We start from the raw sequence: 57,671 nt of genomic DNA on the forward strand, positions 1-57,671 counted from the left end.
TGCAAAAGATCGAGGCGCTGACCGTCCTCGCCCGCAAATTGGCCCGGATTGCCTTTGCCCTGATGACGACTCAGCAACCGTATCGGACTGCGGCCGATACGGTGGGGTAGACATAGAATCTCCTACAGCGGGCTCCGAAGTTGCCGGCAGGAGCGAGTCACAGCGGTTATTTCAGGTACCAGCCCCAGGGCTGATCCGAGATGTACTCGGTCACCTGCTTCACCTCCAGGTAGTTCTCCAGCCCCCACACGCCCAGCTCGCGGCCGATGCCGCTCTGCTTCATGCCGCCCCAGGGCGCCTGGGTGAAGGTCGGCTGAGAGCAGTTGACCCAGACGATCCCTGCGCGCAACCCGTCTGCCACCCGCGCAGCACGTTGCGGGTCGCCCGACATCACCGCACCGGCCAGGCCGAAACGGCTGTCGTTGGCCAGGCGCAGGGCCTCGGCCTCGGTCTTGAAACGCTTCACACAGAGCACCGGGCCGAAGATTTCCTCGCGCCAGATCAGCGCGTCCTCGGTCGGTTCGTCGAAGATCGCCGGCTCGATGAACCAGCCCTGCTCCAACCCCGCCGGGCGCTTGCCGCCGGTGAGCAACCGGGCGCCGCCCGTGCGGCCTTTTTCGACGAAGCCGAGTACCTTTTCGTGCTGCCCCTGGCTGACCAGCGGACCGAGCAGCACGCCCGGCTGCAGGCCGTCACCGATGGTGATGGCGCGGGTCGCCTCCACCAGCCGCTCAATCAGCCGTGGGGCGATGCCCTCCTGCACCAGCAGGCGCGAGGTGGCGCTGCACACCTGCCCCTGGTTCCAGAAGATGCCGAACAGGATCCATTCCACCGCCGCCTCGACATCGCTGTCGTCGAAGACGATGAAGGCCGATTTGCCACCCAGCTCCAGACTGACGTTCTTGATGTCCTGGGCTGCCGCCGACATGATCCGCGAGCCGGTCGGCACACTGCCGGTGAACGCCAGCTTGTCCACGCCCGGATGCTGGCTCAGCGGCCCGCCGGCTTCCGCGCCGAGGCCGGGCAGCACGTTGAGAACGCCCGCCGGCAGCCCCGCGGCGTCCGCCGCGGCGGCCAGTTCCAGGGCGCTCAGGGGTGTCAGCTCGGAGGGCTTGAGCACGCAGGTGGCGCCCGCCGCCAAGGCCGGCGCGACCTTCCAGGCCGCCATCAGCAGCGGGTAGTTCCAGGGAATGATCTGCCCGGCCACACCCACCGGCTCCTGGCGGATGCGGCAGCGGAAGCGCTCGTCGGGCAGCGCCAGGACCTGGTCCTGGCGCTGGTCCAGTTCTCGCGCCAGCTCCGCGTAATAGCGGAAGCAGCCGATGGCGTCGGCCACGTCCCACTGCGCTTCGGGCAGCGGTTTGCCGTTGTCGCGCACCTCCAGTTCGGCCAGTGAATCCTGGTGGCGCTCCAACTCGCCGGCCAGTGCCTCCAGCCATTCGGCGCGCTCGCTGCCGCGGCTCTGCCCCCAGCCGCGATTGAACGCGGTGCGCGCCGCACGCACAGCGTGATCGACGTCTTCCTCGGTGGCCGCCGGCACTTCCTGCAGCGGCTGGCCGGTGGCCGGGTCGAAGCTGGTGAAGCGGCCGCCCAGGTCCGGCCTGACCCACTGCCCGTTGATGTAGAGCTGGTCGCGCATCCTTCAGTCTCCTTGAAGTCGGCCCTCAGGCGGCCTGAACGCCGGTGCGGCGGTTCTGCAGGTAGCGGGAGGTGAACAGCAGCGCCAGCGAGGCACAGATGATCACCGTGGAGATGGCGTTGATCTCCGGCGTGATGCCCCGGCGGATCGACGAGAAGATGTAGATCGGCAGCGTGGTCTCGGAGCCGGCGACGAAGAAGGCGATGATGAAATCGTCGAAGCTGAAGGTGAACGCCAGCAGGAAGCCGGCGAGGATGGCCGGGGCGATCTGCGGCAGGGTCACCCGCCAGAAGGTATCCAGCGGCGGCGCGTAGAGGTCGGCGGAGGCTTCCAGCAGCGACTTGTCCATTGCCTCGACGCGGGTGCGGACGATCACCATCACCAGCGCCATGGTGAACAGCGAGTGCGCTGCCACCACGGTGCCGAAGCCCATGTTGAGTTTCGGCAGGCCGATGTCCAGCAGCGCCAGCAGCGGGTTGAGCACGTCGAACAGGGTGATGAAGGCGATCAGCGTGGCGATGCCGATGACGATGCCCGGCACGATGATCGCGCAGTAGGTCAGCGCGTCGAACAGCAGGCGCACGCGCTTGCCGACCCGCTGCAGGCCGAACACCGCGAGGGTGCCGAACAGGGTGGCGATCAGCGCCGAGCAGAGGGCGATCAGCGCGCTGTTGCCCAGGGCTTCCAGGATGAACGGGTTGTCGAAGGCGCGGCCGAACCATTGCACCGAGCAGCACTGGAAGCTCAGCCCGCTACGCCCGGCGTTGAAGGCGAAGAGCATGATCAGCGCGATGGGCGCGTAGAGGAACAGGTAGACCGAGGTGGAGTAACTGCGCAGCCACATGTCAGAGCACTCCGTCGTTGCGCGAGCCGCCGTTGCGGGCCACGAGTTTCAGGTAGACGCCGATGATCGCCAGCATCATCGCCACCAGGGTCATAGCCACCGCGCTGCCGAACGCCCAGTTGCGCGATTGCAGGAACAGGTCGACCAGCGCGTTGCCGACGAAGAACACCTTGCCGCCGCCGAGAATGGCCGGGATCAGGAACTCGCCCATGAGCAGAATGAACACCAGCATCACCCCGGTGATCACCCCCGGCGCGGACAGCGGCAGGGTGATCCGGCGGAAGGTTTCGAAGGCGCTCGCACCGAGGTCGCCGGAGGCTTCCAGCAGGCGCTTGTCGAGCTTCTCCAGGGTCACGTAGATGGGGAACACCATCAGCGGCAGGTAGCCGTAGACGATGCCGATCAGTACCGCGTAGGGCGTGTTGATCAGGCGCACGTCGGCGATGCCGAAGGTCTCCAGGAGCGCCGGGATGCCACGGCCGCTGAGCAGGAAGATCCAGGCGTAGGTGCGGATCAGGAAGCTGGTCCAGAACGGCACGATCACCAGCGTGAGCAGCAGCGACTTGTTGCGCCGCACCTTCACCGCCAGGAAGTAGGCCAGTGGGTAGGCCGCCAGCAGGCATGCCAGGGTGCCCAGCGGCGCCAGGGTCAGGGTGTTCCAGAAGGCCTGGGCGCGGGAGCCGAGGTTCAGGTAATTCTCCAGCGTCAGCCCGCCACCGTAGCCACCCACGGCGCTGCGCTCGCCGAAGCTGAAGACCAGGATGATCACCAGCGGCATCAGGAGCAGCAGCAGGAACCACAGGGTGGACGGCAACAGCAGCAGGAGCGTGACGCGCCGGCCGAGGCTTTTTGCGCGCGAGGCGCTGGGCGTCGCCTGGGTCTGCGGCAACGGGGCGCTGACAGCGATGTTCATGTTCGATTCCCTACGCATGGAACGGACCTTCGCGGTAGGGCGAATAACGCGCCAGCGTTATCCGCCGCATTCCGCACAAGCGCCAGAATTGCCGATCAGGCGGCCTTGAACCGCGCCATCAGTTCGGCGCGTGCCGGGCTGGTGAGGGTCGCCGCGGCGCCGAACTCCAGCGGCGACAGGCGCTCGGCCGCCGGGTACATGATCGGGTCGTCGAGCATCTCCTTGGAGAGCAGCGCATCGACGCGCTTGTCCCCGCTCGGGTAGCCGTGGGAGAGCACCTCCAGCTTGTTGTGCTGCGGGTCTAGCAGGTAGTTGATGAACGCGTAGGCGGCATCGCGGTGCTCGGCGCTCTTGGGAATGGCGAAGAAGTCGCTCCATATCTCGCCGCCTTCCTTGCCCAGCACGAAGGTCATGTCCGGGTTGTCGCGGTGCAGCTGGGAGGCGTCACCAGTCCAGGCCATGGCCATCCAGGCGTCGCCGTTGCGCAGCGAAGGCTGGATGTCGGAGTTGATCGCGAACAGGTGCGGCTTGGCCTGGATCAGCAGCTTCTCGGCCTCGGCCAGTTCCTTCGGGTCCAGCGAGTTGAAGCTGTAGCCGTAGTACTTGAGCGCGTTGCCGATGGCGGTGAGCTGGTAGTCATGGACGATGGTGCGGCCCGAGGCGTGGGTCAATGTCAGGTCCCAGAACTGCTTCCAGGAATCCGGGCTGCCCTTCACACGGCTGGCGTCATAGACGATGCCGGTGGTGCCCCAGTTCTTCGGCACCGCGTAGACCTTGCCGTCCACCGTTCCCTGGGCCATGAAGCGCTCCTCGAAGGCCTTGGGGTCGAAGTTGGGGATGCGCGAGAGGTCCAGCGGCTCGATCAGCCCGAGCTGCACGTAGGTGCTGATGGTGTAGTTGGTCGGCACGAAGACGTCCCAGCCGCTACCGCCGGCCTGCAATTTGGCGAGCATCTCCTCGTTGGAACCGAACACGTTCATCTGCACCCGCGCGCCGGTAGCCTTGGCGAAGGCATCGAAGTTCTCCTGGCTGTGGTAGTTCGGCCAGGTGGCCAGGGCCAGGCGGTCACCGATGTTGCTGCCTTCGGCCGCGTAGGCCTTGCCGCTGAGCAGGCCGGGAGTGTTGGCGGCGACCACCGCCATCGCCAGCCCGAGGCCGGTCTTGCCGAGGAAATCGCGCCGCGTGATGGAGCCGTTTTCCCAGCTGCGCATCGTCTTGATGAAGCTCTTCTTGTCCATCGTCACTCCCCGCCTGTCTGCTGATTGTCGTTATGGTTGGATCGTCGAACTCAAAGGGCCATGGCCAGGCCGCTGGCCTGGTTCCAGCCGACCTGTACCGGCGCGCCGTGCTCGAAGGCTTCCGCCTCGCCGCCGGCCTTGCGCGGCACGCGCACGCAGACGATGCCGAAAGCGTCGGTGCGTACGCGGTATTCAGTGAGGTTGCCCAGGTAGATGCGGTCTTCGACGCGGCCCTTCAGGCGCACTTCGCGCTGCAGCTCCGAATCGGCGGCGGCGATGCCGACCAGCTCCGGGCGCACGGCGATGCAGCCTTCGGCCTGGGGCGCCAGCACAGGGCCGGTGGGCGTCGGCGGGCTGCTCAGTTCCAGCCCGGCCGGGGTGCCCAGCACCACGCGGCCTGAATCGAGGCGGCGCACGGTGCCGGAAAACAGGTTGGACTCGCCGATGAAGTCGGCGACGTAGCGGCTCGCCGGGGTCTCATAGAGCGCCTCAGGGGTGGCGGTCTGGATGATCAGGCCGTCCTTCATGATGCTGATGCTGTCGCTCATCGACAGCGCTTCTTCCTGGTCGTGGGTGACCAGCACGAAGGTGATGCCGACCTCGCGCTGCAAACGCAGCAGCTCCGACTGCATCTCCTTGCGCAACTTGCGGTCGAGTGCGGCCAGCGGCTCGTCGAGCAGCAGCACGGTGGGCTTGTTCACCAGTGCGCGGGCCAGCGCCACACGCTGCTGCTGGCCGCCGGAAAGCTCATGCGGCTTGCGCGTGCCGAAGCCGGAGAGGCGCACCATCTCCAGCGCCTCGTCGGCCATGCGGCGCTGCTGCGCACGGTCCGGTCGCGGCGTGCGGTAGCGCAGGCCGTAGGCGATGTTCTCGGCCACCGTCAGGTGCGGGAACAGCGCGTAGTGCTGGAACACCATGTTCACCGCACGCTGGTGCGCCGGCACCCCGGCCACCGCCTTGCCGGCCAGGAGCACCTCGCCTTCGCTGGGCTGTTCGAAGCCGGCGATCATCCGCAGGGTGGTGGTCTTGCCGCAGCCGGAGCTACCGAGGAAGGAATGGAAGGCGCCGCGCTTCACCCTGAAGCTCAACCCGTTGACCGCCGGCACGCTGCCGTAGCGCTTGACCACGTTGCGGAATTCGATATCGAAGTCCTGACCGCTTTCCATCACCGCGCTCCCACTTTGTTCTTGTTGGGGCTCACGCTAGCAACGGGGCTTTCGGGGTGTATATATCCCTCGGGGGATAGATGGCGGGAATGGATCCTTCGGTATGCACTCGCGGGCTATCCCCGAAAGATCCCGCCATGCGCGCTCCTACAACAAATCAAGAGCCCCTCACCCTAACCCTCTCCCGGAGGGAGAGGGGACAGTTCGGCGCAGGTTGGAACCATCGCGTCAGCCGGCACGGACGGCCCCCTCTCCCTCTGGGAGAGGGCTGGGGTGAGGGAAAAGCTGTGGCACGGAGCCCGCTCTTACAGGGGACGCCCGCAGCTGACGGTGGCTGTAGGAGCAAGCTCGCTCCTACTAAGAGCCGCCCTGCTCAGCCAACTGCCAGCATCCCACCCGCCGCATCGCGCCCGGCCAGTTCGCGGATGAACAGCCCGAGCAGCTCCGACTGGCTGCCGATGCCGAGCTTGGCGTAAATGTTCTTGCGGTGGATCTTCACCGTGCCCGGACTGATGTCCAGCTGCTCGGCCACCGAGGCGCTGGAGTGGCCGCGCAGCAGCAGCTGGACGATCTCCTGCTCGCGGGGCGTGAGCAATTGGGCGCCGAACTGGTCGAAGGCCTCGCGGATCTGGTAGTCCAGGTCCTGCGCCGGGCGAGGCTGCGCGCGGCGCAGTTCCCAGGCTTCGCGCACCACCTGCTCGACCACCGGCCGCGCGCACTCCAGCAACTGCATCTCGTCGCGGCTGTAGGCGGGGCTGGAGGTCTTGCGCATCAGCGAGAGCACGGCGGTGGCGCCATCGGCGAGGTCGATGAAGAAGGCGATCTCCTCGGTCAGGCCGGTCTGCTGGTAATACGTCTGGTAGTACTCGCCCAGGTAGAAGTGGTCCGGCGCGAACTGCCGCAGGCGCCACAGCCCCGGCGCCTGGTGGCGGGTGCAGGCGAGGTAGAAGGGATCGAGCAGGTACGGGCCGACCTGGTAGTCCTCGACGTAGACGTGGCGGACATCGGCCGGGAAGGTGTCGAACAGGTCCAGCGGCCGGTGGTTGCCTTCGTAGACGAAGAGCACGAAGTTATCCACCGCGCAGACCTGCTGCAGCCACTGGCTGAGGCCGAGCAGGCGCGGACGACCGGCGGCCAGCGGGAGCAGATGGGCGACTCCGCCGGTCCAGGCTTTGAGTTCCTTGTGGCGCATGGGCTGTCGTTCTTGTTGTGTGCGCGATGGGCACACTATAGGCGTTCGGGATTCCACACGGAAATGCAGCTTTTGCGCCACACCCCGCAAGGCCCCGCAACGCCTGGAGACAGCGACTGATTCAGCCTTGGCGCGCACCGTGATGAAGCAGACGCGCGCCTTATCGGCTCAGGGGCGACGAGCGCCCTTGCCGCCGGGCTTTCCAGCAGACGATTTGTTGGAAGACGGTTTTCCAGCAGCCGGCTTACCACCAAGGCCGAAGCCCGGCGCCTTGCGCACCGCCTTGACCTGCGGCTTGTCGTCGAGCAGCGAACCAAGATGCACCTTGCCCGGCTTGCCTTCGGGCACCTTGGGTTGCTTGGGCTTCTTCGGCTTCCTGGTGATCTGGCCGCCAGGAGCGGTGACGGGTACCCGGTGCTCCGCCTCGAAGCCGTCTTCCTCCTGGCGCGGCAGGGTCTGGCCGATCAGCGTCTCGATGGCCGCCAGCTGTTGCACTTCATCGGCGCAGACCAGCGAGATCGCCTGCCCACTGGCGCCGGCCCGACCGGTCCGGCCGATGCGGTGCACGTAGTCCTCGGGGACGATGGGCAGGTCGAAGTTGACCACCAGCGGCATCTCCTCGATATCCAGGCCGCGCGCGGCGACGTCGGTGGCGATGAGGAAATCCACCTCCCCGGCCTTGAACCGCGCCAGGGCGCGCAGGCGCGAGGGCTGCGGCTTGTCGCCGTGGATCGAGTCGGCGCGGATGCCTTCGCGCTGCAGAAGGTCGACCAGTTCGTCGACGCCCTTGCGGGTCTTGGCGAACACCAGCGCCTGGCGCCAGCCCTGCTCGCGCAGCAGGTGCAGGAACAGTTCAGCCTTGCGCTTCTTGTCGACAGTAAGCAGGTGCTGTTTCACCGTCTTCGCCGCCGTGTTGCGCGGTGCCACGTCTATCGTCAGCGGGTCGCGCAGCAGAGTGCGGGCCATCTGGCGGATGGCGTCGGAGAATGTCGCGGAGAACAGCAGGGTCTGCCGGCGTCGGGGCAGCGCGGCGAAGACTTCGTCCAGTTCGCGGGCGAAGCCGAGGTCGAGCATGCGGTCGGCCTCGTCCAGCACCAGCACCTGCAGCTGGGTGAATTTCAGGGCGTTCTGCCGGTACAGGTCCAGCAGGCGGCCGGGAGTCGCCACCAGCACGTCGACGCCCTTGCGCAGCTTCATCATCTGCGGGTTGATGCTGACCCCGCCGTAAGCCACGGCGGTGCGCAACGGCACATGCTGGCCGTAGGCGCGGAAGCTCTCGTGCACCTGCTCGGCCAGCTCGCGGGTCGGCACCAGCACCAGCGCGCGGATCGAGTTGGCCGCCACCTGCGGGCCTTCCTGGAGCAGCTTCTGCAGCAGCGGCAGGGCGAACCCGGCGGTCTTGCCGGTACCGGTCTGGGCAGCAGCCAGCAGGTCGCGGCCCTTGAGCACGGCCGGGATGGCCTGGGCCTGCACCGCCGTCGGGTTCTGGTAGCCGAGCCCGTCGAGGGCGTGCAGGAGGGGATCGATCAGGCCGAGATTGGCGAAGGTCATGGAGCGCTCGCAGAAACGATTCGGAATGGGCGGCATTGTAGCCGCAAGGGTCAGGAGCGCAGCAGCAGCGCGCCTTCGATGGGCACGTAGCGGCTGGCCGCGCGGATCAGCGCCTGGGCGGTGAGGCCCGGCACGCCGTAGGCGGTGGCGTCGGTGCCGCCGGCGCGGACGCGGTCGAGCAGCAGGTCGAAATCGCCGTCGCCGGAGGCCAGCACGATCTCGTCCACGTTCGGCGCGGCGTCGAGGATGTCGATGGTGATGCCCACGTCCCAGTCACCCTTGGCCGAGCCATCGGCGCGCTGGATGTAGGGTTTGAGCTTCACGGTGAAGCCGAGCTTGCGCAGGATCTGCTGGAACTGCTGCTGCTTGGCATCGCCACGGTCGATGGCGTAGGCGTAGGCCTGGACGATGTTGCCCTGGGCGCTCAGCTCGGCCCACAGCGCGGCGTAGTTGAAGTGGCAGCCGTAGGCCTGACGCACGGTGTAGTAGAGGTTCTGCACGTCGGCGAACAGGGCGATGGTCTTCAACGGTGACTCCGGGACTCGGACAGCGGGGGCGCATTATCGGCACAGTGGCGCGCCCCCGCCAGTCCCGGCGGGCGGGACAGCTTCGCCGGCGACTCAGCTGAACATGTCGCCGTCGTCGCCACCGAAAAAGCCGGAGTCGTCGCCGAAGCTGCCTCCGTCGTCGTAGTTGGCGTCACTGAAGTTGCTGTCGGCATAGCGGTCGCCGCCGCCAAAGGAGTCGTCCGTCCGCGAGTCGTCGAAGTTCGACGGCTCCGGTTGCACCGGCTGTTCCTGGATCACCTCGACGATTTCCTGCGGCTGGTTGTGGTGGAACATGCTGGTCAGCAGGTCCGCCACCATCACGCCGCCAGCCACGCCTGCAGCAGTCTGCAGGGCACCGCGCAGGAAGCCGCCGCCCTGGGGCGCCGCTTGCGCGGGCTGGGCCGGCCTGAAGTCGTTCGGGTTGCTGGGGCCGGGGTTGTTCGCGTAAGCCGCGTTGCCGCCGGCCGGTTGCGAGAAGCGTGTCTGGCCCCAGCCGTCCGGGCGCTGCTGCGCCTGTTCCTGCCGAGGTTGCGGGCTCTGGCCGCCGCCGAACAAGCCGGCGAGGAAGCCGCCGCTGCTCGGTCGACTCTGCTGCGCCTGGGCTTCGAGTTCCTTGACGCGCTGGTCCAGGCGCTTGATCGCTGCTTCCTGGATCAGCATCGCCTGGGCCATGTAGTACGGCGCGGCCGGCTGTTGCACCAGGTGCCGGTTGATCTGCGCCTCGGCGTCGGCGTCGCGCGGCGCAGTCTGCGCCTCGGCGTCACGCAGGCGGGTGAACAGACCATCGATCAGGGATTGCTCTTCGGAATTCATGGCAGGCCTCGGGGAAGCGGGTGGTTCGATAGAACATTGCCTTTGCAACATTGGATCGGCTCGCAAAAAAACAAGTTCCGGTCGCAGAATTCTGGCGCCTTCAGCTGAGGGTTTGCTTAAGTTAGAGTCCAAGCCCTCCGACAGTATCGGGTTACTGATGAATCCCCTTTCCATCCTCCGCGACACCTGGTTCTTCTTCTCACGTCACCTCGGCATCCTGGTGCCGCTGTGCCTGCCCTGGATCGTCATCGAGACGCTGGTGCAGCAGCAGATCAACGTCGCCGCCGGCCCGCAGAACTTCGCGCCCTGGGGCATGGCCGCGGGCCTGGTGTTCTACCCGATCTACACCGCCAGCCTGATCCTGTTCATGATCGACGCCGGCGAAGGCGTCGAGCGGGGTGTACGCGAACTGTGGAGCGCGGCCCTGCGATTGTGGCCCGCCTTTGCCCTGCTGTCGGCGATCACCTCGCTGCTGATCGTGATCGGCCTGTACCTGATGGTGCTGCCGGGTATCTTCGTGATGATCAAGCTGGCCTTCGCCGAATTCCTCCTGGTGCAGCGCGGCCGCTCGCCCATCGACGCGATGCGCGAGAGCTTCGCCATGACCACCGGGCACTTCTTCCTGCTGCTGATGACCTCCCTGGCCATCCTCGCGCCGGTATGGATCGCCGAAGGCTGGATCACCGAGGCCGGCCAGGACGCACCGATGCTCAGCGTCGCGCTGCACTCGCTGAGCGGGTTCTTCCAACTGCTGCTGACGGTGGCCGCCTACCGCATCTTCATCCTGCTCGGCCGCGAGGCCGCCTGAGCGGCAGCATGTCGCAACAAATCGCCCGGCGCATCGCGCGCCGGGGTTCTACGCTGGAGTCTCCTTCCCTCCCCCGAAAACCCCGAGTAAGGAGACTCGCCGTGAGCGACTTCCCGCCCAGCTGCCTTTCGCACATTTCCATCGGTACTAACGACTACCCGCGCGCCAAGGCGTTCTACGACGCCGTGCTGCCGACGCTGGGCTGCCAGCCGATCATGGAACATCCTGGAGCCGTGGCTTACGGCCGGGTTTTCCCCGAGTTCTGGCTGCAGACGCCCATCGACGGCCACCCGGCCAGCGTCGGCAACGGCACGCACTTCGGTTTCATGGCCAATTCCCGCGAGGAGGTAGATGCCTTCTACCGCGCCGCGATAGCCGCCGGCGCCACCGACGAAGGCGCGCCCGGCCCGCGCCCGCTGTATGGCGACCCTTACTACGGCTGCTTCATCCGCGACCTGGACGGGCACAAGATCGAGGCATCGTTCTGGGACATGGCGCTGACGGATGGCGGTTTCGATACCCACTCGCACTGATGGACCACATCCGTAGGGCGCATAACCCGGAACGGGTTATCCGCCCTACGAAGAGCTAATGCCCCGGCCTGAGCCCCGACATCTTCGGCACCAGCAGCTTCTCGAAAAGCCGCGGGAAGAAGCGCGCCAGCAGTCGTGCCCGCCAGTTGACGTTGGACAGCACCAGCAAACGCCGCCGACGCAGCGCTCCCTGGTAAATCGCCTCGGCCACATCGCGCGGCGAGGCCACTTCCGCGCCCAGCACCACAGCCGGCTGGCGGATCACCGAACCGTCGCCCACCAGGGCGTTCTTGCGCAGGTCGGTGGCGGTGAAGCCCGGGCAGGCCAGAGTGATCGCCACGCCGGTGCCGTCCAGCTCCATGCGCAGCGTGTCGAACAACCCGTGCAGCGCATGCTTGCTGGCGTTGTAGGCACTGCGATAGAGCAGCGGCGCGAATCCGGTCAGCGAGCTGAGCACGACGATCTGCCCCTGCCGCGCCAGCAGGCTGGGCAACGCCGCCTGAGTACAGTGCAACGCGCCATAGAAGTTCACCGCCATCACCCGGCGGAACACTGCCAGCTCGGTCTCGATGAACAAGCTGCGGTGGGTGATGCCGGCGTTGTTCACCAGCACGTCGATGCCACCGAAGCGCTCGACGGCGAGCGCCACCGCGCGTTCCACCGCCTCGGCGTCGGCGATGTCGCAGCGCAGCCCGAGGGCTTCGACGCTCAGGTGCTCGCGCAGGTGCTGCACCAGGCTGTCCAGCGCCGCCTGGTCGAGGTCGAGGATCACCGGGTGCGCGCCGGCCTGGGCGAAGCGCAGCACCAGCGCGCGACCGATGCCGGAACAGCCGCCGCTGACCAGCACCACCTTGCGTCGGTACACCGAGTGCGAGAACAACGAGCGTGGCATGGCGACCTCCCGGAGCAGGCGCTACGCGCGGTGTACGGCCTGCCTCAAGGTTGCAGGATGCTTCGCGCGGCAAATGCGCAGGTGAAATGCGCGGGCACAGACACTATCCTCTGGACCCAACAAGCATAGCCCCTGGTCACCCATGAGCCTCTCGCTTCGCCGCCGCATCCTCTTCGTGCTGTTCATCGCCCTGCTGCTCGCCATCACCGCAGCCGCCTGGCTGCTGGCCTGGCACCCCGCCGAGCGCGAGGCCGTCGCCGCGCAGTGCCGTGCGCCCGCGCCGCAATTGCAGCCGGGGCAGGCGCTGAAGGTGATGACCTGGAACGTCCAGTACCTGGCCGGCAAGCGCTACATCTTCTGGGACGACCTGCCCGACACCACCGGCCCCGACGACAGCCCCAGCCCCGAAGACATCGCCTACAGCCTCGACGAGGTGGTGCGGGTGATTCGCGACGAAGCACCGGACATCGTGCTGCTGCAGGAAGTCGACGACGGCGCAGCGGCCACCGGCAAGCAGGACCAGCAGGCGCTGATCGGCGACCGCCTGACCGACCTCTATCCCTGCTCCACCACCGCCTTCGACTGGAAGGCACGCTTCGATCCCAACCCCCATGTGTTCGGCAGCGCCGGGCGCAAGCTGGTGACCTTCAGCCGCTTCCAGATCAGCGGCGGCGAGCGCATCGCCCTGCCGCAGCGCTCATCCATCCCGCTACTGCACCTGTTCGCCCCGCAGCCGGCGATGCTGCAGAGCGACCTGCCGATCCGCGGCGGCGGCCAGCTCAGCGTGATCAACACACGCCTGGAGCGCCCCAACGGCGACGACACCCCGCAGCGCCAGGTCGAAGCCGTCGAAGCCCACCTGAACAGCCTTCAGGCCTCCGGCCGCCCCTGGCTGCTGGGCGGCGATCTCGGCCTGCTGCCGCTGGGCCAATACCCGTATCTGCCCGAGGTGCTGCGCGCGCCCTACCGCGCGAACAGCGAGCTGAACCTGCTGGCGGCGCGCTTCCCGGTGGTCCCGGCGGTGGAGGAATCCAGTGGCGCCGAGCAGGAGAAGTGGTACACCCATTTCCCCAACGACCCGCGCGTGCACAAGCCCGATCGCACCCTCGACTACCTGTTCCACAGCCCCAGCCTGAACCGCCTCGATGCCGGCGTGCGCAGCCACGACACCCTGCGCATCTCCAACCATCTGCCGCTGTCGGCGCGCTTCCTGCTGCCCCACTGAGCGCCGCGGCACATCGCCGCCGAGCCAGGCTGGACAAGCGAGGCGCGGCGGCCCCATGCTCGGGCGGCGCCGCATAACAACGACAACATGCACTTCGGGTATCCATGCACTTTCGCCGTCTCATCGGGCCGATAGTCGCCCTGCTCTGCCTCAACGCCCTCGCCGTCGACCGGCCCACGCTGGCCGACCGGCTGCCGCATCCGCTGCCGGCATTGACCGTGGGCTACTACGAATTCCCGCCCTACACCTACACCGCCCCGGACGGCAGCACCCGCGGCAGTGGCGCCGACATGGTCCGGCGCATCCTGCTCAAGGCCGGCTACCGCGCCGACTTCCGCCCGCTGCCCAGCGCCCGCCTTTACCTGGGCCTGCAGGACGGCAGCGTGCAGCTCTGGGCTGGCGCACCGGGCAAGCAGGAACTGGTGGGCAGCACGCTGGAATGCGAGCGTGTGCTGGGGCATGTCGAGCTGAACCTGTATCGCCTGGCCTCCCGCCCCTCGCCGAAATTGCCCGACGGGCTGACCACCAGCCGGGTGATCCTGATCAGCGGCTACAGCTACTGGCGGCCGATCACCGACATGCTGGCCGATCCGAAACTGCGGTTGGAAGTGCACCGCACCAGCACCCACACCGCCGCCCTGCAGATGCTCGAACGTGGTCGCGGCGACTTCCTGATCGACTACCAGACGCCGGTGGAACAGGCACGCCGCGAGCTGAACATGGCGCCGCTGGCCTTCGACACCCTGTACAGCGTGCCGACCAAGCTCATCGTCTCCCGCCATGCGCCCGATGCCGAAGGCCTGCGCGCGCAGCTGGACTACGCCTACGACGAACTGCAGGCGGCGGGTTACGAGATGAAGTTGCCCTGAACGGGATGACCGAGGCCGCAAACCCCCTGTAGGAGCGAGGGGGACGCCATCGTTATCGCTCGCGAACCCCGACACGCTCCGACGCTCCGAGGATTCGCGAGCAAGCTCGCTCCTACGAAAAGCGGTGCACCGCGATCAGGTTTTACGCGGCTTGGCCCGCGCCGTGGGCTCGGCGATCAAGGGATCATCCGGCCAGTAGTGTTTCGGATAGCGCCCCTTCAGGTCCTTCTTCACTTCCGCATAGGTGCTGCGCCAGAAGTTGGCCAGGTCCTGGGTCACCTGCACCGGCCGCTGTGCTGGCGACAGCAGGTGCAGCTTCACCGCCACCCGCCCTCCTGCAATGCGCGGCGTATCAGCCAGGCCGAACAGTTCCTGCAGGCGAACGGCGAGCACTGGCGGAAACTCGCTGTAATCCAGGCGGATATTGGAGCCGGACGGCACCTGCAACGTACGCGGCGCCAGCTCATCCAGACGCTGCGGCAACGGCCAGGGCTGCAGCCCATGGAGAATCCCGCTCAGCTCCAGGTTGGCGAAGTGCGACAGCCGCGAGACCTTGCCCAGGTACGGCAGCAGCCAGTCTTCCAGCGAAGCCAGCAGCGCGGCGTCGCTGACGTCCGGCCACTCGCTCTCGCCCTTGCCTTCCAGATCGAGCCGGCGCAGCAAGGCGATGCGCGCCTGCCACTGGCGCAGCTCCGGCGTCCAGGGCAGCAGCTCCAACCCCTTGCGCCGCACCAGCCCGAGCAGCGCGCGGCTGCGGGCCTCGGCATCGAGGTTGGGCAGCGCCTCGGTGGACAGCACCAGCTCGCCGACCTTGCGCTGGCGCTCGGCGCGCAGCACGCCTTCGCGCTCGTCCCACTCCAGCTCATCGTGAACACTGACCTGTTCGGCGAGAATCGACTCGAACAGCCCCGGTTCCAGCGCCGCCGCCAGGTAGATGCGTTCTTCGCGCTGGCCCTGGCGGCTGCCGAGATCGGCGACCACCAGCCAGGCTTCCTTCATCAGCGCATCCGGCTCGCCGAACAGCGCCGCGCGACCGTTGGCCAGTCGATATTCGCCGCCACCGGCACGTCGCTGGCGGGCAATGCGGTCCGGGTAGGCAAAGGCCAGCAGGCCGCCCAACCAGCGCGGATGATCGGGGTCGGCCACCGGCTCGCGGGCCGGGCCGCGCAGGTAGCCTTTGAACTGCCGCGCCAGCTGGCGCACGCGCTGCACCGCGCCCCGGCTGGCACGCGGGCCGCTCTGCTCGCCGGCCAGCAAGGCGATGCGGTGATGCAGGTCGGCGTCGTTGCCACGCAGGATGTCGCGCTCACCGAGCAAAGCGGCCAGGTCGCAAGCCAGTTGCCCCAGCCCGAGCGCATGGCCACGCAGCAGCAGGTGGGCAATGCGCGGGTGCGCTGGCACTTCGGCCATGGCCTGACCGTGGGGCGTGAGGCTGCCGCCATTGGCGCGGGAAGCCAGCGCGCCGAGGCGCTCCAGCAGATCCTGGGCCTGTGCATAAGCGGCGGTGGGCGGCAGGTCGAGCCAGGCCAGCTCCTCCGGGGCGACGCCCCAGCGCGCCAGTTGCAGGGCGAGGCCGGACAGATCGGCCTGGAGAATTTCCGCCGCGCCATAGGCCGGCAGTTGATCGTGCTGCGCTTCGGACCACAGGCGATAGCAGGCGCCCGGCTCCAGTCGCCCGGCACGGCCGGCGCGCTGGGTGGCGGAGGCGCGGGAGATGCGCTGGGTTTCCAGGCGGGTCATGCCACTGCCCGGATCGAAGCGCGGCACCCGCGCCAGCCCGGCGTCCACGACGACGCGCACGCCGTCGATGGTCAGGCTGGTCTCGGCGATGTTGGTCGCCAGCACTACCTTGCGCTTGCCCGCCGGCGCGGGTTCGATGGCGGCACGCTGGGCGTCGAGGTCGAGTTCGCCGTGCAGCGGGCAGAGCAGGACATCGGAGCGGCCAGCCAGGGCCTCGCCCAACTGCTCGGCGACGCGGCGAATCTCCGCCCGGCCGGGCAGGAACACCAGCAGGCTGCCGGGCTCGTCGGCCAGCGCCTGCTGGACCGTCTGCACCACGCGCGGCTCGATGAACTCGCCGGCCTGCCAGGGGCGGCCCCAGCGGAGATCCACCGGGAACATGCGGCCCTCGCTACGTACGACAGGCGCGTCGCCCAGCAGCGCGGACAGGCGCTCGCCTTCCAGCGTGGCCGACATCACCAGCACCTTGAGCGGCGGCTCGTCGCGCAGCAGCGCGCGGCCATTGAGGGTCAGCGCGAGGGCGAGATCGGCATCCAGTGAGCGCTCGTGGAATTCGTCGAAGATCACCAACCCCACGCCGTCCAGCGCCGGGTCGTCCTGCAGGCGGCGGGCGAGGATGCCCTCGGTGACCACTTCAATGCGCGTCTTCGGGCCGACCTTGCTGTCCAGGCGGATGCGGTAGCCGACGGTTTCGCCGACCTTCTCGCCCAGTTCCGCAGCCAATCTTTCAGCGGCGGCGCGAGCGGCCAGCCGGCGCGGCTCCAGCATCAGGATCGACTGGCCGGCCAGCCACGCCTCATCCAGCAGCGCCAGCGGCACGCGGGTGGTCTTGCCGGCGCCGGGCGGCGCTTCCAGCACCACTTCGTGGCGCCCGGCCAGGGCCTGGCGCAAGGCGGGAAGGACGCTGTCGATGGGAAGGGCGTTCATGCCGGCTCCTGGAACTCGAATTTCATAAGGCGGTAACCCGGACTACGCGGGGGGCGGCGATTATAGCGGGCGAACCACGGTGCCAACCCAGCAGTCATAGAAGCAACGAGGACGCCAGCTAGTGCGAAACTGCCAGCAGTTGTTCAGGACTCGTTGATATAGTTGTCCGCATCATCCTCCCGGAGGTTTTTTCATGCGTCTTGCCACCCGAGTCTCCTGTGCAGTTCTGAGCGCCGCCCTGTTCAGCCAGCTGACGGCCTGCGGCACCCTGTTCTACCCCGATCGCCGCGGCCAGATCGACGGCCGCATCGATCCGGCAGTCGCCGCTCTGGACGCGGTCGGACTGTTGTTCTACGTCATCCCGGGGCTGATCGCCTTCGGCGTAGACTTCGCCACCGGCGCGATCTACCTGCCCGACGAGAAGTACTCGGTCGCGCCTGAAAAGCTCAAGGATGCCGTGAGCGAAGACGGCACCGTGGACAAGGCTAAACTCAAGGCGATCCTCGAGCGTGAAACTGGCCGCAGCCTGCCCCTGGACGATCCACGTCTGATCCAGCGCAGCGGCGACCTCCAACAACTCGCCAGCCTGGGCCTGCGCCCGGAGGCCTGATATGCACGGCGCTCTCGCTTCACACTTGCAGCAACTTCTGGCGTACCACCAGTGGGCCTACGAACGCATCCTGGAGGCCGTCGCCCCGCTGGATGAAGAGGCCTACCGCGCACCGCGCGGGCTGTTCTTCGGCAGCCTGCACGGCACGCTCAACCACCTCGCGGTGGTCGATCGCATCTGGTTCGCCCGTGTGCAGCGAGAGCCCTGGCAGTTCGAACGCCTCGACGCCGAGGCCGCGCCTGACCGCGCCGGCCTCGCCGATTTCCTAATGGACGGGGTCGGCGCCTGGCGCCTGTGGCTGAGCAAGCAGAGCGACGCCACCCTCGGCACCCAGCTGGACTACCGCAACATGGCCGGGCAGGAACACCGCCAGAGCCTGGCGAACATCGTCCAGCACCTGGTCAACCACGGCACCCACCATCGCGGGCAGATGAGCGCCGCGCTCACCGCGCTGGGCCAGAAAGCGCCGCTGCTGGACTACATCTACTTCCTGCCCAACCGCCTGGATACCTGATGCTCAAGCATGCCAGCCACGCCCATCTCATGCGGCTGGCGACCTTTGCGTCGCTCGGCGTCGCCACCACCCTGATCGTCGCCAAGGCCATCGCCTGGTGGCTCAGTGGCTCGGTCAGCCTGCTGGCCGGCCTCACCGACTCACTGCTCGATGGCGCGGCCTCCTTCCTCAACCTGCTGGCGGTGCACTACGCCATCCGCCCGGCGGACGACGACCACCGTTACGGCCATGGCAAGGCGGAGTCGCTGTCGGGGTTGGCGCAGGCTCTGTTCATCGCGGTCAGCGCCGTGCTGGTTGGCACCCAGGCCATCGACCGCCTGCAACACCCGGAACCGGTGGAAGCCGTGGGATGGGGCGTCGCGGTCATGATCCTGTCGCTGGCGCTGACCGCCGGCCTGCTGCTGGTGCAGGGCTACGTGGTGAAGATCACCGGCTCCAATGCCATCCGCGCCGATTCGCTGCACTACCGCTCGGACCTGCTGCTCAACAGCAGCATCCTGGTGGCACTCCTGCTGGCGCAGTTCGGCTGGCAGCAGATGGACGCCATCTTCGGTCTGGGCATCGCGCTGTACATTCTCTGGAGTTCCTTCCAGATCGCCCGCGAATCCGTCGCTGTGCTGATGGACGAGGAACTGCCGCCGGATGTCAGCACCCGCATGCTCGAACTGGTGCGAGAAGTACCTGGCGTGCTCGGTGCCCACGACCTGCGCACGCGGATTTCCGGCACGCACTGGTTCGTCCAGTTGCATCTGGAGTTGCCAGGTGAGCTGTCGCTTTCAAAGGCGCATCATCTGTGCGACGAGGCGGTGCTGGCGATCCACAAGGAATTCCCGCGGGCCGAGGTGCTGGTGCACGCCGACCCACAGGAAGTGGTGGGCAAAGAGACCATCAGTTAGAGAGCATCAGTTGACGCTGTAGCCGCGCCCGCTCAGGCAGGCGCCCAGGGCGCGGCGGTAGTTGTCGGCGACGTAGGCCGGCGGCGCATAGCTCGCCAGGGCCGGGTCGAAGCCGCTCTGGTCGGCGGCCCAGCGGTGGCATTCATAGCGATCGCGGGCCTGCTGGTCCGGGCCCTGGTTGTACATCGGGTAAGCCATCACGTCATAAGCCGATTGCGCCACGCTGGCCACCTGCTGCTGCGGGGGCTCCACCACTTCGTAATCCTGCGAGCCGGCTTGCCACAGATAGTAGGTACCGGCGGCGAGGAAGTAGCCGATGCTGCCGATCCACACCTGCTCGGCGTAGGACGGCAGGTAGCGCACGCGCACGCCGTAAGGCGGTGTCACCACCACATAGCGTGAGCCGTAGGGGCGATACCAGTAGCCATCGTTGAAGTAGTAGTCGCTGCCGCGATAGGGCACTCGGTAATGCCCGCTCGGCATGGCGTTGACCACGTAGCCCGGCCGCCAATAGGACGGATGCGGCCCCCAGTTGCCGTGGGAAGGCGGCGGGCGGCCCTGCCAGCCTGCCGACGGCGGACGATTGCCGCCCTGCCAACCAGCGTTGCCGTGGTCGTTGTCCTGCGGACGACCATGCCACTGGCTGCCGTTGTTGCCCGGCGGACGGCCCTGCCATTGCCCGCCCGGATTACCCTGCGGACGGCCCTGCTCCTGGCCGCCATTATTGCCTTGGGGACGACCCTGCCATTGTCCACCATTGTTGCCTTGCGGCCGCCCGTGTTCATGGTCGCCAACGTTGCCTTGCGGGCGCTCCTGCCACTGACCACCGTTGTTGCCTTGAGGGCGCCCCTGCCATTGCCCGCCATTGTTGCCTTGCGAGTGTCCCTGCCACGGACCGCCATTGCTGCCCTGTGGACGCCCCTGCTCCGGGCCGCCATCGCCGCCTTGAGGACGACCTTGCCACTGGCCACCGTGGTTACCCTGTGGTCGGCCCTGCCATTGCCCGCCGTTGTTGCCTTGCGGTCGACCGTGCTCCTGGCCGCCGTTGCCCTGCGAACGCCCCTGGGGCTGCCCGCCACCGCCGTTCGCGGGCGGATGGCCCTGCATATCGGGCCCGTCAGCCGCCACCGCCTGGACCGCGACGGCTAGGGAAAGCACGGCGAACGAAGCGAACCGCCCGATGCCCGACTTCATGGATTCCTCACTTCGGCAACGGCCGAAAACCGTGATGTGACATCGCCATAGACCACGGCGCAAAGCCGCCATTGCGGGGCGCTGGGTAAAGTCAGGGTAAAGATGGCGGGGGCAAATCGCGGGCAAGAAAAAAGGGAGGCTCGTCAGCCTCCCTTCCGGAATCTCGTCCTGCTCGTCGCTGTTGGCGCCGGCTCACCTCGCTCCGCCTTCTGGGCAGTGCGTAGCCCGGTGGCCGGCGCGATCCTGTGGGGTCGGCGGGCCGCGAAACGCCTGATTGGGCGGATCGCAGGGGACGTGATGTCCGGGCTGTGAATCTGGAAGAAATAGTAAAGCGACAGAGCGGGGAAATGATTGCTAAGATTGCTCATACAGGTACCACCTGAGCAACAAATACCTAAAAATTACGCCACAAGCGCAATTCAATCGAAACATGAGGCTTTCATGGACAAGCTGGACCGCTACGACCTGCGAATTCTTGCCGAACTGCAACGCGACGCGCGCATCTCCAATCAGGAGCTGGCCGAACGCATCGGCCTGTCGCCCTCCCCCTGCTCGCGGCGGGTCAAGCAGCTCGAGGACGACGGCTATATCGTCCGCCAGGTCGCCCTGCTCGACAGCAAGAAACTCGGCCTGAGCCTCACCGCCTTCGTGCTGATCGGCATGGACCGCCACACGCCGGAACGTTTCGAACACTTCCAGCAGATCATCGGCAAATGCCCCGAGGTGCTGGAATGCAGCCTGGTGACCGGGATGGACGCGGACTACCAGCTCAAGGTCATGGTTCCGGACATGGAACACTACCAGCACTTCCTGCTCGGTACCCTGACCCGCATTGAAGGCGTAACCAGCGTGCGGTCGAGCTTCGTGCTGCGCAATGTGATGGCGAGCACTGAACTACCGCTGGATCATCTTCGCGTCTGAGCCAGCTGCTTGCTGGCTACTGCAGGAGCGAACTTGCTCGCGAACCGCTTCACTCCGAGCAGCCGGCCACGCCCACCGTCCGCCGGCAAAGCCGCCCTGCGACACAGCACCGCACCCCGCCTCTCGCCGAACGGAACCAATACCGCAGATTTCCCCGCCAGCCGCGCCACGGTGGGGAATTGCACGGTATTCCACCCATCCAGCAGCAGGAACTGATCACTTTATGAACGGCTCTGAACGACAAAGCGTCGCATGCGTATAATGCGCGCCTTCTTCACCACCACCGCGTCCCGGCGTCCCTCGGACACCCTCCGCACCGGGCAGGAGCTGTAATGAACGAAAGTTTCGAAGACTGGATGATGTATGGCCTGGTGACCGGCCTGATCCTGTTCATGGCCTTCATCGTCTGGGACCTCGCCAAGAAGTCCAAGGCCGGCCGCATGGGCACCATGGTGCTGTTCTTCGCACTGGGCCTGGGCGTACTCGGCTTCCTGATCAAGTCCGTGGTCGTCGCCGGGCTCGAAGGCGGCTTCTGATCCCGCGCCCCCTGCCCCGGGTCTCAAAGCTCGGGGCTGACTTCCCGCCACTGCCCCGGCTGTAGGTCATCCAGCTGCCATGGCCCGATGCGTACGCGCACCAGGCGCAGCGTGGGCAGGCCGACCGCCGCCGTCATCCGCCGCACCTGGCGGTTGCGCCCTTCGCGGATCACCAACTCCAGCCAGGCCGTCGGTATCGACTTGCGGAAACGCACCGGCGGGTCGCGCTCCCAAATATCTGGCTCCTCCAGCCGCCGGGCCTCGGCCGGCAGCGTCGGGCCATCATTGAGCTGCACACCCTTGCGCAACCGGTCGAGCTGCTCGTCACTTGGCTCGCCCTCCACCTGCACCCAGTACGTCTTCGGCAGCTTGTGCTTCGGATCGGCGATGCGCGCCTGCAGGCGGCCGTCGTTGGTCAGCAGCAGCAGGCCCTCACTGTCGCGGTCCAGGCGGCCGGCCGGGTAGATGCCCGGCACGTCGACGAAATCCTTCAGCGTCGCGCGGCCCTCGCTGTCGTTGAACTGCGTCAGCACGTCGAACGGCTTGTTCAGCAGGATCAGCCTGGGTTGCGCCGGCGGCGCCTTGGCCACGCGGCGAGGCGCGGGGCGGGTGGCTGGACGACGATTGGCGGGACGCGGAGGACGGGGCATGGCGTAATGAGTGGTAACCGAGGTTGGGGGTGCGGCAAATGCCCAGCATGCTAGGTTGTGGCGAGTATTCATCGCAAGAGCATGCACGAGCATACCCATGAGCCACCCCACTTGGCTGATCACCTTGCAGAACCTCAGCGGCCGCCTCGGCGCCCGCTATCGCGGCGCACAAAGCCCCCATTTCGACGGGCAGCGCTTTCACAACCTCGACCGCCAGCCGCATCACGGCCTGCGCGCCTTCCTTAAATGGCAGCGTGAGCGGGGCCGACAGGCAGAGTGGATCGCCCAGCCCGGCCCCGATACCCGCCCGGAGACGCCAGCCCGCGTCGAGGGCGACGAACTGCGCGTCACCTACATCAACCATGCCACCCTGCTGATCCAGCACCGCGGCCTGAACATCCTCACCGACCCGCTCTGGTGCGAGCGCACCAGCCCGTTCAGCTTCGCCGGTCCCAAGCGTGTGCATCCGCCGGGCCTGGCGCTGGACGAGCTGCCGCCGATCAACCTGATCCTGGTCAGCCACAACCACTACGACCACCTGGATATCCATAGCCTTCGCGAGCTGGCGCGGCGCTTCCCCTCCGCCAAGGTGGTGACCGGCCTGGGCAATGGCGAGCTGATCCGCGCGTGCGGCTTCACCGATATCGCCGAACTGGACTGGTGGCAGAGCCTGCCGATGCCCGAAGGCATGCTGCTCACCGGCGTGCCGGCGCAGCACTGGTCGGCGCGCTCGCGGCGCGACACCAACCGCACGCTGTGGATGGGCTTCGTGCTGGAGTCGCCGGACGGCCCGCTGCTGTTCCCCGGCGATACCGGGCTGGGCGAAGAATTCGGCCTGATGCATGAGCGCTTCGGCCCCATGCGCTTCGCCGCCCTGCCTATCGGCGCCTACGAGCCGCGCTGGTTCATGCGCCATCACCACATGAACCCGGATGATGCCGTACAGGCGCACCAGCACCTCGACTCGCAGTGCAGCATGGCGATCCACTTCGGCACCTTCCGCCTGAGCGACGAAGGCCAGTTCACTCCGGTCAGCGACCTGGCGGCAGCGCTGCAGCAACGTGGCGTGGCGGCGGAGCGTTTCCGCGCGCCGAAGCCGGGTGAGCAGTGGCTGGTGCCGCCGATGCCGGACGCATCCCTGTAGGTGCAAGCAAACGCGGACAAAGTCCGCTATTCCCTGAAATATCGCGCCCGGGCCCCCTCTCCCTTCAGGGAGAGGGTTAGGGAAAGGGAAACTCCGGGCACGGACTTTCAAGAAAGACAGTTGCTCCTACGTAAAGGGAAGCTTCGAGGATGACGTGTAGGAGCGGCCTCAGTTCTCCCGCACCCGCTTGCTGCAGCAGTTGCGATAACGCTTGCCGCTGTTGCACGGGCAGGGCTTGTCGCCGCGACCGCCCAGCTCCAGCCAGCTTTCCAGGCGCTGGCGCATGGAGTCGCGGACTTCCCGGCGCTCGTCGTCCTGCTGCGGCTTGCTCAGCTCGCGGCTGAGCCAGAGGTAATCCTCCAGCAGCTCGTCTCGCTCCAGCGCATGCAGTTGTTCGGCCAGCGGTACGCCTTCGTAGCGGCGCTTCGGGTCGGGCAGGAAGGCGATGGCTTCGCCACCCGGCAGAACATTCCACAGGCGCCCCTGGGCGTCGCGCCAGCAGGCGCTGAAACGGGCGCGCAAGGCCAAGCCCGGCCACTCTTCCAGGCACCAGCCATCCACCCGCTCGCCGCCCAGGCCTTCCACCGCCCTGCCCACGGAGAACCAGGGTTCGCCAGCGATGCTGTCGGGCAGAGGGAGCGGTGCGGCAACTTCGGGCGTGCCGTTTTCCACCAGTCGGCGGGCGAAACGACGCAGCGGATTGGTGAGGTGCGAGGGGGCGCGGAACGGCATGGGATCACCAGCGGAAGAGGTCGGCGAAAGTCCGACCGGAGGGACGCGCCACGGTTCCCCGTGGCGCGGGAGGCGAGCATTCTAGGCTCGCCTGGGGCGGCGTCAACGCGGGGCGATCAATAGTCCCGCGTGGAAATCGGCTGCGCCTCGCCGCTCAGCTCGCGCAGCAGGTCATCGAGCAGCGCGGAAGCGCCGAAACGCAGGTGCTCCGGCTTGATCCAGCCGGCGCCGAAACGCTCCTCCGCCAGCTTCTGGTAGGCCTGAGCATCGGCCAGCGTGCGCAGTCCGCCGGAGACTTTCAAGCCGACCTTGCCGCCCTCCTCCTCGATGGTTTCGAGCATTATCCGCACGGCTTCGGGCGTGGCGTGCGCCGTCGCCTTGCCGGTGCTGGTCTTGAGGAAATCGGCGCCGCCGGCGATGGCATCGCGGCAGGCCGTGCGGATCAGCTCCGGCTCGGCCAGCTCGCCGGTTTCGAGGATCACCTTGAGCCGGTGGTACGGCCCGCAGAGTGTCTTGCAGGTGCGGATCAATTCCACCGCACCGGTCTCCTGGCCAGCCTTGAGCTTGCGCCAGGGGTAGACCAGGTCGATCTCGTCGGCCCCCTCGGCAAGGGTCTTGCGTACCTCCTCCACCACATCGGCCAGCGGCGCGTCGCCGCCGGGGAAGTTGCACACGCTGGCAACCCGCACCCCGCGACCGCCCAAGGTATTGAGCGTGCGTCGGGCGATGTGCACCAGCTTCGGCCACACGCACACCGCCGCCACTTCGCCGTAGGGCGTCAGCGCGCGGCGGCAGAGGTCCACGGTACTTTGCAGGTCATCGCCGGCATTCAGCGAAGTCAGGTCCAGCAGGGCGAGCACACGGCCCGCCGGGGTCTTGCGAGGATCGGTCATCGGCAATGCTCTCCATCGGCTTTCTTCAGGCAGCCGGGGCGACCACCATCACCCCGGCAGGCGCTCCGCGCCCTGTCGCAGATCAGCGGAACGGCGGCTCGTCGAAGCTGCGCAGCTTGCGCGAGTGCAGCGAGTTGAGCTGGGTGCGCAGCAGGTCGACGGCGGCAACGCCGATGGACAGGTGCTGGCTCACCGCGCGCTGATAGAAGGCCGTGGCAGCGCCGGGCAGCTTGATCTCGCTGTGCAGCGGTTTGTCCGACACGCACAGCAGCGTGCCGTAGGGCACCCGCAGGCGATAACCCTGCGCGGCGATGGTGCCACTCTCCATGTCCACCGCAATCGCCCGCGCCAGGTTGATCAGTGGGCGCTCCTGGGCCCAGTGCAGTTCCCAGTTGCGGTCGTCGTAGGTGAGCACGGTGCCGGTGCGCAGGCGACGCTTGAGCTGGTCGCCACGCTCGCCAGTCACCAGCGCAGCAGCTTCCTGCAACGCCAGTTGCACCTCGGCCAGCGCCGGGATCGGGATGTGCGGCGGCAGCACGCGGTCGAGAATGCCATCGCGGCGCATGTAGGCGTGGGCCAGCACATAGTCGCCGATGGTCTGCGATTGCCGCAGGCCGCCGCAGTGGCCAACCATCAGCCAGCAGTGCGGACGCAGCACAGCGAGGTGGTCGGTGATGTTCTTCGCGTTGGACGGGCCGACGCCGATGTTCACCAGAGTCACGCCGTCGCCGTCCTCGGCGATCAGGTGATAGGCCGGCATCTGGAAACGGTGCCACTCGACGCTGGCGACGATGGCATTGGCTTCACCTTCATCCGTGCCGCGCTCGATGATTACGTTGCCCGGCAGGACCATGCGCACGAAGCGCGGGTCATCGCGCAGGCGCTCCAGGCCCAGGTGGATGAACTGGTCGACGTAGCGGTGGTAGTTGGTCAGCAGGATCCAAGGCTGCACGTGCCGCCAGTCACTGCCGGTGTAATGCACCATGCGGCGCAGGGAAAAGTCCGTACGCGCGGCGTCGAACAGCGCCAGCGGCATTGGGTCGGCGTTCTCCCATTCATACAGGCCGTCAGCAACACCGTCAGAGGTGGCCGACAGATCGGTGCTGGGGAAAACCCGCGCCAGCTCGGCCGCGGTCACACCCGAGCCCCCCAATTCATCGCCGCCTTCCACCACATAGGGATACGGAATGTTCTGCGCGCTGACGCCGACTTCCACCCGCACGGTGAAGTCCTCCATCAGCGGGCGCAGCTGCTCCAGCAGGTATTTGCGGAAGGCCTTGGGCTGGGTAATAGTCACGGCGTAGGTGCCGGGTACCTGGACCTTGGCGTAGGCGCGGGTGGTCGAGGGCACTTCGCCCTGGCACAGGTAGGTCACCCGTAGCAGTGGGTAGCGGAATTGTTCGCGCTGTTGCGCGTCAGGGACTTCGCGGTCCTTGAGGTACCGCTTGAGCGCCTGGTTCAGGGCGCCGGTGGCGCGCTCGTGGAGCACGGCCAGTTGATCGACGGCCTCTTCGGCGGTCTGCGCGACGAAGAACTCGTCGCCAGTCGTAAGACTCATGGTGGGCATCCTGTCTGAACGATCAGCTCCATCTTGCCTGCTTCCGTTGCGGAAGGGGATGACAGATTCATCAGAGACGATCAGTGACAGGAGCAAACCAGCTGCCCATGGCGGGCAGCTGGCAAAGTTGCATCACACCAGATGCGGCGTCGCCCGTGCCACCAGCGCTTCCACATCCACGCCGCGCGGCAGGGTGCCGTAGACGCAGCCGCCGTCGTCCAGGCGGCTGGCGATGAAGGCGTCGGAGACCACCGAATTACCCGCTTCCAGCAGCAGCTTGGCCTGCAGGGCGATGGCGACGTTTTCGGTGAGCTGGCGGGCGCGGTACTGGATGTCCTGGGTGTCGGCGAAGGAAGCCTTGAGGTTGCCGATGAACGAAGCCAGGCGTGCATCGCCATGGCCGTCGCCCAGTTCGGCGAACAGCGCGTCGAGCACGCCCGGCTCCTTCGACAGCGCGCGCAGCACGTCCAGGCACTGCACGTTGCCCGAGCCTTCCCAGGTGGAGTTGACCGGCGCTTCGCGGTACAGGCGCGGAAGGATGGTGTCTTCGACGTAACCGGCGCCGCCCAGGCATTCGGCGGCTTCGTTGATCATCGCGGGGGCGCGTTTGCAGATCCAGTACTTGCCCACGGCGGTGACCAGGCGGGCGAACTTGTCCTCCTGTTCGTCGTGCAAGTGGTCCAGGGCGCGGCCCATGCGCAGGGTCAGCGCCAGCGCGGCTTCGCTTTCCAGGGCAAGGTCGGCCAGCACGTTCTGCATCAGCGGTTGCTCGGCCAGCACGCGGCCACCGACCTGGCGGTAGGCGCAGTGGTGTGCGGCCTGGGTCAGCGCCTGGCGCATCAGGGAGCTGGAACCGATCATGCAGTCGAAGCGGGTCATGGCGACCATCTCGATGATGGTCGGCACGCCGCGGCCTTCCTCGCCGACCATCCAGGCCAGCGCGCCACGGTACTCGACCTCGCTGGAGGCGTTGGACCAGTTGCCCAGCTTGTTCTTCAGGCGCTGGATGTAGAACTCGTTGCGGCTGCCGTCCGGACGATGGCGCGGCAGCAGGAAGCAGGTCAGCCCCTTGTCGGTGTAGGCCAGGGTGAGGAAGGCGTCGCACATCGGCGCCGAGCAGAACCACTTGTGGCCGACCAGTTCGTAAGCCTGGCCCGGGCCAGGGATGCCCACCGGGTAGGCGCGCGTGGTGTTGGCGCGTACGTCGGTGCCGCCCTGCTTCTCGGTCATGGCCATGCCGATGGTGGCGCCGGTCTTCTGCTCGATGGGCAGGTTGCGCGGGTCGTATTCGGTGGAGAGGATCTTCGGCAGCCACTTCTCGGCGATGTCCGCTTGCAGGCGGATCGCCGGCACGCTGGCGAAGGTCATGGTCAGAGGGCAGCCGGTGCCGGCTTCGGCCTGGCTGTGCAGGTAGCTCAGGCCCGCGCGGGCGACGTGGGCGCCGGCACGTGGGTCGGTCCAGGGCATAGAGGGCAGGCCGGCCTCGATGGCCGCGCGCATCAGCTCGTGGTAGGCCGGGTGGAACTCCACGAGGTCGACGCGGTGGCCGTAGCGGTCGTGGGACTTGAACACCGGCTTGTTCTCGTTGGCCAGGAAGCCCGCCGCCATCAATGGACCGCCGGCCAGCGCACCGTAAGCGTCGAGCTTCTGCTCGGCGAAACCGCCGTCGTAGCGACGCACCCACTCCTGCAGCGGCAGGTCGATGCGATAAAGGTTGGCACCGTCCAGCGGCGGCACCTGGTTGGTCACTTCGTGGGTTTCGGCGTACTGGTGCAGGCTCATGACGGGTCCTCCGAGGCGGTTGTGGGCGAGGCAGGCTTTGGCAGAACAGATGGGCGCGCCCCGACGGCGCGCAGGCAGAAGGTCACGAGGGCGTCACTGACCTCCCCCAGGGAAACCCTGGATTGCCCGGCATCGCGCGCAGCGCGGGCCGGTGGTGAAAGTGGACCGATCAGGGCTTCGGCAATGGCGCCGACCAGGCAGGCGGCGGTCAGCTGCACCGGCTGCGGCTGGAATTCACCGGTGGCTATGCCCTGCTCCAGCAGGGTGACGAACAGCGCGGCGTAGGCTTCGCGGTAGATCAGGCGCTGCTCGTCCACCTCCGGATCGACCGGCTCGGCGATCAGGGCGAAGGCCAGCTGGCGACTGCCCCAGGCGCGGGCGGCGAACTGATGCAGGCCGCGGTTCAGGCGTTCCGAGGCGCTGCCGGGAGCTTTCAGCAGCTCGCCCAGGGTATCGACCTCACGCTGGCTGGCACGGGCGAAGACCTCGGCAGCCAGCTCGCCCTTGCCGCTGAAGTGCCGGTAGAGACTGCCAGTGGCGATGCCGGCGTCGTCGGCCAGGCCCTGCATGGTCAGTGCCGCGAACCCGCCATCAGCGACCCGCGCCAGCGCCAACACGAGAATGCGCTCGCGCTGTTCGCCATCCTTTTGCAGGCGGGCCTGGGTTTGTCGGTAAGCCATGGTCTGAATCCTGATTCACTGCATGAAAAGCAGTGAATCATGATTCAGACTTTATCGAAAAGGGACATTCCCGCCACGAGCGGGGTGGTTTCTGACAATAGATTTTGACAATCGATAAAAAATATTGACAAGAAACAATTAATTTAGACAAATGTAAGTCATTGATTTTTATGGACTTACGATGAAGAACCGACTATCTGGAATCGCCAAAACTCGGCGAATCCGCCGTAATCTGCACTCAGGGCAACCTGGCAAAAACGCCATCCGAGACATGCTCCTCCATCAGGAGGGACGATGAAGGCCAAACGACTCGAGAGTTCATCCGATATCGAGCGCCATATACGAGCCGGAGCAGGCCAAGGTGTTCGCGAATCGTATCGTCCGTGGTTGACCGTCAAGGATGTGCCGTCTCTAGGGCGCTCACGCATTGTGAAAGGCCTCACGTTGAACCGTAGGCATCACCTCCTCTCTGACCTTGAGTATCACTACTTTTTGTTATGTGACTACTCAAGCGAAGTAGTTGATATAAGAGAGCAGTTCCCTCTACTCCCCATAGAGAAAACACGCGAACTTGCAGAGATAAGCAATATTAAGCATCCGCAACAGCCTCGCTCAAAGAACCCCCTTATCATGACCACAGACTTCCTCTTAACCATTGAAAACTCCGAGGGAAAAGTATTTAACGCCGCGAAATCAATAAAATATGAAGAGCACCTAAACGACTCTAGAACTTGCGAAAAACTAGAGTTGGAACGTTTATATTGGGAGGATCAAGGAATTCCCTGGGAAATAATCACTGAGAAGTCCCTCCCCATGAAATCAATATTGAATATTGACTACATTTACGGGAAAGCGAAAGTCTCGCTAAGCGAAAACATTAAAAGCCCAGGAGTTATTTCAAGATTCCTTTCAATGCTTGAACTGCATAACGACCAAGAGAAAACCCTTTCATCTATCATTAAAGATGCAAGCCGCAACCTTCCGCTGACAGCGGAAGATGCTAAACACCTGTTTTTCCACTGTGTTTGGTCGCGCCACATATGCATAGATATCCACTCCTCCACAGTAGAACTAAGGAAATCAGTTCCATTCACTATTAACCACTCAACCTCCCAAGAAAATGAACGGGATTTAAAAGCATGCTAATAAAAATCAATGAAATACTTACCCCAATCGAGGCTGAGTGCGAGATCGCCTGCGCATGTAGAGTTATTTGGATAAATGCAAAATCAGATGCGATATGCTTATTTAAGCTATCTCACCCGGACCGAATGCCAGAGATTTACTCGCTTGCCTTGATAAAAGAACTCTTAGCCAGCCATAAGATAAGTAGAACCACAGAGAGCGTATCGCCTTTTATTTTACGACACGAAGATGACATTCCACGAAAAGAACTAGAAAAGCGCGACGATCGCTGGAAGTATATTGAGAAACTAGTAAACAGCACTGCTATCGACGAGGCATTTCTAACGGGCAGCCTAGGATCCAAAATTTCAGAGCAAGCAAAGACGCTAGCAGTTGACAGCAAGAAGATATATCGCCTTATCTATAGATATTGGAGATTCGGCCAGACAAAAAACTCCCTGCTAGACAACAGAGAGAAATCTGGTGGCAAAGGAAAGCAGCGAATTGCCAAAACGGGCACTTTCCTTGGGCGCCCGCCTAAGAAAGAATCAGCCTTCGGTTTAAAAGCTCAGTACGCGCTCACTGAATCTGACATACACAAAATACGTTGCGCCTATACACTTTACATGCGTAAGAAATCGCACTCACATACTACCGCCTACCAGGACATGATAGAGAAGTACTACTATCAGATCGACCCTACAGATATTAGCAGAAGAATTAGGCCCGAACTGGGAACATATCCATCTATTAACCAGTTCATTTACCAAGCAAAAAAAGTATTCGACCCAGTTATGACGCTTAGAAGCAGAATTGGGGATACAAAATACGAGAAAGACCACAAGGTTGTTACCGGAACTGTACAAGACAACCTCTGGGGCCCAGGGCATCGTTACGAAATCGATGCGACCATTGCTGACATTTATCTTGTGAGTTCGATAGACCGTAATCGTGTGATTGGTCGACCAGTAGTTTATAGTGTTATTGACTCGTTCAGCGGAATGTTTGCGGGCATACACGTAGGATTAGAAGGCCCCAGTTGGTACGAAGCACGACAGGCACTATTCAACTCCTTTACAGACAAGGTCGAATTCTGTAAGGAAATTGGAATTGACATAACTCCCGATGAATGGCCGTCGCACCATTTACCCCGAGAAATCACGGCTGATCGCGGCGAAATACTTAGTTTACCGGCTGAAGGAATGATTGATGGGCTAGATGTTAATCTTACCTATTGCCCACCTAGACGACCTGACTTGAAACCGATGGTGGAAAGTCATTTTCGAACATTGAAGCGTGGAAGCCGAACTGAGTTCATGCCTGGGGCAGTAGTAAAAGTAGAAACGCAGCGAGGAGAACGCGACCCTCGGCTAGATGCGACGCTCAACATTAAAGAATTTACAAAAATAATAGTCGAATGTGTTCTCAACCACATTAAAACCACTAGACGCCCAGAGTATCTATCTCTCGACATGATCACTGACGGGATTAGGCCAACTCCATTATCCATATGGAACTGGGCCATTGAAAATGACCTGCATGAGTCCCACCAACGTGCTGCCGATATTATATATCTAAATCTACTACCTAGAAAAAGAGCAATGATCACACGCTCCGGGATAAGATTTAATGGACTACGTTACTTTATCGACAATGACCCAAGCAACGCCTGGATAGAATCCATGACGCTCAGAGCGTCTGTTCGCACAGATATCTATCATGACTGTATAACCTCGAATCACATCTGGATTCAAATAAAAGGAAAAGGGCTGCAGAGATGCTCGCTTCGTGCAAGCGACCTGCATTTTTCTGAGTTTAGAGCAGAAGAAGTTGAAGATATTAAAACGTACTACAAGACATCTACACCAGAGGAGAGTCACGATGCACTCATGTGCACGATTGAGAAAAATATGAGGATCAATGAGGTTCTAAAAAAAGCGACCGCAGAAAAAGCGCAACACCCTAAACTCAAGACCAAAAAAGCAAAAACGGAAAACATTAAGATCAACAGAAACATCGAGAAGGCTATCTCTCGACAGCAGAACTTGGAAAGCAACGACCTCTACGAGAACGTTATACAACTCGAAAAGTACAAAAGCCCCCATAAATCCAAACTCCCCCCTCAAGCATCCCCCCTCGAAATATCAGAAGTACAAGACTTCTTAAGGATCTTGGCAGAAGTTGAGGGCACCCCCAATGAGTGATGCAGTCTACTCTCTTTCTGAAATTCCCGAGCATAGCGATAACCCCCTTATCGAAGCTCTTCCTCCGATAAAAAAACCTATAGAGACAGTCAGGTCCATAATAAACACCCCTGAACTCCCAAACGAAGACACAGCACTCGCCAGCTCTGTCCGCATTCACTTATTAAACAGGATCAACCAAGTTATCCAGCCATTCCAGAGCCACATTCAGATAGAGCAATCAATCTCCATACTAATCAGAAACGGGTATTTAGGCAGAAATCCGTTCAACGCAACCACTGTAAGGCACCTACATACCATTAACCAAAGAATACACTCAGGCTTTAATTCAACAGCTAGTAGCGGATGTGTATTTGGCCTGAGCGGAATGGGGAAAACCACGGCCGTTACCTCGATTTTAAAAACCTATCCTCAAATTATAACTCACAACAAATACAAGGACCGAGCGTTTATCCAGAAGCAAGTAGTCTGGCTAAAAATTGACAGCCCAGCCGACGGCTCAATAAAATCTTTATGCTGCAGTTTCATCAGAGCATTAGGCGCAGCTCTTTGTGATGAAAAAATTGTAGACCAAGCTCGCACTCTAAGAAGCACCTCGCAACTCATACAAACAATGTCTCAGCTTGCAAGCACATATTATCTCGGACTATTAGTAGTTGATGAAATTCAGACATTAAACCGGACGCGAGCAGGTAGAGAATCTCTTCTTGACCATTTATTAATACTTATCAACGAGATAGGAATTCCAATACTTTTTGTTGGCACATTTTCAGCCATTCGATTATTCGATGGAAATTTGCGCACGACCCGTCGCATGTGTGGCATGGGAATGATAGCTATGGATAGATTTGAAAGTACTGATCCAGAATGGAATGGTCTTATTGAGAAACTATGGAAATACCAATGGGTACATCACCCCATTGAACTGACCGACTCAATCAAGAAGACAATTTACGACCTCACTCAGGGGATAACTGACCTCTTAGTCAAGCTACTAATTTCAGCCCAATATTCTGTCATAGGATCAAGAAACGAAGAGATAAATGAATCCGTCTTGATGAAGGTATTTGAAAATCGATTATCCCCCCTGAAACCCGCAATGGATGCTCTTCGTTCAGGAGGCTACAAGTCGAAAGACTTGTATGAAGATCTACTACCATCCAAAGCGCTGATTAGCTCCATGATGAACACGCCATTCGCAGTCTGCAGAGATATTTCAGAACTAATATCCAACATTGAAGGCAACTATCCACCCACCCCGACAAAAACCATTAATCGCGCGCCCACAACAAAAATCAAAGCGCCCAAAAAACCGCCGAAAGACATTATCGACATGACAAAGTGGGTTGCAAAGAACGCTCTAGAATTCTCGGGAAGCATAGAGTAGCGCCCATGCCTGGGGCTAACCATTTCTTTCCCTCACCATTACCTGGCGAGACACTTTTTAGTATCTGCTCAAGATACCATGTTCTTTCTGGGAATCCTTCACCATTGAAAACCAGAGAAGACTTGAAATGCCCTAGAAATTTCTTCGGCTTCTTAGATTTACCTACCAAAATTTCACAACTAATATCCGAAACCGTTCTTAAAAATAGAATATCAGCAGACGAACTTACAATAAAAAATACAAATTACCCGTACTTCCAACCATTCCTAACCGAACAACAGAACGCCGAATTAATCACTCTGATCTCAACAGGGAAACACCCCAAGCGCAGAATCACCCTGAGCATTAAAGCTCAAATTCGGTGCAAATACTGTGTCCACTGTGTAAATGATGACTTGTCAAGACATGGAGTATCCTATTGGCATAGGGAGCATCAGTTACCAGGGGTTTTTGTTTGCCCAACACATAACACCCCCCTTCGATTCGTACCTAATCGCTATCAAAATAAAGTAATATCAGGACTACTCCTTCCGGAGGCGACCGCCCTCAACCCTATATCCCAAGAAGCTGAGACTAAAGAATCTCTACAACTACTTACATGTATAGCCAAACGGACTTTAGACTACCTAAACCACCCCAGCATGGCTCTAATGGAGATCAATGAAGGGATTCCTCCGCTACGGAAAAATTTTGAGATACTAACAAAAACTCTTGCTAGCCTCCCCCCCCTCGGCGAATACCTTTACTTCAGACCAAGAGTCCCTGACTCCTTCCCAGCAAAGCTTCAGAAAGCCTTACACCGCCCCTTTATGCTTCATCGACCATTCGAATTCATCCTACTTAGATCAATCGCCGATGTCGTATCGCATAATCATTTGATCAATTAAAATTTTCGATAACTTGAGCTCCATTTTTCTTCAAGCGAAACCAAAAATACTCGTCATAGCGGCGACTCAAGGGCGAAAACTTTCCACTATCGAGTCGAGACTACCCGCTAATAGACGGAGACCCGCCACAGTCTTCGCGAAGGGTGAGCTTCTGTCCTTGTCGGGGGGATGTTCGATTGGCATATACCCCCGAGGTTGACCGCCCTAATCCGGTGCGCCCCTTCGCCCCTTGTCAACTTTCAAAGCCAAATTCTCACGGCTTTGGATACTGGCATAGCTTCGCGGCTGCTTGGCGGCGTGCAGTACTCGGAGCTTTTCTTCGCTGGGCTTAGGCGACTGCTGCAACTACTGATCACGCGAAGCAATTTTTCGCGCATCCGGACGTGGTTAGTAAAGGATTGGGGGGCAGTTGGAGATTGAGCCAAAGCTGAGCTCACCGAGGCGGTTTGAGAATCTGCGGGTTGGCGACAGAGCCAGGTTGCTGGAGATGATCCATTCCCTTTTTATCGACTGGCCTGCGTCCTTTCTGTCGATAGCGAAAGCGCAGCATGTTTCGAGTTCATACATCCTGGATTATCACCGGTCTTTACCCTTTTGGCTGGACAACCCGGTCAGGATGGAGTTGGGCGATAAGGATTACGCGCCGTCGGCTGCTGAGCGTAAAGCGGCGAAGGAATACCTTAAAAAAAATGGCCGCTGCGGCAGCCAGGATGAGGTGAACGGGATCCTGGGGGTGTCGTCGACTGGATACAGTGCCTCGAAACGCGAGCGTTGGAATCCGCGGGGACCAGACACTTACTCCCGAGTTCGTTCTCCTTGCGCGCGAAGGCGGATTGTTCAAGTGCTAAGCCTTGGCGGTTGACCGGCCTCCCTGCAGCACGAGCTTTGATTTTTTCCTACCAAAATACGTCAGAAAAGGCTCCTTGAACCTTGCCAGCCCAGTAACCATGGGCCTGAAGAGATTCGCTGAAGTGCTTCCGGTAATTCCAGAAGGCGAAATCTTCGATACTGCGATCACCGAGGCGATAAAGCCTCCTGGCAGCGCCCTATCTTTCTTGCAAGGATCACCAGCAAATGAAAAAGAGGAAGCTCAGAGCCGACCTGATTGAAGGGCGTTTCGAGATGAAGAACTACGAGATCAGCAAGGCCATTAAGTTTTTGGCCTTGCTCGGAGCTCTGATGCTCGCGGTGCAGGTACTCAAGGGAGACCTGTCACTGGTACTCATCATCAGCCATGTGGGGGGATGATCTGACGGCGCGCACTGGAGGGCGTCGGCCATTGAATAAATCAGCAAGCGTCCGCCGATTTCATCTCAGTGCCTATCGGCCGATCCCGCTGAGAAGTCTATTTTTTGTGTACTCAGTCAAAGCCGTCTTTTGCATCTCGGCCCAGTCCTGAAAATGGGTTTCTTGCCGTATGAATTGGTCCCATGGCCCGTCGGGGATTGCTTCCAAGTCCTCGCTGGTAAGCACGACATAGCCGGCGCCCTGAGCAAACTCCGCAAAGCTGCCAAAGCGGCTGACAGAAGAAATGAAGAGCGGGTTCATCACATCAAGGAATGGAACCTGGTTACGACCCTCCAACGACTTCGCATTCTCGATCAGACGCTTGAGGCCTGACAGATCTTTTTTGATCGGCATCGGGAGCTCCTTTTGGTTTGCTGGCACTGAAAAAGCTAGATCAACGGCAGGACTTTACAACCAGGGCGCATTTCGGTGCCCTCGGCTCGAGCCTTTCGCGTTCCAAGCCGGCGGGCGTTTGGCGGCCATAGCGCTAACCTAGGAGTAGCCGGGCGATTGGGATAAAGGCCGGCAGGAGGTTTGAATGACTACCCCCTCTGAACGCTCGCGCGCAGTTCTGCAGGCCAGAGAGCTCTTGGCAGCATTGGCTAATAATCCTGAGCTTGATGAGTCCGTGCGGGAGAGCGCGCAAGGCGTTTTACGCCACTTCCCCACGCCTTCGGAAATGCACCAGGCAGGATTGATCGAAGAGAGCTCACGTTTCGGAGCAATTTTTGAGTCGACAGATCGTGCCAGTCGCTATGGCTGGCCGGCGACTGAGTGGGGGTTCGCGAAGCGCTGCGTCTGTCGATTAACTCGTCTCCTGATCCGTTTCCTGGCAAGCGGACCAGTAAAGCGCGTTGAAGCGCTGGATCGTTAGGCGTTGGGAGAGACAGTGGCGCTGTCGTGTCTGCGCGGGCAGCAAAGCAACGTGATCATTCGCGTCATCAGCGAGAATGAACTGCATGTTGTCATTCCGCTGGGGCGTTCATTACCGATGCACGCCACGGCGGACGGCAAGGTACTGCTTTCCACTTTGAGTGACGAAGAAATCGGTCAGTGGCTTACTCCCGAACCGGAGAAGCTAACCGGTAATACACTCGGCCTGACTGCGCTGCTCAAGCAGATGCAAGCCATTCGCCGAGATGGTGTTGCCATGGATATTGAAGAGCACTCACCTGGCGTGAGCGCGATCAGCATTCTGCTCCCAACCTTCATGGGACCACACGCGGTGACGGTAATAGCCCCCACCTCGCGCTTTGAGGTCAGAAAGGAGGAGTTCCGCCAAGCCCTGGAGAAGTTCAGGGAGGACTTCAAGCAGACCCAGAAATGATTGGGCGTGAGCTAGGATAGATGGCTTGCGCATCGAGGCGCTGCTAACGCTCGTGTGCCAATCTATCTGGAGAGGAGCGCGATCGTGCGCCTCAGGAGCCTCGCTCGTCGAGCATTCGCAGGTACTGCTGAATTGGCCCCCATTCCCCGCCCACTCGGCTTATCACTACCAGGTCAGACTTCGGGGCATTCCCCGCTAACTTCCGACAGGTCACGTTCGGCGAGCTTGCAATGAGGGGGAGTCCATATACGGACGCTAGCTCCTTCAGGAGGGAAAAGGCGTCGTTTGGCCTGGAACGTGAATAGTTCGTGCGAGAGACACTGAGGAAATCGGTTTGGCTGACTAGACGATCCAGCGCGTCAAATCTGCTGAATTGGCGCAGATTGGTGTGGCTTTGTCGTTCAGTTGACACCGGTAGCATTATGTCTGCGCGCCAGCGCCGATTGAAAGCAGTGGGTGGCACAGTCAGTTATGCACCCCGCACTGCTGCTCTTTATGCGAGCCTGCGGCCCCTTAGGCGCTGCGCCGTATGTGCGCCGACACGACGTCGTAGGCCTCGCGCTCGCCGAGGTTGTTGGCGAGCGCGGTCAGCGTGTCGGATGTATGTAGGTCTAACCAGCTACCGTCGGCATGATGTTCTTGACAGTGAGCTGAACGAAACGCTCTCGATACCAGTCATGCCACCAACGGGAGTGATGCTTGCGTGCTTGGGATTTACGACGCTGAAGTTCAGGGTGCTGCCAGAGGTGGGCTACGCTTTTCTGCGAGCAAGCCGCGCGTAGGACACAAGGATGAGCCGCATCGTTATAGCCGATCCGCACCCGTACATTCGTGAGGCGCTACATCAAAGGCTCGAGCGCTCCGGCCACGAGGTAGTCGGCATCTCTGGCGACGGACGGGAATCGCTGAGTCTAGTGCAACGCCTGCAGCCGGACTTAGTGATCCTTGACCTGGATCTGCCACGTCTTGGCGGGCTGGAGCTGCTGCGGCGGTTGCGCGCAGAAAAGCCCCACCCAAAAGTGCTCGTCTTTACCAGCCTGTCAGGTGCGCACTATTACGAAGCAAGTCAGCAGGGTGGCGCAGCTGGCTTCGTCCACAAGGACAGCTCACCCAGCGACGTGGACGATGCCGTGAAGATGGTGCTCAGCGGACACAAGGTCTTCCCTGCCCACCTCGCGGGCACTACCGCAGAAGGATCAACTCAGATCGAGCACATCACTCCCCGTGAGCTGACGGTGCTGCAGTATCTTGCCCAAGGTTATCGAATCAAAGACATCGCCGACGAGCTGGCCATCAATGACCGCACCGTCAGCACCTACAAGACACGCCTATTAGAAAAGACACAAACCAGCTCCCTGATTGACCTAGTGGCGGCTGCCCATGCCCGGGGATTGCTGAGCGACCAGCAGATCAACCACCTGGCCCACGAGCCGATGCATTCGACCGCAGGAACCAATGACCTGGAGCAGTTACTGGAGATACTGCCGAACGCCGTTAGCCTGTGGAACGCAAAAGGTGAACTGCTGGCCTGCAACCGGCGCTTCGCCGAGGTGCACCGGCGTGGCAAGGCCGAGCTAATCGGCCAGCGCATCTTCGAGCTGGGCATGACGGAGCCAGGGCACATTGCCCGCGCCAAGCAGGAATTCCTCAATGGCGCCGCCGGCGGTGCTCCTTTCTCGCTTGTCGCCGCCGGCCTGCTGGACGGTGAAACGCTCACCTACCACCTGATCGGTGTACCGCTTAAGGACGATGCTGGTTCGCCGATCGGGGTGATGTGCTCCTACGCCGACGTCACCGAGCAACAGCATTACATCGAGCGCCTGCAGGAGTCCAAGGCCTACCTCGAATCGATCTTCGCCAGCCGCGCGGAGCTGCTGCTCAGCGCCGGTCGCGACCTGCTGCAGGAACTCGAAGCGCTGGATGCGCTGCTGTCCGAAGGCCGCTCGCGCCATCCGCAGGAGACTGCGCTGGTGGAGGCCCTTCCGCGCGTCGACCGAATGCGCGACAGGATTGAGGTGCTGCTGGAACTGATCCAGATGGAGCGCGGCAACATGTTGACCGTTCCGCGTTCGGAAGAACTCAACCGCCTGACGCGCAAATCATTGGATATAGCCCACCCTGACCAGGCCTTCATCCCGGAAGACCAGGAGCATTGGGCCTGGATCGACCCGAACCGCTACCAGCGTCTGTTGCGCATTCTGACGCAGTGCTTCGACAAGTCAGGCCTGCCGCAGCTCGAAGTGCGGGCGGAGTCGGCGTTACTGCCATTCGCCGAGATCACATGGCGGTTGCTTTTCGTCACCACAGACGGCACCCCCGTGCAAGACCGACTTGCCGGGATAGACCGCCAGGCCGGATGGCAACTTGCCCGGCGTCTGTGCGGCATGCTGGGTGGCGAGTTGCGGATTGGCAGCGATAGCCAACCAGAAGTCGCTGCATTGATCCAACTCAAACTTCCCAAGGGAAATCCCCGCATCTAGTGCCCCCACTACAGCGCTATCAGGCACCCACGATGTGATTGCCGCCCCCCCGAACCGATGCTCGCTCCATAGCCTTCTCATGGAGACGCATCATGAAAACCGTCGACCGCACCGCTGCTTCGCCCACTTCGAACTGTACCCTCGCGCACCTGCGCCGTTCTCACCTGGCGCAAGCGATCAGTCTTGTTCTAGCCAGCGTGTTCAGCCTGCGGGTCATCGAGGCCGAAGCCGAGGACAACGTCACCGAAACCGATACCGACGACCTTAATCTGCCGTCCGAGGCCGGCGCCGTATTCGAATCCACCGCGCCCTCCTACCTCGACCTCGCGCTGCAAGCGGCCCATGAGGCACCGGCAATCTTCGCCAATCGAACCCTGCTCGGTGCGCCGGCGCCCATCACGGTCACCACCAGCGGCGGAATCGGGGTCAGCACCGGCGTCACCACTGACACCACCATCCGGTTAGGCGGCGCCAGCACCACCGGCGTGAAAACCAGTGGCGACGTCACCTTCAACCAGGGACGCATCGAGAATATCGCCACCACCGCAGCGACGGCCAAGAGCCAGACCGGCGCCGAGGCAACCGCCGGGAAAACCCTCACGATCAGCGACAGCAGCATCGTGCTGGACCCGAAAACCACGGCCAGCGTGGCCATCACCACCAACGACCTGACTGGCGTGCGAGTGAACGCCAACGGCGCAGCGCACCTGACCGGCACGCAGGTCGTGGTTGGCGGTGGCGCAAAAGGCAACAACAACCACGGTGTCGTCGTCACCCAGGGACAACTGGACATGCGAGGCGGCTCGGTGAGCACCCAGTCCTGGGGTGGTATCGGCATATCCCTGGAAGGCGGCGCGCACGCGCGCCTGGATGACGTCGCCGTCGCCACTACTGGCGTTCGCAGTACCACCACCGGCGGCGCTCACGGTGTTCGAGTGAGCGGCGCCAGCACGCTCACGGCCAACGGCGGCACCATTGCGACCAGCGGCGGTTCCGCCTATGGGCTGCGTGCGGACCAGGGCGCGACGTCCGCCTTGAACGACATCAGTGTCACCACCGCCGGCGGCAACGGCCACGGCGTGCTGGCGGATGACGCGCGGGTGACCTTGTCCGGCGGCGCGATCAGCACCACCGGCAAAGGCTCCGTGGGCGTCTGGGCGCGTAACGGTGCAGAAGTCACCCTAAGCGGCAATACGCAAATTCATACCAGCGGCGCAGCGGTCTCCGCAGCCACTCCAGTAGACGACGAAAAATCCCTGAGTCTGAGCCACGGCCTGCTGGCCAATGGTGCGGGTACGTCCATCGATGCCGACGGCGTGGCGCTCGACATCGCTGCCGGCAGCGCCAGTGCGGCGCGCAGCGAGGACGGTGCACAGATTACCCTGCGCAATGCGGACATCGATGTAAGCGGCGGCGCAACCTCCACCGCCACGACTGCCGCCCTGCACGCGCTCTCCGGCAGCCGGATCGACATGGCCGATTCCACCCTGGATGCCACAGGCACCAATGTCGGCGGCATTCGCGCCGAGGGTAACGGCAGCCAGGTGCGGATGAGCCACAGCCAGGCGACGATCAGCGGCGCGGGCAGCGCTGCTAATCCGGCAGCCGGCGCGCGGGCGATGTCCGGCGGTAGCGTTGAACTGGACCACGCCACTCTCAATGTGCATGGCCTGACCTATGGGCACGGTGTGTCCCTCGAAGGTGCAGGCTCCAGCGGCGCGATCAGCCACTCCACGGTCACTGTGGACGGCAACCGCTCCATCGGCCTCAACATTAGCGGCGGGGCCAGCGCAAGGGTGGATGCCAGCAGCATTTCGGTGGATGCACCGTCCGGCGCCGTAGGACCCTGGTCGCCCGGCGTGCTGGTGGATGGCGCGGGATCGACCCTGCAAATGTCCGGCAGCGACGTGCACACCACACCCAAGACCAGCTACGGCGTACAGGTGCGCGAAGGCGCCGATGCCACGGTGATCAACGGCAGCATCACCACCGAGGGCAACTATTCCACCGCACTGGCCGCCGGTAGTTCTTCCAGCACCGCGCCGCGCTCGACCCTCACCGCCAGCAACCTAACCGTCACCACCCATGGCAACGACAACGCCATGGGCATCGTCGCCGACCTGGGCGCCACCGTCGTCGTCCATGGAGGCTCGGTCACCACCACCGGCAGCGGCTCGCCGGTGGCCAGCAACCTGACCTTTCCCCACGGCCTTGCCGCCCGCAATCCCGGCGCGCTGCTGATTGCCGACGGCACCAGCGTGCTGACCCAGGGTTCGCAAGCCTACGGCGCCGCTGTTGACGACGGCGGCAGCATGATCCTCGATAACCTTAGCGTGAAGACCGAAGGCCAGTATTCGGTCGGGCTGTACGCCGGCATCGGCTCAGCCAAGCCGGGCACGGTCGGCCTGAGCGCCAGCCACGTGACGGTGCAGACACTGGGAGATCACGCCAGCGGAGCCATGGTCAGCCGGCAGTACAAGAGCGAGACCGCAACGCTGGATCTCAAGGACAGCAGCATCTCCACCCAGGGCATGGGTTCCCACGGGCTGCGGGCCGAATCCGGCGGAGCATTGAGTGCGAGCAACAGCGCCGTCAGCACGCAAGGCAAACAGGCCACTGGCGTGTTCGCCAACAACACCGCCAGCGCTCGCCTGGACGGAGTGAGCGTGAATACCCAAGGCGATTTCGGCCACGGCGTGGTGGCCCGCCAGGGTGGCAGCGTCGACGCCGAGTCTGTCGTGGTCGCCGCCCACGGCGGGCAATCGGCGGCGCTCTACGTGCAAGGCACCGATGCGCTCCCCGGGCAGGTACGCATGGACCAGGCCACGCTGGGCAACCGCGACGGTGCCACTATCGCCACGGCCGGCGTCGCGGACATCGCCCTGAGCCACAGCCTCGCCGGCGGCAGCGGCCAATGGCTGAACGTGGACAGCTCGGTGGCCAGCGATGGCACCAGCGTTCCGGACATGGGCACTGGCCAGTGGCAAGGTATCGGCAGCAGCCAGGATGCTGCCGGCCAGGCGCGCCTGGACCTGTCATCCTCCGTGGTCACCGGTACGGCGAAAACCGCCAGCGGCGCCCACTCCGACGTCACCCTGCGCGACACCAGCCTCTGGCAGCTCACCGGTGACTCCAACCTGAGCAGCCTGCACAACGATTCCAGCCTGATCGACTTCAGTTCCGAGGGTGGCTACAAGCGGCTCACCGCCAATGACTACCACGGCGCCAACGGCACCATTGCCCTGAATACCTACCTGTTTAAGGACGACTCGCCGTCCGACCAGTTGGTGATCGATGGCGGCAAGGCCACCGGCGAGAGCAACCTGCGCATCAAGAATGCGGGCGGCCCCGGCGCGCTGACCGAGGGCAACGGCATCAAGGTGGTAGACGCCGTCAACGGGGGCACCACGCAAGCGGACGCCTTCCACTTGCTCAACCGGGTCAAGGCCGGCCCGTATGAGTACACGCTGCATCGCTCAAGCCTCGACGACAGCAACGGCGAAGCCTGGTACCTGCGCTCGACGACGGACGCCAACCCCGTCGATCCGGTGGACCCGGTGGACCCGGTGGATCCTGTTGATCCCGTCGACCCAGCCAATCCAGTCGATCCGGCGGACCCTGTGACACCCACTGACCCAGTCACCCCGGTCACACCAGACACCCCTGCGCCAACACCGCAAATCCCCAATTACCGTGCAGAGACCTCGCTGTACAGCGCCCTCCCCGCCATGGCGTTGAGCTACAGCCGTGCCCTGGTCGACACCCTGCACGAACGCGTCGGCGAGGAGCGGCGCAACGCCACTGACCCACTGCCCAGCGAAGATACCGACACCTACGGCCCCTCGCTCGGCTGGGGCCGGCTGATCTACCAGAAAGGCCGCGACAGCCTCCCCAGCGGCACAGACTACGACTACCGCATCCAGGCCTTCCAGGTCGGCGCCGACCTCTATCGCAACGAAGACACCGACGGCAGCACGGACCAGGCAGGGCTGTCACTGCAGGCCGGGCGCATCAAGGGCAACGTCGATCACACCGACGGCCAGGGCGCCGGAGACGATACCCTGCGCTCCTATGGTATCGGCGGCTACTGGACCCACTTCGGCCCCAAAGGCTGGTACCTCGATAGCGTACTGCAATTCAACCGCTTCGACATGCAGGCCCGCGCCAATGACGCCGATCCACTGAAGACACGCGGGCATGGCGTCACGGCCTCGCTGGAAGCCGGCTACCCGCTCAAGCTCAACCGCGACAAGACGCTCCACCTCGAACCCCAGGCCCAGGTGATCGCCAGCCGCCTGAAACTCGACGACGCCCATGACGATGCCGCCGATGTCCGCTTCGAAGACGTCGACTCCCTCACCGGCCGGTTGGGCGTGAGGATCGACAAGGACTGGTTCCGCACGGACGACAAGGGGCAGATCCATCGCACCAACGCCTGGGTACGTCCGAGCGTCTGGCATGAGTTCGAGGGCAAGGCCAAGACGGAGTTCTCCTCGGCCAACGGCTACATCCCCTTCGGCACCGACATGGATGGCACCTGGGGCGAACTGAACCTGGGCGTGGATTACCAGCTTAACGACCGGACGAGCGTCACCGGCTCACTGGGATACCAGAAATCGCTCGATGGAGAAGGCCGTAGCTACGAAGGCGTACTAGGTATCAAGGTGAAGTTCTGAAAACCTACCCTCTGACCGGCGGGGCGCCAATAGGGCGTCCCGTTAGGATCATTTATCTGCAACCTGGTGAGCGTCTTGCAAATCTCCCTCACCACGTGGTGTTATCAGCCGCCCTATCCCGCTCATAATTCGTTCGCCCAACCCGCCATCGCGTATGCGATGCGGGTCGCCTAGAGAGAAGCAAAGACGTCAGCTATGGGTTGGTAGCAGCCGTGTTACTGCTAATGATCAAGGTTCGTCCTTAGCAAACGAACCATGGCCCGTTCGCCCTCTGGCCTTCTACTCAAGCGTTGCTCCTCTCATGCGCAACTTGCGCCCCCAAATAAGCGAGCCCATGACAAACGAGACGGATCTATTCACTCAGCGAGAATAAGCACCCAGGTAGCGATTGATGCCCCACAAGAGGATGAACAGCGAGGCTCCGGCCAGCGGAGCCTCGCGCTGGAAACTCAGATCGCCTTTTCCAGCTCTGGTATCAGCTCGAACAGATCGCCAACCAAGCCGTAGTCGGCAACCTGAAAGATCGGCGCCTCTTCGTCCTTGTTGATCGCAACGATCACTTTCGAATCCTTCATGCCCGCCAGGTGCTGGATGGCGCCGGAGATACCGACGGCCACGTACAGCTGCGGAGCAACGATCTTGCCGGTCTGGCCGACCTGCATGTCGTTCGGCACGAAGCCGGCGTCGACCGCGGCGCGGGATGCACCGACGGCAGCGCCCAGCTTGTCGGCCAGGGAATAAAGGATGCTGAAGTTGTCGCCATTGCCCATGCCGCGGCCGCCGGAAACGACGATCTTGGCAGCAGTCAGTTCCGGACGGTCGGACTTGGCCAGCTCTTCACCGACGAAGGCGGACTTGCCGGCATCGGCCGGGCCGGAAACAGCTTCAACAGCGGCGGAACCACCTTCGGCAGCAACGGCGTCGAAGCCGGTGCCACGCACGGTGATCACTTTCACCGCAGCCGAGGACTGCACGGTAGCGATGGCATTACCGGCATAGATCGGGCGCTTGAAGGTGTCGGCGCTGACCACTTCGATGATTTCGGAGATCTGGTCGACGTCCAGCAGGGCGGCAACGCGCGGCAGGAAGTTCTTGCCGTTGGTGGTAGCGGCGGCCAGCACGTGGCTGAACCCACCGTCTTTCACAAGAGCAGCGATCAGTGGAGCCACATTCTCCGGCAGCTGGTGAGCATAGGCAGCGTTGTCGGCGACAAGCACCTTGGCAACACCAGCGATCTTGGCAGCGGCTTCAGCCACGCCACCGACGTTCTGGCCAGCGACCAGCACGGCGATGTCACCACCGATCTTCTGCGCAGCAGCAACAGTGTTCAGAGTGGCAGCGCCCAGTGCGCCGTTGTTGTGCTCAGCGATTACCAGGATAGCCATCAGATTACTTTCGCCTCGTTCTTCAGTTTCTCGACCAGTTCGGCAACGGACTTGACCTTGATGCCGGCGCTACGGGCAGCCGGAGCTTCGACTTTCACGGTCTTCACGGTGGAAGCGGTGGAAACGCCCAGGGCGTCCGGGGTCACCACGTCCAGCGGCTTCTTCTTCGCCTTCATGATGTTGGGCAGCGACGCGTAGCGCGGCTCGTTCAGGCGCAGGTCGGTGGTGACGATTGCCGGCAGGTTCAGGGCAACGGTCTGCAGGCCGCCGTCGATTTCACGGGTGACGTTGACCTTGTCGCCAGCCACTTCGACCTTGGAGGCGAAGGTGCCCTGGGCGTAGCCGGTCAGCGCAGCCAGCATCTGGCCGGTCTGGTTGTTGTCGCTGTCGATGGCCTGCTTGCCGAGGATGATCAGTTGCGGCTGCTCCCGGTCCAGCAGCGCCTTCAACGCCTTGGCGATGGCCAGCGAACCTAGCTCCGCCTCACTCTCCACTAGTGTGGCGCGGTCGGCACCCAGGGCTAACGCGGTACGCAATTGTTCCTGGGCTGCGCTCGAACCGACGGTGACCACCACCACTTCACCGGCGATGCCCTGCTCTTTCAGGCGCACCGCCTCTTCCACGGCGATCTCGCAGAAGGGATTGAGGGCCATTTTCACGTTGGCCAGGTCGACGCCGGATTGGTCCGCCTTGACGCGAACCTTGACGTTGAAGTCGACCACGCGCTTGACGGCAACGAGGACTTTCATCTGGGGACTCCCTAAAAAAACCGGACCTAGTGGCCCGGAAAAATATATGGACAGATTCCAAGGTGAACCGGCCCAAACCAGCCGCCGCAATATAGGACTGGCTTCGGCAGGTTCTCCCCTCCCCCTAAGGGAGGCGGTGGCGGACGCCGCAAGGGGCGACCGCACAGATACGCCATGGACTCAGTCGCGAGGATTGCTCGCCATAGGCATGGGTGAAGAGCGCCCCTTCCTTGGCGATACGGTCGATGTTCGGCGTCTCGTAGCCCATCATCCCCTGGTTGTAGGCGCTCAGATTGAAGTAGCCGATATCGTCGCCGAAGATCACCAAGATGTTCGGTTTGTCGGTGGCGTGGACAAGACAAACCGCGTCCGCCAGCGCGGCCGCCAGGCAAGCCTGGCAAAGCGTTTTCCGCTTGTTTTCGTGCGTCTTCTCGGCAGGTTGGGGGTGCGGCCACCCGCCCACCGGGCCGGAGCTGGCCGCTCGCCGGCGATACTAGTTTCCGGCTGTCCCGCGAGAGCCCCGCTATTGGAGGGGGCAGCCCCTGACGCCCGTGCGCCCCCTCGCCACGGGGGGCGGGGGACAGCGCGCCGCGCCTTACCCTGCCCGCCACATGGCCGGTCGGCGTGAGGGCGCTCCACGCAAGGCACCTTCCCGTCGGCGGGCCATCCCTCGCCTGCCGCCCTCCCCCCTAGCATCCCCCCCTCTCATAAAGGGAGGACCGCCGCGGGTGGCATTCCTGATTCACTGCCACACCGGCCGGCCCCGCGCCGCCAACCCGCCATTCGCGCCTGCCGCACCAAGACCGACGAGGGACAGATGACCGATCAACTGCTCAACGAACGCGAGCTGGACTTTCTGCTCTACGAGCTGCTCGACACCACCGCGCTGCTCGAACGCTCGCGCTACGCCGAACATGATCGGGCCGTCTTCGACGCGACCCTGCGAACGGCGCACGGCATCGCAGCCGAATACTTCGCTCCGCACAACCAGAAGGGAGACCATGAGGAGCCGACTTTCGATGGCGAACGGGTCCGCCTAATCCCGGAAACCAAGCGCGCCTGGGACGCCTTCGCCGAGGCCGGCTTCCTCGCCGCGCACCACGACGGCGCCGACGGCGGCCTCCAACTGCCAGAGGTGATCCTGCGGGCCAGCATGGCGTACTTCAATGCCGCCAACATCGCCACCGTCGCCTACTCCTTCCTGACCATAGGCTCGGCCAACCTGGTGAAGAGCTTCGCCAGCGACAACCTGCGCGAGCGCTTCCTGCCGGCCATGCTCGACGGCCGCAGCAGCGGCACCATGGCGCTGACCGAACCCGGCCAGGGCTCGGCCCTGGGCGACCTGCGTACCACCGCGCGTCCCGCCGCCGACGGCAGTTACCGGATCTTCGGCCAGAAGATGTTCATTTCCGGCGGCGACCACGACCTGACCGAGAACATCGTGCACATGGTCCTCGCCCGCATCGAAGGCGCACCGGCCGGCACCAAGGGCATCTCGCTGTTCCTCGTGCCCAAGTTCCTGGTCGATGCCGACGGCAATCCGAGCGAGCGCAACGATGTGGCTCTCGCCGGCCTGCTGCACAAGATGGGCTACCGCAACACCACTTCGACGGTGCTCAACTTCGGCGAGCAGGACGGCGCCATCGGCTACCTGGTGGGCGAGGCCAACAAGGGCCTGTCCTACATGTTCCAGATGATGAACGAAGCGCGCATCGGGGTCGCCCTGGGCGCCTCGGTGCTCGCTTACCAAAGTTTCGTGTACGCGCTCGACTACGCCCGCGAGCGCCCGCAGGGGCGCCTGCCAGGCGCCAAGGATCCGCTGGCCCCACAGGTGCGCATCGTCGAGCACGCCGACGTGCGACGCATGCTGCTGCAGCAGAAGGTCTACGCCGAAGGCAGCCTCGCCCTCTGCCTGTACGCCAGCAGCCTGTTCGAGGATGCGCATACCGCGCCCACTGCCGAGGAGCGCCAGAACGCCGGCGAGCTGCTCGACCTGCTGATCCCGATGGTCAAGTCCTACCCCTCGCGCTACGGCGTAATCGCCTCGGACATCGGCATCCAAGTCCTCGGCGGCTCCGGCTACATCCGCGAATACCCGCTGGAACAGTTCTACCGCGACAACCGCCTGAACCCGATCCACGAAGGCACCGAGGGCATCCACGGCCTCGACCTGCTGGGGCGCAAGCTGGGCCAGCGCGACGGCGCCGGCTTCCGCCAGTTCCTCGCCCTCACCCATTCAGCCATCGAGGCCTCACATACCGATGCCCGTTGTGCCGACCTCGGCGCGGCGCTGGGCGTCGCGCTGAATCATCTGCAACAGGCGACCACCGCGCTGCGTGAGCAGGTGGCCGCCGATGCCAACCTCGGTCTGGCCAACGCGACCAGCTACCTCGACCTGTTCGGCCGCGTGGTCGTCGGCTGGCTGTGGCTGCGCATGGCCGGCATCGCCAGCCGCGCTCTGCAGACCGGCGCCACCGGCAGCGAGGCCGACTTCTACCACGGCAAGCTGCAGGCCGCCCGCTACTTCATGGACTGGGAGCTGGCGCCGACCCAGGCGCTGACGCGCCTGCTCATCCAGGGCAACCGGGTGAGTTTCGACATGCAGGACCGCTGGTTCTGACCCGGCCCCATCAGGAGAGAAAACCTCATGACTGCCCTTGTTCACTACCGATTGGACGGCCAGCTGGCCCTGATCGGCCTGTCCCGCCCCCCGGTCAATGCCCTCGGCCAACCGCTGCGCGCGGCCCTGCTGGAAGCCTGCGAGCGCGCCGCCGCCGATCCCGCGGTGGCGGCAATAGTGGTGCACGGCACCAACGGCCTGTTCAGTGCCGGCGCCGACATCAGCGAATTCGGCAGCGAAGCGTCGTCGGCCGCACCCGATCTGCCCGGCCTGCTGGTTCGCCTCACCCGCATCGACAAGCCGCTGGTCGCCGCCATTGGCAAGCTGGCCCTGGGCGGCGGCCTCGAGTTGGCCCTGGCCTGCGGCTACCGCATCGGCGAGCCACAGGCCCGACTCGGCCTGCCGGAAATCAACCTCGGCCTGCTGCCCGGCGCCGGCGGCACCCAGCGCCTGCCACGGCTGATCGGCGCCGAGTCGGCGCTGAACATGATCCTTTCCGGCAAACAGGTGGATGTCCAGCACGCACACCTGATGGGCATCATCGACCGCCTGGCGGATAACCCCGAAACACTCATCGAACAAGCCTGCGCCTATGCCCGCGAGCTGCTCGCGCAAGGCGTCCCGGCACAACCAGCCGCCCGCTACCCCAGCCCCGCCGTCGATTTGCCAGAGGGCTTCTTCGCCGGCTTCCGCGCCGAACAGGAGGCACGCTGGAAAAGCCGTCTGGCGCCGCGCCTGGTGCTCGCAGCGATAGAGGCCGCCTGTCTGTTGCCGCTCGAGGAAGGCCTGGCGCGCGAGCAGGACCTGTTCCGGCAAGCCGAGGCTTCGCGCCAGTCGGCTGCGCTGCGCCATGTGTTCTTCGCCGAACGCGAGGCCGGGCGTATTCCCGGCATCGACCCTGCGCTCGACATGCGCCCCATCGCCAAGGTCGCGGTAATCGGCGCCGGCACCATGGGCGGCGGTATCGCCATGAACTTCGCCAATGCCGGCATCCCGGTGGTGATGCTGGAACAGAAGTCCGACGCCCTAGAACGCGGCCTGTCCAATGTGCAGCGCAACTACGAGATCAGCGTCAAGCGCGGCAAGCTGAGCCAGGCCGAGCTGGAGAAACGCATGCGCCTGCTGCAAGGCAGCCTTGAATATGCCGACATCGCCGATGCCGACCTGGTGATCGAAGCGGTGTTCGAGAAGCTCGAGATCAAGCAGCAGGTGTTCCGCACCCTCGACGAGGTGTGCAAACCAGGGGCGATCCTTGCGACCAACACCTCCAGCCTCGACGTCGATGCCATCGCCGCGGTGACCTCACGCCCGCAGGACGTCATCGGCCTACACTTCTTCAGTCCGGCCAACGTCATGCGCCTGCTGGAAGTGGTGCGCGCCCGCCGAACCGCGCCGGACGTGCTGGCCACCACGCTCAAGCTGGCGCGGCGGATAGGCAAGTTGCCGGTGGTTTCCGGGGTGTGCTTCGGCTTCATCGGCAACCGCATGCTCGAACCCTACGCCCGCGAGGCGATGCGCATGGTGCTGGAAGGCGCCTCGCCGGCGCAGGTCGACGGCGTGCTGACCGGGATCGACCTGAACATGGGCGTGTTGAGCATGCTCGACCTCGCCGGCATCGACGTGAACTACCTGGTGCGCCAGGCCAACAAGGCCGCTTTCGCCGACGACCCCAGCTATTGCCGCCTGGGCGACGAGCTCTACGCCATGGGTTGCTACGGCCAGAAGAGCAGCTTTGGCTTCTACCACTACGAAGGTCGCCAGCGCCTGGACGACCCTACTGTGGAGAAGGTCGCCGAGCGTCTCGCCGGCGAGCTGCAGATCCCGCGGCGCTCGCTCGCCCCCCAGGAAATCCACGACCGCTGCCTGTTCATGCTGATCAACGAAGGCATCCAGCTGCTCGACGAAGGGATCGCCCTGCGCGCCAGCGACATCGACCTGGTGTGGATCAACGGATACGGCTTCCCGGCGCACCTGGGCGGCCCGATGCACTACGCCGAGCAACTGGGCCTGGACCAGGTGCTCGACGGCATCCTGCGCCTGCAGGCGAGCCTGGGCAGCCACGGGCAGCGCTGGTTCAAGCCCGCGCCCCTGCTCAAGCGCCTGGTCGCCGCCGGCCGCACCCGCATCGAGAAATTCTGACTTTTCCGCCGCCACCTCCAGGTGGCGGCCCCGTTGCAAGGACAATTCCATGAAAGAAGCCGTCATCCTCTCCACCGCCCGCACGCCGATTGCCAAGGCCTTCCGCGGTGCCTTCAACCACACTCCGTCGCCGAGCATGGCCTCCTTCGCCATCCGCGCTGCGGTCGAGCGCGCCGGCATCGACGCCGCCGAGATCGAAGACCTGGTGATGGGCACCGGCATGCCGGCCGGCACCGCCGGCTGGAACCTCGGCCGCATGAGCGTGCTTGCGTCCGGCCTGCCACTGTCGGTCAGCGGCCAGACCCTGGACCGCCAGTGCGCTTCCGGCTTGATGGCGGTGGCCACCGCCGCCAAGCAGATCATGGTCGATGGCATGCAGGTCACTATCGGCGCCGGCCAGGAGCACATCTCCCTGGTGCAGAACCGCCACATGGAATGGGTTGGCGAGTTCCACGATCGCCTGGTGCTGCAGAACGAGCCAAACGCCTATATGCCGATGCTGCAGACCGCCGAACGGGTCGCCGAACGTTACGGCATCAGCCGCGAGGCCCAGGACGAATACGCCCTGCAGTCGCAGCTGCGCACAGCGGCCGCGCAACGTGCCGGCCTGTTCGAGGGCGAGATCGTGCCGGTCAGTGTGATCAAGCTAGTGGTCGACAAGGCCACCGGCGCCACCGGCTACGAGAAAGTCAGCCTGTCGCTCGACGAAGGCAATCGCCCGCAAACCGCACTCGCCGACCTGCAGAAGCTCAAGCCGGTCATCGAAGGCGGCTGCATCACCGCCGGCAATGCCAGCCAGCTCTCCGACGGCGCCGCCGCCTGCGTGCTGATGGAGGGCCGCCTGGCCGAGCAGCGCAATCTCGAACCGCTGGGCGCCTATCGCGGCATCGCGGTGGCCGGCCTAGCACCCGAGGAAATGGGCATCGGCCCGGTCCTGGCGGTGCCCAAGCTGCTCAAGCAACACGGCCTAAAGGTCGACGACATCGGCCTGTGGGAGCTCAACGAAGCATTCGCCTGCCAGGTGCTTTATTGCCGCGACAAACTGGGCATCGACAACGACAAGCTCAATGTCAATGGCGGTGCCATCGCCATCGGCCACCCCTACGGCATGAGCGGCGCACGCATGATCGGCCATGCCTTGCTGGAAGGTAAGCGCCGGGGCGTGAAGCACGTGGTGGTGACCATGTGCGTCGGCGGCGGCATGGGCGCGGCCGGCCTGTTCGAGGTGTTCTGATGAGCAACGAACTCTTTTCCCTCGCCGGCAAGACCGTACTCATCACCGGCGCCTCCAGCGGCATCGGTGCGCACCTAGGGCGCGTCGCTAGCCGCGCCGGCGCCCGCGTGGTGCTCGCCGCGCGCCGCGTGGAACGCCTCAACCAGCTGGCCGCCGACATCGGCTGGGACGGCGGCACCGCGCTGGCAGTCCCCATGGACGTGACCTGCCGGCAAAGCGTCGAGGCTGCCTTCAACGCCGCCGAGGAGGCCTTCGGCGTGGTCCACGTGGTGCTCAACAACGCCGGCGTCGGCAACGGCCAGCGCGCTCTTGAGGTCAGCGAGGAAGAATGGCGCCATATGCTGGCCACCAACCTCGACGGCGTCTGGCGCGTGGCCCAGGTGGCCGCCCAGCGCATGGTCCGCGCCGGCGCGCCGGGCAGCATCGTCAATATCGCCTCGATGCTCGGCCTGCGCGTGGGCACCGGCTACAGCCATTACTGTGCTGCCAAGGCCGGCGTGGTGCAGCTGACCAAGTCGCTGGCACTGGAACTGGCGCGCGAGCATATCCGCGTGAACGCCATCGCCCCGGGCTACTTCAAGACCGAGATGACCGACGCCTTCTTCGACAGCGAGAAGGGCCAGGCCTACATCCGCGCCGCCGTGCCCCTGCGCCGCCTGGGCCAACTCGAGGAGCTGGAAGGTCCCTTCCTGCTCCTGGCCAGCGCTGCCGGTGCCTTCATGACCGGCAGTGTGCTGGCGGTCGACGGCGGCCATCTGGTCGGCAGCCTCTGACCTCACGCGCCGCTCGTGCACGGGCCCGCCCCTCCCTTTGCGGGGGGACGGGTCGGTGCGGCTCCTTGCAATGCTTCCTCCGGTTGTAATCCCACCACCACCGGAGGCCATCATGAAGATCAACTTCGCCCGGATCATGGGCCAGGTCGCGCAGCGCCATGCCGACCAGGAAGCCCTCGTGAACATCGAGCGCAACCGGCGCTACAGCTTCGAGGAGCTGCACGGCCTGACCAACCGCATCAGCCACCTGCTGCATGTCCGACTGGGCCTGGGGCGCGGCGACGTCGCCCTGTGCATCCTGGAGAACGACAACCTCTCGCTGCTGCACGCCTGGACCGCGTTCAAGGGCGAGGCAGCCCTGGCGCACACCAACTTCCGCGACGCCCTCGACGAGCACCGCTGGCAGATCGAGTTCCTCCGCCCACGGGTGATCTTCATCGAGACCGTGCTGCTGGAACGCTACGCCGAGCTGCTGCGAGCGAGCGAAGCCTGCGTGGTGTGCATGGACCCGCCGCCGGCCGACCAAAGCGCCGCTCTGTACTTCTGGGACCTGCTCGAAGGCCTGCCGGACAGCGAGCCGGACGTCGAGTCCGATGACCGAGACGACATCCTCCTCTACCGCTTCACCGGCGGCACCACCGGCCGCAGCAAATGCGCCCAGTACAGCATCGACAACTGGCTGGCCGCGCGCGACTCCATGTACGCCGACAGCGAGCAGAGCGAGGCGCTCAACGCGACCACCCGCTACCTGCAGATCGCCCCCATCAGCCATGGCGCCGGACTCTCGCTGCTGCCCACGCTGTTCCGCGGCGGCTGCACCCTGACGCAGAACACCACCGACCTGAAGGCCTGGTGCCACAACGTCGAGCGCGAGCGGGTCACCACCAGTCTGATGGTGCCGACCCTAGTCAACGGCCTGCTGGAGCTCCCGGAAGCGACGCAGCACGACCTCTCCAGCCTGAGCACCCTGTACTACGGCGCAGCGCCCATGAGCCCGGCCAAGCTGGAACGGGCGCAGGCGCGCTTCGGCAACATCTTCTACCAGCTGTATGGCTCGACCGAATGCGCCCAGGCGGTCTGCACCCTGACCAAGGCCGATCACCTGACGGCCATCGCGACCGGCCGCCTCGCCTCGGCCGGCCGGCCGACCACCGGGATCGAACTGAGGGTGGTCGACGACACCGGCCAGTGCCTGCCCCCGGGCGTCACCGGCGAGATCCTGCTGCGCGGTCGCGGCACCATCTGCGGCTACTTCCGCAACCCACAGGGCACGGCGGCGGAGTTCGTCGACGGTTTCTGGAAATCCGGCGACCTGGGTTACCTGGACGAAGCCGGTTACCTGTTCATCGTCGATCGCAAGAAGGACGTCATCATCAGCGGCGGCTTCAACGTCTACGCGGTGGAAGTGGAGTCCAGCCTCAACGCGCATCCGGCCGTATCGCTCTCTGCCGTGGTAGGGGTACCTCATGGCCACTGGGGCGAGTCGGTGCATGCCGAAGTGGTGCTCAAGGAAGGTGCCAGAGTCACTCAGGATGAACTGATCGAGCATGTCAGGGAGCGCCTGGGTAGCCTGAAGGCGCCCAAGACTCTGACCTTCGTCGAGGCCTTGCCACTGAGCGCGGTCGGCAAGGTCTTGCGTCGCCAGGTCCGCGAGAAGTACTGGAAGGACCAGGTGCGCCGGGTCAGCTGATCGGTAGCGCGCCACGGAGCCTACAGAGGCTCCGCGGCGACAGCAAAAAAAGACAGACCCGCATTACGCGGGTCCGTCTTCAATGGGGGAAACGAATGCCTCAGCGGATACCGCTACCCGCCAGGCTGTCCGGGGTCCACATGTTGTCGGAGCTCATGGTCGGCGACACTTTCAGGCCGCCCAGGCTCGGCCACTGGTTGATGTAGTAGCTGCCTGCGATCAGGTCGTAATGACCGGTGGTGGTAGTGTTGATCGCCGACGCATCGTAGAGCGGGGTCAGGTAGGCGAAGCCCGGACGCCACAGCTGGCCATGACCGTCGTACTGGTCATTGGCGAGCACGGCCCAGCTGTCCTCGTCGACGTAGAAGGTGCGCTTGGCATAGATGTGCCGCTCGCTCGGCTTAAGGGTCGCTTCCACTACCCACACGCGGTGCAGTTCCCAGCGCACGAAATCGGGGTTTATGAACTTGTTGCCGAACACCTGATCGGCGTTGGCTGCGTAGTTGAAGCGATAGGTGTTGTACGGAACGTACAGCTCCTTCTTGCCGGCCAGCTTCCAGTCGTAGCGATCCATGCGACCGTTGAACAGGTTGACGTCGTCGACCGTGGACATGCCCGAGGTACTGGGGTTCGGGGTGTCGTAGGCTAGGTCCGGCGCCAGACGTACGCGGCGCTGTCCCGGCAGGTACTGGTAGGCGCGGCGGCCCTTCAGGCCATCGACGTTCTCGAAGGTCATGATCGCCTCGCCGGCGCGACGGGCCGGGCCAGTGTAGTTGGCGCGGGCCCGGTTGTAGATCACCGGCGACTCCTCCTTGTGGTCATAGAACGGACTCTCGATGGTCCATACGCCCTGGGTGGAGAGCACGCGCTTGCCGGCCGCGTCGATGTTGAATGCCGAGTACTTCGGCATCACGAAGGAGATGCCCTGGTAACGTGCGATGTGGTTGAGCATCACCTCAATACCGCTTTTCGGGATCGGGAAGGGAATCCCGCCAGCGGCATCGACCGGCGTGTAGCCGTCGGCGGCCAGCTTGGCGCCGGTGGCGTTCTTGATGGTCTTGTCGAGCACCGACTGCGGGTAAGCGACCGTTCGATGGGTGGGATATACGTCCATGCGGAAGCCCGGCAGCTTCTTCACCAGGGCCTTCGCGCCCTCGCTCATCTTGGCTGCATAGGTGTCCACGTTCTTCGCGTCGATGGTGAACAGCGGTTTCTCGCTGGCGAAGGGATCGGGGCGAATGCCCGACGCCGCGTCGAACCCCGCTGGCGGGGTGGTCAGGCCGCCAGCATAGGCCGGGATGCTGCCATCCGAGCTGCCCGCTTTTTCGGCGCCGATGGCCGTCAGGTTGCTGCCTAGTGCCTTGGCCTCGTCGGCCGAAACGGCCGCATGGAGCACGCCTGCATGCGCGGCCAGGATGCTGGCCGCGATCAGGGTTCTTGTCAGTCTATTCATGTCTCCACCTTCTCATCTTGTATTTTTGAACGTCGCGTACAGCGCGCCACACAGCTTCCGGGAGCCGCCACCATCGCCCCCGGCCGGCACCACCATGGGCGGCTACGTAGACCGGGCAGGAACAGGCTGTCGATAAGCCGCCGGCGCAGTGGCAGCGCGACAGCACGCGCCTCGACGCGGTTGGGTCGAGCCCGATTCCTGGCTTATGTTTTATCCAAGGCTCCGCTTCCCCCGCCCCCCCCGATAGGCATGGGGTGGGAGGGGACGGGCGGGCGCCACTGCCGTGCAGTCGATCGGACGATCGGACGATCGGAAAACTCCCGACGCAAATGCAATGACGCCGCAACCCTCGCGGATTGCGGCGTCATTGCTGCCCAGGCGGGAGGGCGCAGCGGCCCGTCCTGCAGGCCTCAGGCGAACACGCGGAGGATGGTTTCCGCCACGCAGGCAGGCTTGCTCGCGCCTTCCACCTCAACGGTCATTTCGTAGGTGATCTGCGCGCCATTGCCTTCCAGCGGCTCCCAGGCCAGCACCTTGAAGTGCCCGCGCAGGCGGCTGCCGACTGGCACCGGCTGGACGAAGCGCACCTTGTTCAGCCCGTAGTTCAGGCCCATCTTGACGTTGCGGATCTCGAAGGCGTCGGTCATCAAGGGCGGCAGCAGGCTGAGGGTCAGGAAGCCATGGGCGATGGTGGTGCCGAACGGGCCCTTGGCCGCGCGTTCGGGATCGACATGGATCCACTGCGAGTCGCCGGTGGCCTCGGCGAAGGTGTCGATTCGCTTTTGGTCGATGGTCAGCCAGTCGCTAGTGCCGACGACCTGGCCGACCAGACCCTGTAGTTCCGCGATGGTTTCGTAGCTTTTCATTGTTTTCACTCAAAGGGGATGAAAGCGAGTATCAGGCGCCCAGCTCAGCCTGCAGCGCCGCGGCGCAGGCCGCCTCATGGCTGTCGGCGCTGCCCAGTTGCAGGTCGGCGACGATGGCGCGCTTGTAGTAGTGGCCGATCAGGTATTCCTCGGTCATGCCGATGCCGCCGTGCAGTTGGATACCCTGCCCGCAGATGAACTTGGCGGCGCGGCTGATCAGCATCTTCGTTGCCGACAGAGTGCGGCTGCGCTCCTGCGGGGCGTCATTGGCCACCGAGGCGAGCGCCGCGTGCAGCATCGAGCGAGCCACCTCCAGCTCCGCGGCCATGTCGGCCATGCGGTGCTGCAGGGACTGGAAGCTACCGATGGCGACACCGAACT

The 57,671-nt window shown here is 63.6% G+C and carries 49 protein-coding genes (1 of these 49 running past the window's edge); 24 read left to right on the forward strand and 25 right to left on the reverse strand.

The features are described from left to right. Positions 1-166 precede the first annotated feature (166 nt). The 9 genes from IB274_RS22075 to IB274_RS22115 form a co-directional block, all read right to left on the reverse strand. Positions 167-1,639 carry an aldehyde dehydrogenase family protein gene (locus IB274_RS22075; RefSeq protein ID WP_192434816.1) on the reverse strand — a complete coding sequence of 491 codons (1,473 nt, stop codon included), beginning with the start codon at positions 1,637-1,639 and terminating at the stop codon, positions 167-169. Positions 1,640-1,664: 25 nt separating this feature from the next. After that, on the reverse strand, positions 1,665-2,483 hold the full coding sequence (locus IB274_RS22080) for an ABC transporter permease (protein ID WP_081517210.1): 819 nt from the start codon (positions 2,481-2,483) through the stop codon (positions 1,665-1,667). A 1-nt stretch (position 2,484) separates the two neighbouring features. After that, positions 2,485-3,396 (reverse strand): ABC transporter permease, encoded by a 912-nt coding sequence (locus tag IB274_RS22085; RefSeq protein ID WP_192434818.1) that lies wholly within the window; start codon positions 3,394-3,396, stop codon positions 2,485-2,487. A 95-nt stretch (positions 3,397-3,491) separates the two neighbouring features. Next, positions 3,492-4,634, reverse strand: a complete 1,143-nt coding sequence (locus IB274_RS22090; RefSeq protein WP_192381516.1) for an ABC transporter substrate-binding protein — start codon at positions 4,632-4,634, stop codon at positions 3,492-3,494. A gap of 50 nt (positions 4,635-4,684) precedes the next feature. Further along, positions 4,685-5,800, reverse strand: a complete 1,116-nt coding sequence (locus IB274_RS22095; RefSeq protein WP_192434820.1) for an ABC transporter ATP-binding protein — start codon at positions 5,798-5,800, stop codon at positions 4,685-4,687. Positions 5,801-6,173: 373 nt separating this feature from the next. After that, on the reverse strand, positions 6,174-6,992 hold the full coding sequence (locus IB274_RS22100) for a helix-turn-helix transcriptional regulator (protein WP_192434822.1): 819 nt from the start codon (positions 6,990-6,992) through the stop codon (positions 6,174-6,176). Positions 6,993-7,160: 168 nt separating this feature from the next. After that, entirely contained in the window at positions 7,161-8,543 is a 1,383-nt protein-coding gene (locus tag IB274_RS22105) for a DEAD/DEAH box helicase (RefSeq protein WP_192434824.1), read from the reverse strand. A gap of 50 nt (positions 8,544-8,593) precedes the next feature. Continuing rightward, entirely contained in the window at positions 8,594-9,070 is a 477-nt protein-coding gene (locus tag IB274_RS22110; protein WP_192434826.1) for an NYN domain-containing protein, read from the reverse strand. A 93-nt stretch (positions 9,071-9,163) separates the two neighbouring features. After that, on the reverse strand, positions 9,164-9,904 hold the full coding sequence (locus tag IB274_RS22115) for a DUF2076 domain-containing protein (RefSeq protein WP_192434828.1): 741 nt from the start codon (positions 9,902-9,904) through the stop codon (positions 9,164-9,166). 157 nt (positions 9,905-10,061) lie between these two features. Here IB274_RS22115 and IB274_RS22120 point away from each other — a divergent pair, with 157 nt between their 5' ends. Together IB274_RS22120 and IB274_RS22125 are read left to right on the forward strand one after the other, a co-directional pair. After that, complete coding sequence (locus tag IB274_RS22120) at positions 10,062-10,712, forward strand: YciC family protein (RefSeq protein WP_192434830.1); 651 nt, start codon at positions 10,062-10,064, stop codon at positions 10,710-10,712. A gap of 101 nt (positions 10,713-10,813) precedes the next feature. After that, positions 10,814-11,245 carry a VOC family protein gene (locus IB274_RS22125; protein WP_192434832.1) on the forward strand — a complete coding sequence of 144 codons (432 nt, stop codon included), beginning with the start codon at positions 10,814-10,816 and terminating at the stop codon, positions 11,243-11,245. A gap of 55 nt (positions 11,246-11,300) precedes the next feature. On the opposite strand, the gene IB274_RS22130 is transcribed toward IB274_RS22125, so the two are convergent. Further along, positions 11,301-12,137 carry an SDR family oxidoreductase gene (locus tag IB274_RS22130; protein ID WP_192434834.1) on the reverse strand — a complete coding sequence of 279 codons (837 nt, stop codon included), beginning with the start codon at positions 12,135-12,137 and terminating at the stop codon, positions 11,301-11,303. Positions 12,138-12,279: 142 nt separating this feature from the next. Here IB274_RS22130 and IB274_RS22135 point away from each other — a divergent pair, with 142 nt between their 5' ends. Together IB274_RS22135 and IB274_RS22140 are read left to right on the forward strand one after the other, a co-directional pair. After that, positions 12,280-13,362, forward strand: a complete 1,083-nt coding sequence (locus IB274_RS22135; protein ID WP_192434836.1) for an endonuclease/exonuclease/phosphatase family protein — start codon at positions 12,280-12,282, stop codon at positions 13,360-13,362. 104 nt (positions 13,363-13,466) lie between these two features. Beyond that, on the forward strand, positions 13,467-14,231 hold the full coding sequence (locus IB274_RS22140; RefSeq protein WP_192434839.1) for a substrate-binding periplasmic protein: 765 nt from the start codon (positions 13,467-13,469) through the stop codon (positions 14,229-14,231). A gap of 135 nt (positions 14,232-14,366) precedes the next feature. Here the strand turns inward: IB274_RS22140 and hrpB are convergent, their stop codons facing one another. After that, positions 14,367-16,898, reverse strand: a complete 2,532-nt coding sequence (hrpB, locus tag IB274_RS22145) for an ATP-dependent helicase HrpB (protein ID WP_192434841.1) — start codon at positions 16,896-16,898, stop codon at positions 14,367-14,369. Positions 16,899-17,091: 193 nt separating this feature from the next. On the opposite strand from hrpB, the gene IB274_RS22150 reads away from it, so the two are divergent. Genes IB274_RS22150 through IB274_RS22160 form a run of 3 tightly spaced genes read left to right on the forward strand, consistent with a single transcriptional unit; the run spans position 17,092 to position 18,918 of the window. Then, positions 17,092-17,508, forward strand: coding sequence for a polyribonucleotide nucleotidyltransferase (locus IB274_RS22150; protein ID WP_192434843.1), 417 nt, complete (start codon positions 17,092-17,094; stop codon positions 17,506-17,508). A gap of 1 nt (position 17,509) precedes the next feature. Beyond that, complete coding sequence (locus IB274_RS22155) at positions 17,510-18,022, forward strand: DinB family protein (RefSeq protein ID WP_192434845.1); 513 nt, start codon at positions 17,510-17,512, stop codon at positions 18,020-18,022. Continuing rightward, positions 18,022-18,918 (forward strand): cation diffusion facilitator family transporter, encoded by an 897-nt coding sequence (locus IB274_RS22160; protein ID WP_192434847.1) that lies wholly within the window; start codon positions 18,022-18,024, stop codon positions 18,916-18,918. The genes IB274_RS22155 and IB274_RS22160 overlap by 1 nt, the downstream gene beginning before the upstream one ends. 6 nt (positions 18,919-18,924) lie before the next feature. Here the strand turns inward: IB274_RS22160 and IB274_RS29860 are convergent, their stop codons facing one another. Beyond that, positions 18,925-20,112: a DUF6515 family protein gene (locus tag IB274_RS29860; protein WP_263866460.1), complete on the reverse strand. Its 1,188-nt coding sequence runs from the start codon at positions 20,110-20,112 to the stop codon at positions 18,925-18,927. Between the two features lie 441 nt (positions 20,113-20,553). On the opposite strand from IB274_RS29860, the gene IB274_RS22170 reads away from it, so the two are divergent. Together IB274_RS22170 and IB274_RS22175 are read left to right on the forward strand one after the other, a co-directional pair. After that, entirely contained in the window at positions 20,554-21,033 is a 480-nt protein-coding gene (locus IB274_RS22170) for an Lrp/AsnC family transcriptional regulator (RefSeq protein ID WP_017521771.1), read from the forward strand. 332 nt (positions 21,034-21,365) lie between these two features. Continuing rightward, entirely contained in the window at positions 21,366-21,569 is a 204-nt protein-coding gene (locus IB274_RS22175) for a DUF2788 domain-containing protein (RefSeq protein ID WP_015475469.1), read from the forward strand. A gap of 23 nt (positions 21,570-21,592) precedes the next feature. Here IB274_RS22175 and IB274_RS22180 read toward each other — a convergent pair whose 3' ends face one another. Continuing rightward, positions 21,593-22,159 (reverse strand): pseudouridine synthase, encoded by a 567-nt coding sequence (locus IB274_RS22180; protein ID WP_192435073.1) that lies wholly within the window; start codon positions 22,157-22,159, stop codon positions 21,593-21,595. A 151-nt stretch (positions 22,160-22,310) separates the two neighbouring features. Here IB274_RS22180 and IB274_RS22185 point away from each other — a divergent pair, with 151 nt between their 5' ends. Then, positions 22,311-23,363 carry an MBL fold metallo-hydrolase gene (locus IB274_RS22185; RefSeq protein ID WP_192435075.1) on the forward strand — a complete coding sequence of 351 codons (1,053 nt, stop codon included), beginning with the start codon at positions 22,311-22,313 and terminating at the stop codon, positions 23,361-23,363. 168 nt (positions 23,364-23,531) lie between these two features. Here IB274_RS22185 and IB274_RS22190 read toward each other — a convergent pair whose 3' ends face one another. The 5 genes from IB274_RS22190 to IB274_RS22210 all read right to left on the reverse strand — a co-directional run bounded on the left by IB274_RS22190 (position 23,532) and on the right by IB274_RS22210 (position 29,008). After that, a complete protein-coding gene (locus IB274_RS22190; protein WP_192434849.1) occupies positions 23,532-24,095 on the reverse strand; it encodes a hypothetical protein in 564 nt (187 codons plus the stop codon). 116 nt (positions 24,096-24,211) lie between these two features. Next, the gene (gene deoC, locus IB274_RS22195; RefSeq protein WP_192434851.1) at positions 24,212-24,988 is read right to left on the reverse strand and encodes a deoxyribose-phosphate aldolase; all 777 of its coding nucleotides are present in this window, start codon (positions 24,986-24,988) and stop codon (positions 24,212-24,214) included. A gap of 82 nt (positions 24,989-25,070) precedes the next feature. Then, positions 25,071-26,546 (reverse strand): AMP nucleosidase, encoded by a 1,476-nt coding sequence (gene amn / locus IB274_RS22200; RefSeq protein ID WP_192434853.1) that lies wholly within the window; start codon positions 26,544-26,546, stop codon positions 25,071-25,073. A gap of 132 nt (positions 26,547-26,678) precedes the next feature. Then, positions 26,679-28,328, reverse strand: a complete 1,650-nt coding sequence (locus IB274_RS22205; RefSeq protein WP_192434855.1) for an acyl-CoA dehydrogenase family protein — start codon at positions 28,326-28,328, stop codon at positions 26,679-26,681. Then, positions 28,325-29,008, reverse strand: coding sequence for a TetR/AcrR family transcriptional regulator (locus tag IB274_RS22210; protein ID WP_192434857.1), 684 nt, complete (start codon positions 29,006-29,008; stop codon positions 28,325-28,327). The genes IB274_RS22205 and IB274_RS22210 overlap by 4 nt, the downstream gene beginning before the upstream one ends. 294 nt (positions 29,009-29,302) lie before the next feature. On the opposite strand from IB274_RS22210, the gene IB274_RS22215 reads away from it, so the two are divergent. The 5 genes from IB274_RS22215 (at position 29,303) to IB274_RS22235 (ending at position 35,859) form a co-directional block, all read left to right on the forward strand. Then, the gene (locus IB274_RS22215; protein WP_138212034.1) at positions 29,303-30,154 is read left to right on the forward strand and encodes a TnsA endonuclease N-terminal domain-containing protein; all 852 of its coding nucleotides are present in this window, start codon (positions 29,303-29,305) and stop codon (positions 30,152-30,154) included. Then, on the forward strand, positions 30,148-32,337 hold the full coding sequence (locus IB274_RS22220) for a DDE-type integrase/transposase/recombinase (protein WP_138212033.1): 2,190 nt from the start codon (positions 30,148-30,150) through the stop codon (positions 32,335-32,337). The genes IB274_RS22215 and IB274_RS22220 overlap by 7 nt, the downstream gene beginning before the upstream one ends. Continuing rightward, positions 32,330-33,724 carry an ATP-binding protein gene (locus IB274_RS22225; protein ID WP_138212032.1) on the forward strand — a complete coding sequence of 465 codons (1,395 nt, stop codon included), beginning with the start codon at positions 32,330-32,332 and terminating at the stop codon, positions 33,722-33,724. The genes IB274_RS22220 and IB274_RS22225 overlap by 8 nt, the downstream gene beginning before the upstream one ends. A gap of 5 nt (positions 33,725-33,729) precedes the next feature. Beyond that, complete coding sequence (locus tag IB274_RS30200) at positions 33,730-34,611, forward strand: TniQ family protein (RefSeq protein ID WP_138212031.1); 882 nt, start codon at positions 33,730-33,732, stop codon at positions 34,609-34,611. A 1,074-nt stretch (positions 34,612-35,685) separates the two neighbouring features. Further along, on the forward strand, positions 35,686-35,859 hold the full coding sequence (locus IB274_RS22235; RefSeq protein WP_171039332.1) for a hypothetical protein: 174 nt from the start codon (positions 35,686-35,688) through the stop codon (positions 35,857-35,859). A 72-nt stretch (positions 35,860-35,931) separates the two neighbouring features. On the opposite strand, the gene IB274_RS22240 is transcribed toward IB274_RS22235, so the two are convergent. Continuing rightward, entirely contained in the window at positions 35,932-36,252 is a 321-nt protein-coding gene (locus IB274_RS22240) for a hypothetical protein (protein ID WP_138212030.1), read from the reverse strand. A gap of 184 nt (positions 36,253-36,436) precedes the next feature. Between IB274_RS22240 and IB274_RS22245 the strand changes: the two genes are divergently transcribed. From IB274_RS22245 to IB274_RS22260, 4 genes are all read left to right on the forward strand, one after another. Then, positions 36,437-36,772, forward strand: coding sequence for a BPSL0761 family protein (locus IB274_RS22245; protein WP_138212029.1), 336 nt, complete (start codon positions 36,437-36,439; stop codon positions 36,770-36,772). A 15-nt stretch (positions 36,773-36,787) separates the two neighbouring features. After that, complete coding sequence (locus tag IB274_RS22250; RefSeq protein WP_171039331.1) at positions 36,788-37,225, forward strand: IclR family transcriptional regulator C-terminal domain-containing protein; 438 nt, start codon at positions 36,788-36,790, stop codon at positions 37,223-37,225. A 791-nt stretch (positions 37,226-38,016) separates the two neighbouring features. Continuing rightward, positions 38,017-39,705: a response regulator gene (locus IB274_RS22255; protein WP_138212027.1), complete on the forward strand. Its 1,689-nt coding sequence runs from the start codon at positions 38,017-38,019 to the stop codon at positions 39,703-39,705. 92 nt (positions 39,706-39,797) lie between these two features. Continuing rightward, on the forward strand, positions 39,798-44,381 hold the full coding sequence (locus IB274_RS22260; RefSeq protein ID WP_138212026.1) for an autotransporter outer membrane beta-barrel domain-containing protein: 4,584 nt from the start codon (positions 39,798-39,800) through the stop codon (positions 44,379-44,381). A gap of 449 nt (positions 44,382-44,830) precedes the next feature. On the opposite strand, the gene IB274_RS22265 is transcribed toward IB274_RS22260, so the two are convergent. From IB274_RS22265 to IB274_RS22275, 3 genes are all read right to left on the reverse strand, one after another. After that, the gene (locus IB274_RS22265; RefSeq protein ID WP_138212025.1) at positions 44,831-45,766 is read right to left on the reverse strand and encodes an electron transfer flavoprotein subunit alpha/FixB family protein; all 936 of its coding nucleotides are present in this window, start codon (positions 45,764-45,766) and stop codon (positions 44,831-44,833) included. Further along, complete coding sequence (locus tag IB274_RS22270) at positions 45,766-46,515, reverse strand: electron transfer flavoprotein subunit beta/FixA family protein (RefSeq protein WP_138212024.1); 750 nt, start codon at positions 46,513-46,515, stop codon at positions 45,766-45,768. The genes IB274_RS22265 and IB274_RS22270 overlap by 1 nt, the downstream gene beginning before the upstream one ends. 124 nt (positions 46,516-46,639) lie before the next feature. Then, the gene (locus IB274_RS22275; protein ID WP_412548444.1) at positions 46,640-46,840 is read right to left on the reverse strand and encodes a hypothetical protein; all 201 of its coding nucleotides are present in this window, start codon (positions 46,838-46,840) and stop codon (positions 46,640-46,642) included. Positions 46,841-47,332: 492 nt separating this feature from the next. On the opposite strand from IB274_RS22275, the gene IB274_RS22280 reads away from it, so the two are divergent. The 5 genes from IB274_RS22280 to IB274_RS22300 all read left to right on the forward strand — a co-directional run bounded on the left by IB274_RS22280 (position 47,333) and on the right by IB274_RS22300 (position 54,971). Further along, positions 47,333-49,135: an acyl-CoA dehydrogenase gene (locus tag IB274_RS22280; protein ID WP_138212023.1), complete on the forward strand. Its 1,803-nt coding sequence runs from the start codon at positions 47,333-47,335 to the stop codon at positions 49,133-49,135. A gap of 27 nt (positions 49,136-49,162) precedes the next feature. Beyond that, positions 49,163-51,274, forward strand: coding sequence for a 3-hydroxyacyl-CoA dehydrogenase NAD-binding domain-containing protein (locus tag IB274_RS22285; RefSeq protein ID WP_138212022.1), 2,112 nt, complete (start codon positions 49,163-49,165; stop codon positions 51,272-51,274). Positions 51,275-51,323: 49 nt separating this feature from the next. Next, complete coding sequence (locus IB274_RS22290; RefSeq protein ID WP_138212021.1) at positions 51,324-52,508, forward strand: acetyl-CoA C-acyltransferase; 1,185 nt, start codon at positions 51,324-51,326, stop codon at positions 52,506-52,508. After that, the gene (locus IB274_RS22295) at positions 52,508-53,281 is read left to right on the forward strand and encodes an SDR family NAD(P)-dependent oxidoreductase (RefSeq protein WP_138212020.1); all 774 of its coding nucleotides are present in this window, start codon (positions 52,508-52,510) and stop codon (positions 53,279-53,281) included. The genes IB274_RS22290 and IB274_RS22295 overlap by 1 nt, the downstream gene beginning before the upstream one ends. A 112-nt stretch (positions 53,282-53,393) precedes the next feature. After that, positions 53,394-54,971, forward strand: a complete 1,578-nt coding sequence (locus tag IB274_RS22300; protein WP_138212019.1) for a class I adenylate-forming enzyme family protein — start codon at positions 53,394-53,396, stop codon at positions 54,969-54,971. A 100-nt stretch (positions 54,972-55,071) separates the two neighbouring features. Here the strand turns inward: IB274_RS22300 and IB274_RS22305 are convergent, their stop codons facing one another. The 3 genes from IB274_RS22305 to IB274_RS22315 form a co-directional block, all read right to left on the reverse strand. Then, positions 55,072-56,424, reverse strand: a complete 1,353-nt coding sequence (locus tag IB274_RS22305) for a DUF1329 domain-containing protein (RefSeq protein ID WP_138212018.1) — start codon at positions 56,422-56,424, stop codon at positions 55,072-55,074. Between the two features lie 410 nt (positions 56,425-56,834). Next, positions 56,835-57,290 (reverse strand): MaoC family dehydratase, encoded by a 456-nt coding sequence (locus tag IB274_RS22310; protein WP_138212017.1) that lies wholly within the window; start codon positions 57,288-57,290, stop codon positions 56,835-56,837. A 31-nt stretch (positions 57,291-57,321) separates the two neighbouring features. Beyond that, on the reverse strand, positions 57,322-57,671 hold the end of the coding sequence (locus IB274_RS22315; protein ID WP_138212016.1) for an acyl-CoA dehydrogenase family protein. 790 nt of this gene lie beyond the right edge of the window; 350 of the gene's 1,140 nt are visible here — the last part of the coding sequence; its start codon lies off the right edge, out of view; the stop codon is at positions 57,322-57,324.

Source organism: Pseudomonas sp. PDM18 (assembly GCF_014852585.1).
Taxonomy (GTDB): domain Bacteria; phylum Pseudomonadota; class Gammaproteobacteria; order Pseudomonadales; family Pseudomonadaceae; genus Pseudomonas.

Bases quoted from the DNA above. Each gene is read 5' to 3' on its own strand.
- IB274_RS22075 (WP_192434816.1), bottom strand. From the start codon at position 1,639: ATGCGCGACCAGCTCTACATCAACGGGCAGTGGGTCAGGCCGGACCTG.
- IB274_RS22080 (WP_081517210.1), bottom strand. From the start codon at position 2,483: ATGTGGCTGCGCAGTTACTCCACCTCGGTCTACCTGTTCCTCTACGCG.
- IB274_RS22085 (WP_192434818.1), bottom strand. From the start codon at position 3,396: ATGAACATCGCTGTCAGCGCCCCGTTGCCGCAGACCCAGGCGACGCCC.
- IB274_RS22090 (WP_192381516.1), bottom strand. From the start codon at position 4,634: ATGGACAAGAAGAGCTTCATCAAGACGATGCGCAGCTGGGAAAACGGC.
- IB274_RS22095 (WP_192434820.1), bottom strand. From the start codon at position 5,800: ATGGAAAGCGGTCAGGACTTCGATATCGAATTCCGCAACGTGGTCAAG.
- IB274_RS22100 (WP_192434822.1), bottom strand. From the start codon at position 6,992: ATGCGCCACAAGGAACTCAAAGCCTGGACCGGCGGAGTCGCCCATCTG.
- IB274_RS22105 (WP_192434824.1), bottom strand. From the start codon at position 8,543: ATGACCTTCGCCAATCTCGGCCTGATCGATCCCCTCCTGCACGCCCTC.
- IB274_RS22115 (WP_192434828.1), bottom strand. From the start codon at position 9,904: ATGAATTCCGAAGAGCAATCCCTGATCGATGGTCTGTTCACCCGCCTG.
- IB274_RS22120 (WP_192434830.1), top strand. From the start codon at position 10,062: ATGAATCCCCTTTCCATCCTCCGCGACACCTGGTTCTTCTTCTCACGT.
- IB274_RS22130 (WP_192434834.1), bottom strand. From the start codon at position 12,137: ATGCCACGCTCGTTGTTCTCGCACTCGGTGTACCGACGCAAGGTGGTG.
- IB274_RS22135 (WP_192434836.1), top strand. From the start codon at position 12,280: ATGAGCCTCTCGCTTCGCCGCCGCATCCTCTTCGTGCTGTTCATCGCC.
- IB274_RS22140 (WP_192434839.1), top strand. From the start codon at position 13,467: ATGCACTTTCGCCGTCTCATCGGGCCGATAGTCGCCCTGCTCTGCCTC.
- hrpB (WP_192434841.1), bottom strand. From the start codon at position 16,898: ATGAACGCCCTTCCCATCGACAGCGTCCTTCCCGCCTTGCGCCAGGCC.
- IB274_RS22150 (WP_192434843.1), top strand. From the start codon at position 17,092: ATGCGTCTTGCCACCCGAGTCTCCTGTGCAGTTCTGAGCGCCGCCCTG.
- IB274_RS22155 (WP_192434845.1), top strand. From the start codon at position 17,510: ATGCACGGCGCTCTCGCTTCACACTTGCAGCAACTTCTGGCGTACCAC.
- IB274_RS22160 (WP_192434847.1), top strand. From the start codon at position 18,022: ATGCTCAAGCATGCCAGCCACGCCCATCTCATGCGGCTGGCGACCTTT.
- IB274_RS29860 (WP_263866460.1), bottom strand. From the start codon at position 20,112: ATGAAGTCGGGCATCGGGCGGTTCGCTTCGTTCGCCGTGCTTTCCCTA.
- IB274_RS22170 (WP_017521771.1), top strand. From the start codon at position 20,554: ATGGACAAGCTGGACCGCTACGACCTGCGAATTCTTGCCGAACTGCAA.
- IB274_RS22175 (WP_015475469.1), top strand. From the start codon at position 21,366: ATGAACGAAAGTTTCGAAGACTGGATGATGTATGGCCTGGTGACCGGC.
- IB274_RS22190 (WP_192434849.1), bottom strand. From the start codon at position 24,095: ATGCCGTTCCGCGCCCCCTCGCACCTCACCAATCCGCTGCGTCGTTTC.
- deoC (WP_192434851.1), bottom strand. From the start codon at position 24,988: ATGACCGATCCTCGCAAGACCCCGGCGGGCCGTGTGCTCGCCCTGCTG.
- amn (WP_192434853.1), bottom strand. From the start codon at position 26,546: ATGAGTCTTACGACTGGCGACGAGTTCTTCGTCGCGCAGACCGCCGAA.
- IB274_RS22205 (WP_192434855.1), bottom strand. From the start codon at position 28,328: ATGAGCCTGCACCAGTACGCCGAAACCCACGAAGTGACCAACCAGGTG.
- IB274_RS22210 (WP_192434857.1), bottom strand. From the start codon at position 29,008: ATGGCTTACCGACAAACCCAGGCCCGCCTGCAAAAGGATGGCGAACAG.
- IB274_RS22215 (WP_138212034.1), top strand. From the start codon at position 29,303: ATGAAGGCCAAACGACTCGAGAGTTCATCCGATATCGAGCGCCATATA.
- IB274_RS22220 (WP_138212033.1), top strand. From the start codon at position 30,148: ATGCTAATAAAAATCAATGAAATACTTACCCCAATCGAGGCTGAGTGC.
- IB274_RS22225 (WP_138212032.1), top strand. From the start codon at position 32,330: ATGAGTGATGCAGTCTACTCTCTTTCTGAAATTCCCGAGCATAGCGAT.
- IB274_RS30200 (WP_138212031.1), top strand. From the start codon at position 33,730: ATGCCTGGGGCTAACCATTTCTTTCCCTCACCATTACCTGGCGAGACA.
- IB274_RS22235 (WP_171039332.1), top strand. From the start codon at position 35,686: ATGAAAAAGAGGAAGCTCAGAGCCGACCTGATTGAAGGGCGTTTCGAG.
- IB274_RS22240 (WP_138212030.1), bottom strand. From the start codon at position 36,252: ATGCCGATCAAAAAAGATCTGTCAGGCCTCAAGCGTCTGATCGAGAAT.
- IB274_RS22245 (WP_138212029.1), top strand. From the start codon at position 36,437: ATGACTACCCCCTCTGAACGCTCGCGCGCAGTTCTGCAGGCCAGAGAG.
- IB274_RS22255 (WP_138212027.1), top strand. From the start codon at position 38,017: ATGAGCCGCATCGTTATAGCCGATCCGCACCCGTACATTCGTGAGGCG.
- IB274_RS22260 (WP_138212026.1), top strand. From the start codon at position 39,798: ATGAAAACCGTCGACCGCACCGCTGCTTCGCCCACTTCGAACTGTACC.
- IB274_RS22265 (WP_138212025.1), bottom strand. From the start codon at position 45,766: ATGGCTATCCTGGTAATCGCTGAGCACAACAACGGCGCACTGGGCGCT.
- IB274_RS22270 (WP_138212024.1), bottom strand. From the start codon at position 46,515: ATGAAAGTCCTCGTTGCCGTCAAGCGCGTGGTCGACTTCAACGTCAAG.
- IB274_RS22280 (WP_138212023.1), top strand. From the start codon at position 47,333: ATGACCGATCAACTGCTCAACGAACGCGAGCTGGACTTTCTGCTCTAC.
- IB274_RS22285 (WP_138212022.1), top strand. From the start codon at position 49,163: ATGACTGCCCTTGTTCACTACCGATTGGACGGCCAGCTGGCCCTGATC.
- IB274_RS22290 (WP_138212021.1), top strand. From the start codon at position 51,324: ATGAAAGAAGCCGTCATCCTCTCCACCGCCCGCACGCCGATTGCCAAG.
- IB274_RS22295 (WP_138212020.1), top strand. From the start codon at position 52,508: ATGAGCAACGAACTCTTTTCCCTCGCCGGCAAGACCGTACTCATCACC.
- IB274_RS22300 (WP_138212019.1), top strand. From the start codon at position 53,394: ATGAAGATCAACTTCGCCCGGATCATGGGCCAGGTCGCGCAGCGCCAT.
- IB274_RS22305 (WP_138212018.1), bottom strand. From the start codon at position 56,424: ATGAATAGACTGACAAGAACCCTGATCGCGGCCAGCATCCTGGCCGCG.
- IB274_RS22310 (WP_138212017.1), bottom strand. From the start codon at position 57,290: ATGAAAAGCTACGAAACCATCGCGGAACTACAGGGTCTGGTCGGCCAG.